This window comes from Candidatus Poriferisodalis sp. (assembly GCF_965208895.1).
Lineage (GTDB): Bacteria > Actinomycetota > Acidimicrobiia > Acidimicrobiales > Poriferisodalaceae > Poriferisodalis.
In genome coordinates this window covers 1,831,513-1,887,116 of the sequence record NZ_OZ242363.1, presented here as the reverse complement: position 1 = coordinate 1,887,116, position 55,604 = coordinate 1,831,513, and the positions used below count along the sequence as shown (strand labels likewise).

At 66.1% G+C, this 55,604-nt stretch carries 56 protein-coding genes and 1 pseudogene (2 of these 57 only partly in view); 39 read left to right on the top strand and 18 right to left on the bottom strand.

The window, feature by feature from the left end; all coding sequences use genetic code 11:
• From ACOGJB_RS08510 to ACOGJB_RS08470, 9 genes are all read left to right on the top strand, one after another.
• On the top strand, nt 1–178 hold the 3' portion of the coding sequence (locus ACOGJB_RS08510) for a hypothetical protein (protein ID WP_419840379.1). Its footprint begins 95 nt before the window's first position; only the last 178 of its 273 coding nucleotides appear in the window; the start codon falls outside the window, past its left edge; it ends in the stop codon at nt 176–178.
• A gap of 14 nt (nt 179–192) precedes the next feature.
• Complete coding sequence (locus ACOGJB_RS08505) at nt 193–594, top strand: ribbon-helix-helix protein, CopG family (protein WP_419840378.1); 402 nt, start codon at nt 193–195, stop codon at nt 592–594.
• A gap of 230 nt (nt 595–824) precedes the next feature.
• The gene (locus ACOGJB_RS08500) at nt 825–1,088 is read left to right on the top strand and encodes a type II toxin-antitoxin system Phd/YefM family antitoxin (RefSeq protein WP_419840377.1); all 264 of its coding nucleotides are present in this window, start codon (nt 825–827) and stop codon (nt 1,086–1,088) included.
• Between the two features lie 49 nt (nt 1,089–1,137).
• A complete protein-coding gene (locus ACOGJB_RS08495; protein WP_419840376.1) occupies nt 1,138–1,377 on the top strand; it encodes a hypothetical protein in 240 nt (79 codons plus the stop codon).
• A gap of 24 nt (nt 1,378–1,401) precedes the next feature.
• Nucleotides 1,402–1,638: a FitA-like ribbon-helix-helix domain-containing protein gene (locus ACOGJB_RS08490; protein ID WP_419840375.1), complete on the top strand. Its 237-nt coding sequence runs from the start codon at nt 1,402–1,404 to the stop codon at nt 1,636–1,638.
• On the top strand, nt 1,635–2,048 hold the full coding sequence (locus ACOGJB_RS08485; RefSeq protein ID WP_419840374.1) for a type II toxin-antitoxin system VapC family toxin: 414 nt from the start codon (nt 1,635–1,637) through the stop codon (nt 2,046–2,048). Before ACOGJB_RS08490 ends, ACOGJB_RS08485 begins: the two co-directional genes overlap by 4 nt.
• A gap of 162 nt (nt 2,049–2,210) precedes the next feature.
• Entirely contained in the window at nt 2,211–2,609 is a 399-nt protein-coding gene (locus ACOGJB_RS08480; RefSeq protein ID WP_419840373.1) for a hypothetical protein, read from the top strand.
• A complete protein-coding gene (locus ACOGJB_RS08475; protein WP_419840372.1) occupies nt 2,609–3,787 on the top strand; it encodes a hypothetical protein in 1,179 nt (392 codons plus the stop codon). Before ACOGJB_RS08480 ends, ACOGJB_RS08475 begins: the two co-directional genes overlap by 1 nt.
• A 51-nt stretch (nt 3,788–3,838) precedes the next feature.
• Nucleotides 3,839–4,621 carry an enoyl-CoA hydratase/isomerase family protein gene (locus tag ACOGJB_RS08470; protein WP_419840371.1) on the top strand — a complete coding sequence of 261 codons (783 nt, stop codon included), beginning with the start codon at nt 3,839–3,841 and terminating at the stop codon, nt 4,619–4,621.
• 127 nt (nt 4,622–4,748) lie between these two features.
• Here ACOGJB_RS08470 and ACOGJB_RS08465 read toward each other — a convergent pair whose 3' ends face one another.
• From ACOGJB_RS08465 to ACOGJB_RS08455, 3 genes are all read right to left on the bottom strand, one after another.
• A complete protein-coding gene (locus ACOGJB_RS08465) occupies nt 4,749–6,050 on the bottom strand; it encodes an ATP-binding protein (protein ID WP_419840370.1) in 1,302 nt (433 codons plus the stop codon).
• A 187-nt stretch (nt 6,051–6,237) separates the two neighbouring features.
• Nucleotides 6,238–7,080: a carboxymuconolactone decarboxylase family protein gene (locus tag ACOGJB_RS08460; protein WP_419840369.1), complete on the bottom strand. Its 843-nt coding sequence runs from the start codon at nt 7,078–7,080 to the stop codon at nt 6,238–6,240.
• A gap of 231 nt (nt 7,081–7,311) precedes the next feature.
• Complete coding sequence (locus ACOGJB_RS08455) at nt 7,312–8,076, bottom strand: dodecin family protein (protein WP_419840368.1); 765 nt, start codon at nt 8,074–8,076, stop codon at nt 7,312–7,314.
• A 202-nt stretch (nt 8,077–8,278) separates the two neighbouring features.
• Between ACOGJB_RS08455 and ACOGJB_RS08450 the strand changes: the two genes are divergently transcribed.
• From ACOGJB_RS08450 to ACOGJB_RS08435, 4 genes are all read left to right on the top strand, one after another.
• Nucleotides 8,279–8,488 (top strand): dodecin family protein, encoded by a 210-nt coding sequence (locus ACOGJB_RS08450; protein ID WP_419840367.1) that lies wholly within the window; start codon nt 8,279–8,281, stop codon nt 8,486–8,488.
• A gap of 100 nt (nt 8,489–8,588) precedes the next feature.
• Nucleotides 8,589–11,021 carry a CaiB/BaiF CoA transferase family protein gene (locus ACOGJB_RS08445; protein WP_419840366.1) on the top strand — a complete coding sequence of 811 codons (2,433 nt, stop codon included), beginning with the start codon at nt 8,589–8,591 and terminating at the stop codon, nt 11,019–11,021.
• A 215-nt stretch (nt 11,022–11,236) separates the two neighbouring features.
• Complete coding sequence (locus ACOGJB_RS08440) at nt 11,237–12,508, top strand: ATP-binding protein (protein WP_419840365.1); 1,272 nt, start codon at nt 11,237–11,239, stop codon at nt 12,506–12,508.
• A 216-nt stretch (nt 12,509–12,724) separates the two neighbouring features.
• On the top strand, nt 12,725–13,027 hold the full coding sequence (locus ACOGJB_RS08435; RefSeq protein ID WP_419840364.1) for a hypothetical protein: 303 nt from the start codon (nt 12,725–12,727) through the stop codon (nt 13,025–13,027).
• Here ACOGJB_RS08435 and ACOGJB_RS08430 read toward each other — a convergent pair.
• Entirely contained in the window at nt 12,954–14,657 is a 1,704-nt protein-coding gene (locus ACOGJB_RS08430; protein ID WP_419840363.1) for a DNA methyltransferase, read from the bottom strand. The two genes, ACOGJB_RS08435 and ACOGJB_RS08430, sit on opposite strands and share 74 nt — an antisense overlap.
• A 133-nt stretch (nt 14,658–14,790) precedes the next feature.
• Here ACOGJB_RS08430 and ACOGJB_RS08425 point away from each other — a divergent pair, with 133 nt between their 5' ends.
• Nucleotides 14,791–15,891 (top strand): HEAT repeat domain-containing protein, encoded by a 1,101-nt coding sequence (locus tag ACOGJB_RS08425; RefSeq protein ID WP_419840362.1) that lies wholly within the window; start codon nt 14,791–14,793, stop codon nt 15,889–15,891.
• A gap of 55 nt (nt 15,892–15,946) precedes the next feature.
• Nucleotides 15,947–16,312, top strand: coding sequence for a hypothetical protein (locus ACOGJB_RS08420; RefSeq protein ID WP_419840361.1), 366 nt, complete (start codon nt 15,947–15,949; stop codon nt 16,310–16,312).
• Between the two features lie 17 nt (nt 16,313–16,329).
• Here the strand turns inward: ACOGJB_RS08420 and ACOGJB_RS08415 are convergent, their stop codons facing one another.
• Nucleotides 16,330–17,127, bottom strand: a complete 798-nt coding sequence (locus tag ACOGJB_RS08415; RefSeq protein WP_419840360.1) for a VOC family protein — start codon at nt 17,125–17,127, stop codon at nt 16,330–16,332.
• A gap of 23 nt (nt 17,128–17,150) precedes the next feature.
• Nucleotides 17,151–18,122, bottom strand: a complete 972-nt coding sequence (locus ACOGJB_RS08410; protein ID WP_419840359.1) for an alpha/beta hydrolase — start codon at nt 18,120–18,122, stop codon at nt 17,151–17,153.
• Nucleotides 18,123–18,263: 141 nt separating this feature from the next.
• On the opposite strand from ACOGJB_RS08410, the gene ACOGJB_RS08405 reads away from it, so the two are divergent.
• Nucleotides 18,264–20,000: an N-acyl-D-amino-acid deacylase family protein gene (locus ACOGJB_RS08405; protein WP_419840358.1), complete on the top strand. Its 1,737-nt coding sequence runs from the start codon at nt 18,264–18,266 to the stop codon at nt 19,998–20,000.
• Here ACOGJB_RS08405 and ACOGJB_RS08400 read toward each other — a convergent pair.
• Both ACOGJB_RS08400 and ACOGJB_RS08395 read right to left on the bottom strand, forming a co-directional pair.
• Nucleotides 19,997–20,296 carry a hypothetical protein gene (locus ACOGJB_RS08400; RefSeq protein ID WP_419840357.1) on the bottom strand — a complete coding sequence of 100 codons (300 nt, stop codon included), beginning with the start codon at nt 20,294–20,296 and terminating at the stop codon, nt 19,997–19,999. The genes ACOGJB_RS08405 and ACOGJB_RS08400 overlap by 4 nt on opposite strands.
• A 144-nt stretch (nt 20,297–20,440) precedes the next feature.
• A complete protein-coding gene (locus tag ACOGJB_RS08395; protein WP_419840356.1) occupies nt 20,441–21,553 on the bottom strand; it encodes a hypothetical protein in 1,113 nt (370 codons plus the stop codon).
• Between the two features lie 113 nt (nt 21,554–21,666).
• Here ACOGJB_RS08395 and ACOGJB_RS08390 point away from each other — a divergent pair, with 113 nt between their 5' ends.
• The 6 genes from ACOGJB_RS08390 to ACOGJB_RS08365 all read left to right on the top strand — a co-directional run bounded on the left by ACOGJB_RS08390 (nt 21,667) and on the right by ACOGJB_RS08365 (nt 25,282).
• A complete protein-coding gene (locus ACOGJB_RS08390; protein ID WP_419840355.1) occupies nt 21,667–21,909 on the top strand; it encodes a hypothetical protein in 243 nt (80 codons plus the stop codon).
• A 212-nt stretch (nt 21,910–22,121) separates the two neighbouring features.
• On the top strand, nt 22,122–22,712 hold the full coding sequence (locus tag ACOGJB_RS08385) for an enoyl-CoA hydratase/isomerase family protein (RefSeq protein WP_419840354.1): 591 nt from the start codon (nt 22,122–22,124) through the stop codon (nt 22,710–22,712).
• 108 nt (nt 22,713–22,820) lie between these two features.
• Complete coding sequence (locus ACOGJB_RS08380) at nt 22,821–23,831, top strand: CoA transferase (protein ID WP_419840353.1); 1,011 nt, start codon at nt 22,821–22,823, stop codon at nt 23,829–23,831.
• The gene (locus ACOGJB_RS08375) at nt 23,824–24,546 is read left to right on the top strand and encodes an enoyl-CoA hydratase/isomerase family protein (protein WP_419840352.1); all 723 of its coding nucleotides are present in this window, start codon (nt 23,824–23,826) and stop codon (nt 24,544–24,546) included. The genes ACOGJB_RS08380 and ACOGJB_RS08375 overlap by 8 nt, the downstream gene beginning before the upstream one ends.
• Before the next feature lie 133 nt (nt 24,547–24,679).
• On the top strand, nt 24,680–24,889 hold the full coding sequence (locus tag ACOGJB_RS08370; RefSeq protein ID WP_419551964.1) for a hypothetical protein: 210 nt from the start codon (nt 24,680–24,682) through the stop codon (nt 24,887–24,889).
• A 33-nt stretch (nt 24,890–24,922) separates the two neighbouring features.
• Nucleotides 24,923–25,282: a type II toxin-antitoxin system death-on-curing family toxin gene (locus ACOGJB_RS08365; RefSeq protein ID WP_419840351.1), complete on the top strand. Its 360-nt coding sequence runs from the start codon at nt 24,923–24,925 to the stop codon at nt 25,280–25,282.
• Nucleotides 25,283–25,341: 59 nt separating this feature from the next.
• Here ACOGJB_RS08365 and ACOGJB_RS08360 read toward each other — a convergent pair whose 3' ends face one another.
• The gene (locus ACOGJB_RS08360; protein ID WP_419838218.1) at nt 25,342–25,626 is read right to left on the bottom strand and encodes a VOC family protein; all 285 of its coding nucleotides are present in this window, start codon (nt 25,624–25,626) and stop codon (nt 25,342–25,344) included.
• Between the two features lie 430 nt (nt 25,627–26,056).
• On the opposite strand from ACOGJB_RS08360, the gene ACOGJB_RS08355 reads away from it, so the two are divergent.
• Entirely contained in the window at nt 26,057–26,419 is a 363-nt protein-coding gene (locus ACOGJB_RS08355; protein ID WP_419838219.1) for a hypothetical protein, read from the top strand.
• A gap of 307 nt (nt 26,420–26,726) precedes the next feature.
• Here ACOGJB_RS08355 and ACOGJB_RS08350 read toward each other — a convergent pair whose 3' ends face one another.
• From ACOGJB_RS08350 to ACOGJB_RS08335, 4 genes are all read right to left on the bottom strand, one after another.
• Nucleotides 26,727–27,149 carry a VOC family protein gene (locus tag ACOGJB_RS08350; RefSeq protein WP_419840350.1) on the bottom strand — a complete coding sequence of 141 codons (423 nt, stop codon included), beginning with the start codon at nt 27,147–27,149 and terminating at the stop codon, nt 26,727–26,729.
• 11 nt (nt 27,150–27,160) lie between these two features.
• Nucleotides 27,161–27,934, bottom strand: a complete 774-nt coding sequence (locus ACOGJB_RS08345) for an acetoacetate decarboxylase family protein (protein WP_419838221.1) — start codon at nt 27,932–27,934, stop codon at nt 27,161–27,163.
• Nucleotides 27,931–29,136, bottom strand: a complete 1,206-nt coding sequence (locus ACOGJB_RS08340; protein ID WP_419838222.1) for an LLM class flavin-dependent oxidoreductase — start codon at nt 29,134–29,136, stop codon at nt 27,931–27,933. The genes ACOGJB_RS08345 and ACOGJB_RS08340 overlap by 4 nt, the downstream gene beginning before the upstream one ends.
• A 136-nt stretch (nt 29,137–29,272) precedes the next feature.
• Nucleotides 29,273–30,565 carry an ATP-binding protein gene (locus tag ACOGJB_RS08335; protein ID WP_419840349.1) on the bottom strand — a complete coding sequence of 431 codons (1,293 nt, stop codon included), beginning with the start codon at nt 30,563–30,565 and terminating at the stop codon, nt 29,273–29,275.
• Between the two features lie 127 nt (nt 30,566–30,692).
• On the opposite strand from ACOGJB_RS08335, the gene ACOGJB_RS08330 reads away from it, so the two are divergent.
• Nucleotides 30,693–31,253, top strand: a complete 561-nt coding sequence (locus ACOGJB_RS08330) for a DUF1778 domain-containing protein (RefSeq protein WP_419840348.1) — start codon at nt 30,693–30,695, stop codon at nt 31,251–31,253.
• Nucleotides 31,250–31,768, top strand: coding sequence for an N-acetyltransferase (locus ACOGJB_RS08325; protein ID WP_419840347.1), 519 nt, complete (start codon nt 31,250–31,252; stop codon nt 31,766–31,768). The genes ACOGJB_RS08330 and ACOGJB_RS08325 overlap by 4 nt, the downstream gene beginning before the upstream one ends.
• A gap of 305 nt (nt 31,769–32,073) precedes the next feature.
• On the opposite strand, the pseudogene ACOGJB_RS08320 reads toward ACOGJB_RS08325, so the two are convergent.
• Nucleotides 32,074–32,960, bottom strand: a pseudogene (locus ACOGJB_RS08320) (IS982 family transposase).
• A gap of 143 nt (nt 32,961–33,103) precedes the next feature.
• On the opposite strand from ACOGJB_RS08320, the gene lhgO reads away from it, so the two are divergent.
• A complete protein-coding gene (gene lhgO, locus ACOGJB_RS08315) occupies nt 33,104–34,315 on the top strand; it encodes an L-2-hydroxyglutarate oxidase (protein WP_419840346.1) in 1,212 nt (403 codons plus the stop codon).
• Nucleotides 34,316–34,536: 221 nt separating this feature from the next.
• Entirely contained in the window at nt 34,537–35,016 is a 480-nt protein-coding gene (locus ACOGJB_RS08310; protein ID WP_419840345.1) for a hypothetical protein, read from the top strand.
• 832 nt (nt 35,017–35,848) lie between these two features.
• Here the strand turns inward: ACOGJB_RS08310 and ACOGJB_RS08305 are convergent.
• Together ACOGJB_RS08305 and ACOGJB_RS08300 are read right to left on the bottom strand one after the other, a co-directional pair.
• A complete protein-coding gene (locus tag ACOGJB_RS08305) occupies nt 35,849–36,427 on the bottom strand; it encodes an alpha/beta family hydrolase (protein ID WP_419840344.1) in 579 nt (192 codons plus the stop codon).
• A 39-nt stretch (nt 36,428–36,466) separates the two neighbouring features.
• Nucleotides 36,467–38,020, bottom strand: coding sequence for an MFS transporter (locus tag ACOGJB_RS08300; RefSeq protein WP_419840343.1), 1,554 nt, complete (start codon nt 38,018–38,020; stop codon nt 36,467–36,469).
• 94 nt (nt 38,021–38,114) lie between these two features.
• Here ACOGJB_RS08300 and murA point away from each other — a divergent pair, with 94 nt between their 5' ends.
• Both murA and meaB read left to right on the top strand, forming a co-directional pair.
• Nucleotides 38,115–39,395, top strand: coding sequence for a UDP-N-acetylglucosamine 1-carboxyvinyltransferase (murA, locus tag ACOGJB_RS08295; protein ID WP_419840342.1), 1,281 nt, complete (start codon nt 38,115–38,117; stop codon nt 39,393–39,395).
• A 58-nt stretch (nt 39,396–39,453) separates the two neighbouring features.
• Nucleotides 39,454–40,587 carry a methylmalonyl Co-A mutase-associated GTPase MeaB gene (gene meaB, locus ACOGJB_RS08290; RefSeq protein WP_419840341.1) on the top strand — a complete coding sequence of 378 codons (1,134 nt, stop codon included), beginning with the start codon at nt 39,454–39,456 and terminating at the stop codon, nt 40,585–40,587.
• Between the two features lie 153 nt (nt 40,588–40,740).
• Here meaB and ACOGJB_RS08285 read toward each other — a convergent pair whose 3' ends face one another.
• Entirely contained in the window at nt 40,741–42,033 is a 1,293-nt protein-coding gene (locus tag ACOGJB_RS08285) for an SRPBCC family protein (RefSeq protein WP_419840340.1), read from the bottom strand.
• A 3-nt stretch (nt 42,034–42,036) separates the two neighbouring features.
• On the opposite strand from ACOGJB_RS08285, the gene ACOGJB_RS08280 reads away from it, so the two are divergent.
• The 6 genes from ACOGJB_RS08280 to ACOGJB_RS08255 all read left to right on the top strand — a co-directional run bounded on the left by ACOGJB_RS08280 (nt 42,037) and on the right by ACOGJB_RS08255 (nt 48,693).
• Complete coding sequence (locus ACOGJB_RS08280; RefSeq protein ID WP_419840339.1) at nt 42,037–43,209, top strand: cysteine desulfurase family protein; 1,173 nt, start codon at nt 42,037–42,039, stop codon at nt 43,207–43,209.
• Nucleotides 43,206–44,414, top strand: a complete 1,209-nt coding sequence (gene mnmA, locus ACOGJB_RS08275) for a tRNA 2-thiouridine(34) synthase MnmA (protein WP_419840338.1) — start codon at nt 43,206–43,208, stop codon at nt 44,412–44,414. Before ACOGJB_RS08280 ends, mnmA begins: the two co-directional genes overlap by 4 nt.
• Nucleotides 44,411–44,875: a hypothetical protein gene (locus tag ACOGJB_RS08270; protein WP_419840337.1), complete on the top strand. Its 465-nt coding sequence runs from the start codon at nt 44,411–44,413 to the stop codon at nt 44,873–44,875. Before mnmA ends, ACOGJB_RS08270 begins: the two co-directional genes overlap by 4 nt.
• Nucleotides 44,876–45,019: 144 nt before the next feature.
• Nucleotides 45,020–46,177: a DNA cytosine methyltransferase gene (locus ACOGJB_RS08265; RefSeq protein ID WP_419840336.1), complete on the top strand. Its 1,158-nt coding sequence runs from the start codon at nt 45,020–45,022 to the stop codon at nt 46,175–46,177.
• On the top strand, nt 46,174–47,151 hold the full coding sequence (locus ACOGJB_RS08260) for a DUF4928 family protein (RefSeq protein WP_419840335.1): 978 nt from the start codon (nt 46,174–46,176) through the stop codon (nt 47,149–47,151). Before ACOGJB_RS08265 ends, ACOGJB_RS08260 begins: the two co-directional genes overlap by 4 nt.
• A 258-nt stretch (nt 47,152–47,409) precedes the next feature.
• Nucleotides 47,410–48,693: an ATP-binding protein gene (locus ACOGJB_RS08255; RefSeq protein ID WP_419840334.1), complete on the top strand. Its 1,284-nt coding sequence runs from the start codon at nt 47,410–47,412 to the stop codon at nt 48,691–48,693.
• 156 nt (nt 48,694–48,849) lie between these two features.
• Here ACOGJB_RS08255 and ligA read toward each other — a convergent pair whose 3' ends face one another.
• Nucleotides 48,850–51,381, bottom strand: a complete 2,532-nt coding sequence (ligA, locus tag ACOGJB_RS08250) for an NAD-dependent DNA ligase LigA (RefSeq protein WP_419840333.1) — start codon at nt 51,379–51,381, stop codon at nt 48,850–48,852.
• Nucleotides 51,382–51,474: 93 nt separating this feature from the next.
• On the opposite strand from ligA, the gene ACOGJB_RS08245 reads away from it, so the two are divergent.
• The 4 genes from ACOGJB_RS08245 to gatB form a co-directional block, all read left to right on the top strand.
• Entirely contained in the window at nt 51,475–52,434 is a 960-nt protein-coding gene (locus ACOGJB_RS08245) for a hypothetical protein (RefSeq protein ID WP_419840332.1), read from the top strand.
• 159 nt (nt 52,435–52,593) lie between these two features.
• A complete protein-coding gene (gene gatC / locus ACOGJB_RS08240; RefSeq protein WP_419840331.1) occupies nt 52,594–52,905 on the top strand; it encodes an Asp-tRNA(Asn)/Glu-tRNA(Gln) amidotransferase subunit GatC in 312 nt (103 codons plus the stop codon).
• Between the two features lie 59 nt (nt 52,906–52,964).
• Nucleotides 52,965–54,509, top strand: a complete 1,545-nt coding sequence (locus tag ACOGJB_RS08235; RefSeq protein ID WP_419840330.1) for an amidase family protein — start codon at nt 52,965–52,967, stop codon at nt 54,507–54,509.
• Between the two features lie 73 nt (nt 54,510–54,582).
• A protein-coding gene (gene gatB / locus ACOGJB_RS08230) for an Asp-tRNA(Asn)/Glu-tRNA(Gln) amidotransferase subunit GatB (RefSeq protein WP_419840329.1) crosses the window boundary here: on the top strand, nt 54,583–55,604 show its 5' portion. It continues 442 nt past the right edge of the window; 1,022 of the gene's 1,464 nt are visible here — the first part of the coding sequence; it begins with the start codon at nt 54,583–54,585; its stop codon lies off the right edge, out of view.

Below are 55,604 nucleotides of genomic sequence, written 5' to 3'. Positions count from 1 at the left end.
CGCTCCAATGTTTCGACGCAACAAGCGGCGGCGTGCGGCGAGCCATCAGATGATCGGCCCCGATCGCGGCGGGCAGTTCTGGACCATCTGCATCGTTCATGTCCGTGACGGCCGATGGCGTGCAGTCACCGGCTGGCGGTCGCAACGGCATGAAATCGATTGGTACAACAAGACGTGAGAAGGGAACGACCGATGACTGAACAGGGAGCTGACGATCTCTACGAGCACCGAAACGACCCCGACGAGTGGGATGATCAGCCCGTCGAGATCGAGGTGCGGCCAGCGGGAAGCGAGGTGGTGTCGTTCCGCCTTCCTTCCGATGAACTGGACCGCGTCATGGAGGCCGCTGAAGCTGCGGGCGAGAGCCTGTCGCAGTTCGTGCGGGGGGCGTTGCGAGTCAGGCTTCGGCCTGCGGGGCAGGCGCTCGCGCGGACGGTTACCAGCGGACCGCTTGCCCGCAATGTCAGTGCCGGACCACTTCTCCCCGGCGTCCACGTGCATCCGGGAACCGTCAGCGCATTCGTCGTTCACGACAACACGGGTACGCAGCTGGATTCGGTCACGAGCTGCGATGGCGTCTTAACCGCAGGCTGATTCGTACGCGCACATCGTGGTGAATGATCCTCGACAGGTAGAGGGTGGTGGTGCCCTTCGATTCGCACGCAGCCGACGTTCCGGCCCGCTGCGACTAGTTCTCGCGGAGCCGTGCTCCAGATAGCGATGCCGAAGGCGCCGCCAGTTGTCTGCTTTGTAGGGTGGCAATCGGATAGGTGAAGGCCCTCGCAGGAACACATGAACAAGACTCACAGCTAGCCTCGGTGCCCATGGCCGAGGCACTGCCGATCTCCGAGGCCAAGACTCGATTGTCGGAGTTGGCGGACCGGATTGAGCACCAGCACCAGCGCATTGTCGTCACCCGTCATGGTCGCCCGTCGTTCGTGCTCATGAGCCCAGACGAACTGGATTCGCTCGAGGAGACGCTGGACATGCTCGGAGACGAGGAACTCATGGCGGAATTGCGGTTGTCTCAGCAAGAAGCTGCTGAGGGCAAGCTGATCTCGCTGGACGACATCATCTCGGCCGAGTGATCGGCGCTGAGATTGGTGCGGACCGGTGAACTTGTTGCACCCCCTCGCGATGCTGGTGGGCGTGAAGACGCGACTGACTGAACTCATCGAGAATGCGCCGTGGCGTGAGGCAGTGACCTGCCGGGACACGTGGCCGCACGAGTACGTGCTGAGCGAGAAGGACGACCAGCGCGAGTTGCTCGCGGCGATCTGCGCCCGGTTCCACGCCGGCGAGGGCGTGTCAGGCCGCTTCTTCCGCAGCCGTCGCAAATTTCTGGGATCGGGGTTGATGAGGTTGCTTGCAAAATAATGGCAACGCAAGCAGAATGCGGGCATGGCTGTGCAGATCACCATCCGCAACGTGCCGGACGATGTACGCGACGAGATTGCTGCTCAGGCTGCGGAGCGGCGTCAGTCGATGCAGGAGTACTTGCGGGGGGAGTTAGAGCGTCTCGCAGCGAGGCCTTCGGTGGAGTCGTGGCTTGCTGAGACCAGGCGCCGAGTCGAAGCTGTAGGCACCCAGGTATCGGCCGAGGAGATTCTTGCTGCGCGTGATGCCGACCGCCGATGACAGCGGTCATCGACTCGTCAGTGTTGGTGGCGGTGCTCACAGACGCCGGCAGCGACGGCCGCTGGGCGACAGCGCAGCTCACGCAGACTCCGTTGGCGGCACCGTCAATGGTGATGGCGGAGGTTGCGAACGTTCTGCGACGCCTCGAGGGCGGCCCGAAGCTCTCGCGGTCCGAAGCGACGGTGTCGCTTCGAAGTCTTCGCCGGCTCGATATCGAGCTGTACCCGTTTGCCCCGCTTGCGGATCGGGTCTGGGAGCTTCGTTTCAATCTCACTGCCTACGACGCGTGGTACGTCGCGCTGGCTGAATCGCTTGGCTGGCGGCTGGTCACACTTGATCGCAAGATGGCCGGCGCCAGCGGTACGCGATGCGAATTCCGCCTTCCGCCGCGGCCCGAACAGGTCGGGTGACATCCGAGAGCCGACAGCGCAGCGTCGAAGCAGCGAGGATGGGCGGCGCGAAGGCGAGTGTGTCGCACCCCGGAGGCGGCTTCGCCAGTGATGGTGACCGCGGTTGCAAGGATGGGCGGCGCGAAGGCGAGTGTGTCGCACCCCTTCGCGATGCTGTCGGTCATGAAGACGCAACTGACTGAACTCATCGAGAATGCGCCGTGGCGCGAGGCAGTGACCTACCGGGACACGTGGCCGCACGAGTACGTGCTGAGCGAGAAGGACGACCAGCGCGAGCTGCTCGCGGCAATCTGCGCCCGGTTCCATGCCGGCGAGGGCGTGGCGGGCCGCTTCTTCCGCATGACCAACACGTACCTGTTCGTCGGCGACCACAAGTACTGGCTGATGACCGACTACCGCAAGATCGACCCGCTCGCCGGCGAGGACAACTACGTCATCAACCGTGCCCTGCTATACCGAGACAGGCGAGACTTCGTGATCCAGCCCGGCGACACCGGCCGTCACAACGACTACCCGACCTCGCCCGCGCATGACTGGACCAACCGACCGGAGACCTCCTGATGCCCGAAGATCACTCACTGCTCAGTCATCTGGTGCCGAAGCTGACGCCCCAGGTTGAGGACGCAGCCACCGACGCGCTCGCCTACATCCTCAACATGTCGGAGCAGTGTCGCAAGGCGCTGGTCGAACTCGTGAGCGACGGCGACTGCGAGCTAGAGCCGCTAGAGAATGCCAAGACTCAAGTGCACGCCTCCGCCAAGGAGCGGCTGGATCTCAGTGCGTATGGCGGCAGCGGATCGATGCGGCTGGATCTCGTCGGCTATGACGCCGATGGTCGTATACGCCTGATCGTTGAATCGAAGTTCTGGGCGGCACTTCTGCGCGGTCAGGCGAGCGAATATGTCAAGCACCTGTGCTCCGACGGGCCAGCGATGCTGCTCTTCGTCGCTCCTGAGGTTCGCATCGAAACGCTATGGAAGAAGATCGAACGACAGTTCGACGGGGATCGGTGCGGCCTGCATCTTGGGCCGACCCGCGACGTCGGACCGATGAAGGTTGCCACTGCGTACGACAAAGAGAAGCGCAACCCCAGCGGGGGCAGCGCCGAACATCGCATCGCGTTGATGAGCTGGGGCACGCTGCTCGACCATCTGGAGTCAGTTGACACGTCGATGGTCCACAACATTCGGCAACTGAAGAGCCTGGCCAACGCTGAGGACGACAAGGCATTTGCGCCCCTGCACGCAAAGGATTTCAACGGAGCGGTTCCCCAGCGGATTCTGGACTTCAACCGGGTCGTCGATGACGTGGTCTGGGGGCAGGATTGGATGACGACGAAGGGTCTCAAGGCCGCGCCGCAACCCGACGGTTACTTGCGGTACTTCAAATTCCGCTCGAAAGACGGCAGCCGGACGACGGGTGATCACGCACTGTGCGTCAGCTGCAGACAGTGGGCGAAGCGGGGAATCACGCCGCTGTGGCTGCGCTTCTGGCGCAATCGGCAGCAGGATATCGATGCCATCAGAGCCGACGGCGGCGTCAAGCACTTCTGGAGTCCTGGAAAGCACATGTGGATCCCGCTGCGGCTGCCGACCGGCGTGGAGTACGCCGATGTCCTCGAAGATGTCGTCGCGCAGGTCGAGCGTGTCCGAGACATCGTCCTTCCGTGTGCCGAACAGACAGACGCAACTGAATCCGTTGCCGATGGTGCCGGGCCCGCCGACGCAGCGCCGGAATAGGCATCCGATGAGGCCGAACACCTGTGGGCGGAACCGGCAAGGATGGGTGGCATGAGCTTGTTGCCGTTTGAGTTGCCGTCGCCCGAGACCATCGAGTTGGTGCCTGAAGGGGAGACGCTGCGGGTCTGGCTGAACCGGCCGGAGTCGCGCAATGCGCACAACCAGTTGATGATCCGCGAGGTCGGCGACTTGTTCCTGGCCCTGAACGCGCAGACGCAGTACCGGGTGGTAGTGCTCGGCGGGCGCGGGAAGTCGTTCTGTGCCGGTGCCGACCGCAAGGAACAGCCGCCGGCCGCGGCGAACGACCGCGAGGCCCGCTACATCAACCAACTCGGGCGGCGGGCAGCACGGGCCATCGAGGACTGCGAAGCCGTCACAATCGCACGGGTGCACGGCCACGCCATCGGAGGCGGGTGCTGCTTCGCCACCAGTTGCGACTTCCGCATCAGCGAGGCCAACGCACTCTGGTACGTGCCCGAGGTGGAACTCGGGGTGCCATTGCCGTGGGGTGCCACGCCGCGGCTGATCGCCGAACTCGGGATGTCGCGAGCCCGCCAGTTCGTCATGACCAGCGAGCGCATCGACGGGCGCAAAGCTGCAGAGTGGGCGCTGGCACACGAAGTCTGCGACGGCGAAAACGAACTCGACGCCGCCGTAGAACGCTGGGTAGCCCGCCTGCTCGATCTGCCAGCGCTGTCAGTCCAGATGGCCAAACACCAACTGCGCGGCTACGCCCAAGTCGCCCGGCTCGGCGACCTGTCCGAGTTCGACGGCGACGCCTCGGCCAGATCGATCACCAGCAAGGACGCCCAAGCCCGCTTCGGCACCTTCTGAGTGCGGGTCCGTCGTTATCGTCGGTGGCATGCAGCAATTGGCGAAGATCGCAGCACCTGCGCCGTTTCTGTACGTCAGCACAGCGCCGGATACCCGGGGTCTTCTCGCGGATGACGCTTGCGGTTTCTCACGGTCCGAGAGCGAACAATGGCACCACTGAGACGCCATCTGGGCGTTCGTAGGAATAGCCGTCGGCCGCCGTTACAACGACGAGCTTCGTCGCTCTGCCCATCTTGGTTTCATCCACTTTGCCGTGCGCGTGCAGCAGCGAATGAGCAGCCTGCTCAATCTGCTCGCTTCCGCCCAGCTTGACTTCGACTGCGATCCAGCGGCCGTCGCCGGCATCGACAATGGCATCGACTTCACTGCCGGCAGTGTCTCGGAATGCGTACACCTCGGCGTCGGCGGCTTGGGCGTAGATACGTAGGTCCCGGATGACGAGCGATTCGAAGAGGAGGCCGAGGGTCTCGGTGTCTGCCAGAAGCCCTTCGGGTTGGGCTCGGAGCGCAGCCACAGCCAGCGACGGATCGGTGAAGTGATGTCTCGGGCTCAACAGCAGCGGCGTCCGGGAGCGCAAGTGCGTTGGCCATGCCGTCAGCGGCTCCAGCACATGAAGTCGTTCGAGTGCATCGAGATAGGCACGAAGCGAGTGGCGCCCTAGCGGGGCGAAAGCGCTGGCTTCGGCGGCCAGTTTGTTCAGGCTCGCCGCGGTCCCGACATTGCGTGCCAGCGAGCGCAGCAGTGCCCGCACTCGCACGGGATCACGGGCGACGCCGTCGACCTGACGTATGTCGGTTCGTGCAATATCTTCGAGATAGCCCCTCAGTGCTGCGGTCACGTCTCGTACCGACATGCTGTCGCCGAGCCCTGGCCATCCGCCGCGGCACAGCGCATCGACTGCCTCGGGCACGCCGCGCCCGGTCGGGCCTGCGGCAGCGGGTTCCCCGCGCAAGAGTCCGGCAAGCGACACCTCTCGGGTTGACAGTCCTCGTTCAGCAAGTGACATGGTCCGTAGAGCAAGCCGCTGGATGCGCAGCGCTCCCGAGTGCCGGGTAAGGTCATCGGATGGCGTAGCGGAGCCGGTCAAAATGAACTGGCCTGCGGCTGCTCGAGCGTCGCACGCTCCTCTGACGACACCCCAGAGTGCGGGCACGCGCTGCCATTCGTCGATCAGCCGAGGAGTGGCGCCATCGAGAACCCGGTGAGGTTCGGCTTGAGCCAGCGCGAATGCGGCGGGGTTCTGTTCGAGAAGCACCTCGCTGCTGGCGAAGCGTTTCGCCAGCCATGTCTTGCCGCAGCCCTTCGGCCCTTCGATGAGCAGCGCGCGAGCTGTTCGCAGCACGCGGGCAGCATTCGTCTCAGCGATGCGGTCGCTGTAGCCCGCTGGCGTCAGGGTTGACGTGGCCCCGAACCCCTCATCAGCGGACATAGAGCGTAATCTACCGTTTTCGCATGCTCTGATCTACCAAATCGGACTCAACTGATCTACCAAATCAGACAAATTCGATCTACCAAATCGGATTCTTGCGTGATGCGACGAAATCGTTCGCCGCAGTGCCGATGGCGAGCACCGATCTTCCGGCTGGCTAGCTGCGAGCGTCGATCTCGTCGCGGCGCTAGCTGCGAGCATCGATCTTTGTGAAGGCCTTCTTCATCGCTTGGTAGCCCTCGACGGCACGGGGGATGCCGCCGTAGATGGTCATCTGCACCATGATTTCTTCGATCTCGGTGCGCGACAGACCGTGGTTGAGGCCAGCCGGCACATGGAATGCCAGCTCGTCGGTTCGGCTCAGCACTGTCAGGATCGATATGACGACGATGCTGCGATCTCGCCGCGACAGTTCCTCTCGCGACCAGAGGTCTCCGAACGCCCAGTGATAGGCGATGCGTCCGACTTCGCCGAGATGTTCCACGAGACGCGCCATGTCTTGGGTGGGATCGGTTGACGCGCGGCCTGCCGTGAGGGTGCCGCGCACCTCCGCAGCGCGCCGCTCCCGCTCGTCGTCGTCGAGTTCAGCGGCGCCCGAACGCTCTGGCAGCCGCTCGACCCCGTCGCGCGTCCGGAACCGGTCGTCGACCACTCGCGACGCTGCCATCGCCATCGGGAAGCCCGCGTAGGCGGCCACCTGGATCAGGATCTCCTCGATCTCGGTGCGCGTCAGCCCGTGGTTCAACCCGACGTCGGTGTGCAGCGAGAGTTCCTCGCTCGAACCGATCGTGGCAAGAACGGTGATGACGATGAGGCTGCGGTCGCGTCGAGACAGCCCGTCCCGCGACCACACGTCGCCCATGACGACGTCGAAGGCGAACGTGCCCAAGGCGCCGTGACGCTTGGCCATCGCCCGCTGAGCCCGCTCAGCGTCGAACTCGCCGTTGGTGAAGCGCTCGAACACCTCGAGTGCGGCAGCGCGCCGTTCGGCGTGCGTGCGTGATCCTGCATCTGTTCCAGTCGTCGCCATGCTCAACTCCCCGTGCCGGCCTGATCCCGTATCAGCGTCCGACATCATCGCCGCGAACCCATGGTTCGTGCTGCGCAGTGCCGTCGAAGCCGCGCCGAGCGATACTCATCCTCGCGCGGTCCCTGTTGTCTGCCGCTATTGATGCTGGCCTTCACGGGCCGCCCAGGCAACGCCTTCGCGTATCGGCTCGGCCCCGTGAACAGGACTCGGCGCTACGGCAACGGGACCCGACTACAGCTCGCCGGGTTCCTTGCCGGGCAAGTACGTCACCGGCAGGTTCGTGAGGCGGCGCACCCGCGACGGCAGATCGGCTCCCACCAGCCGGGATGCCCCGGCGGGCAGAGTCGACAGGATGATGCCGTCGAAGCTGGCACGCGACAGCACCGCCTGGATCGCCCGCAGCGGATCAGGGTCACCGAGCTCGCCGCTTGCCGCGTATGACGCCGCCGCGATCTTCGCGAGCTGTGCGTCGAGCCGCTTTTGAGCTTGCTCCATGCCCAGCGTGTCAGGCCCCAAGTAGTCCGCGGCCGGCACATGCTCAGAGGGGATTCCCGTCACCGGATCGGCTGCCAGCATCGACAGTCGCCGGGCCCGGGCGTAACTCTTCGAATGGGTCATCGGCACCAGCAGGTGGAATTCACACGGGCCATGGGAGTTCAGCCGGTCGATCTCGGCGACGACCTCACCGGTTCCCAAGGTTTGGTTCGCGACGATGAGCCAACGCGTGACTTCTACATCGGGTGCACCCGGTGTCAGGCCAGGCCGCATCCGGTCGACGCGGAACGCCACACGCAGCTTGATGCGGTAGAGGGCGATCTCGCCCTCCACAATCATCACGTCGCGCTCCTCGACGTGCGCCACCGACAAGTCGCGGATCGTCTTGGTTGCTTCAGCAACACCTCGACGTGCCGCGTCCTCCCAAGAAATCCGGCTTGCCGCGACCAGCACGATGACTTTCTCGACAGCGTTGCGGTTGCGCTGAGGTGATTCGTTCAAGATCTGGACCTGTTCGGTGTGCGGTTCGTTCCTGCGAGCGGGAAGCGGTGTGCTCCGGTGGGGCAGACTGTAGGGCACACCGCGTTCGTGCGGCACACTGCGCGCCGGCGGGCGAGCAGAATCGGCAGTGGCGTCCTGCGGCGCCGGACTCGACGGCCCAGCAATGGGTCGGGACGGAATGTCGGACCCCAAGGAGAAACCAATGAGCAGCGTCTACAACGTGATCGAGCTAATCGGTACGAGCGACGAGTCATGGGAGAAAGCGACGCAGAATGCGATCACCGAAGCCTCCAAGACCCTGCGAGATCTCCGGGTCGCCGAGGTGGTCGAGCAGGACGTGGTGATCGAGGCAGGCGCGATTTCAGCTTTTCGCACCAAGGTCCGGCTGTCGTTCAAGCACGAGTCGCCTTGAGCCGCACGGGTTTGCCCACGTCCGGCCAACAGCGCAGCCGTAGCGGCGCGCGCGGTTCGGGCGCGACCACGGGTCGCGTCGTCCGATGCTGCGCGCTTCGATGACTGCGCGCGGTCTCGACGGCATACGTGTCGTCGAGCTGGGACAGATGGTGGCGGCTCCGTGGACGGCCAAGCTGCTAGCCGACCTCGGCGCCGATGTCATCAAGGTCGAGCCACCGCACGGCGATGCCGCACGCCGCCGTGGTCCGTTCCCTGCGGGCACGACAGGTGGGGATGAGTCTGCCCCCGACCAGATGGGCGGCCTGTTCGCTGCCATCAATACCAACAAGCGCAGCGTCGAGGCTGATCTCGACGATCCCGCCGGCCGCTCCACGTTGCACGAATTGCTCGCCGACGCGGACCTGTTCGTGCATGACCTTGTGCCCGAGTTCGCGACAGAGCACGGCTTGGTGCCCGAGTCGCTGCGGGCGCAGCATCCGTCGCTCGTGACGATGTCGATCACGCCATTCGGGCAGACCGGTCCGTACGCGAACTGGCGAGCCACCGAGCTGCAGGTCGTTCACGGCGGCGGCTGGGGCTGGCTCACCCCCGGCTGCGTGGACGACCCTGAGCTGCCCCCGCTGAAGCCCCACGGCCACCAAGCCGCGTTCCAGTCCGGCTTCGCTGCAGCGTGCGCGTCGCTCGCCGCGGTCGACCGGGCGCAACGCACCGGTCACGGCGAGCACATCGATTTCGCCCAGATGTCCTACGTGGTCGGGATGCTGGAAGCGGCCTTCATCAGCTGGTCCTACCGGGGCGAGAACCCCAGCCGTCTGGGTGCTCGCATCCTCAACCCGTGGGGGATCTTCCCGACCAGCGACGGGCACATCTTCCTGGTGTGCGTCGAAGCCGACCAGTGGGAACGCCTGAAGGACTTCATGGGACGGCCGGAGTGGGCCGACATGGACATCTTCGCCACGCTCGAGGGCCGATTCGAGAACGAGGACCTGCTGCGGATGTGGCTCGGCGAGTGGATCGCCGCCCAGCCGGTGATGGAGCTGTTCCATCGGGGTCAGGCAGAGCGGCTGGCATTCGCGCCGGTGAACACCGTCGCGCAGATGGCTGCCGACGAACATCTGGCTGCCCGCGACTTCCTCGTCACCTACGACCAGCCAGGACTGGGTGACATCACCGTGCCCGGCGCGCCCTCACGGCTCACGAATTCATGGTGGTCCATCCGTCGACCGGCGCCCGCTCTGGGCGAGCACAACGGCGCGGGCTTCGAGGGTGCAGCCACATCAGCACACGCAAGGCCAGCCCCCGCGGCGCCTTCGGTGACACCGCCGGATCGCCCGCTCGACGGCGTCACGGTCGCCGATTTCACGTGGGTCTGGGCGGGCCCGTACTGCACGCTGCACCTGGCGCACCTTGGCGCGACGGTGATCAAGGTGGAGTCGTCGGCCCGACCAGACCTGGGCCGCCGCCTGCCGACACAATCGGGCCGTCACAACCCGACGCTCGACACCAACGGCTACTTCAACCAGTACGGCCAAGCCAAGCAGAGCATCAGCATCGACTTGGGCACATCGCAGGGCCGAGCGCTGGCGAAGCGGTTGGCACTGTCGTGCGACCTGGTGGTGTCCAACTACGCCACCGGTGTCATGGACGAGTGGGGTCTCGGCTATGAGGCGCTGGCCGCGGAGCGTCCCGACGTCATCGTGGGCGCCATCAGCGGGTACGGCCAGCACGGCCCCTACCGGTCCTACATGGGCTACGGGCCCACCACGGGGCCGCTGTCGGGCTTGGCGTCGATGACCGGCTATCCCGGTGCGGATGCAGACGAGCTCGGCGTGTCGCTCGGCGACCCCGCAGCGGGGATCGCCACGGCCTACGCGCTGGTCGCCGCTCTGGTGGCGCGCCGACGCACCGGCGAGGGCCAGTTCATCGACACGTCCATGTGGGAGGCCACCACGGCGTGCACCGCCGAGGGCTGGATGGAATGGGTGCTCAGCGGCACCCAACCCGCTCCGACGGGCAACCTCGACCTCCTGTGGTCACCCCACAACCTGTACCGCTGCGCCGGCAACGACGACTGGGTTGCCATCTGCTGCGTCACCGAGACCGAGTGGGCTGCGCTGGCGAGGGTCACCGGCATCGACCCAGCGGATGAGCGGTTCGCGACGGCCGCCGATCGCAAGACCAACGAGACCGAGCTGGACAAGCTCCTCGGTGCGTGGACCCGCGAGCGCGACCAGTGGGACGTCACCGAGTTGCTGCAGGCCGCCGGCGTGCCCGCATTCCCCTCGCTCAGCTCCCGCTCGCTCGAAGCGAACCCGCACTTGACGGATCGCGGGCTGATCGAGCGCCTGGATCACCCCGTGGTGGGCCAGATGAGCCACGTCGGCATCCCATGGCGCCTGACTGACGGCACCAACGGCGTGCGAGCGCCGGCTCCCACGCTGGGCCAGCACACGCACCAAGTGCTCACCGAGGTTTTGGGGCTCAGCGGAGACGAGATCGCAACGCTCGAGCAAGCCGGCGCCCTGCGCTGAGCGCCAACGCCGGCGACGCGCTGTCAGTCGCGCGCCTTGCACTCGGAGATGCTATTGAGCAGTTTTGCTCAATAGCGTTCGTCAGGAAATGTAGGCTATGGTTTTCTCGAAATATAGAAGCTGCAGGTGATGAAATCTAGAGTGTTGCTCGTTTGAAATCTAGAATCTCCAACACATGAGAACTCGATTGTGCCCGAGAATGACCCGGCGGACGCGTGAACAACCCACACAGAGACCGATACATCGAGCGTGTCGTTGACAGCGAGGTCAGCGATGCGCTGGCGTCGTCGCCGGCGGTGCTCATCGAGGGACCGCGAGGCTGCGGGAAGACGTGGACCGGACGCCGCTTCGCGGCAAGCGAGGTCGTTCTCGACGGGTCAGAGTCAATGCGCCTGGCAGCAGAGATCGACCCAGCTTCAGTCCTCGATGGGCCCGAGCCCCGCCTGCTCGACGAGTGGCAACTTGTTCGTGGCATCTGGAACCCGATGCGTCACGAATGCGACCGACGTGGAGGAGTCGGGCATTTCTTGCTGACAGGATCCCAGAATCCGCCCGATGACATCACTGAGCACTCTGGAGCAGGTCGCGTCGCGCGTGTGCGGATGCGGCCGATGTCGTTGTGGGAGTCCGGTGACTCGACAGGCCAAGTCTCGCTTGCGGAGTTGCTCGGAGGCGGGCGCTGCGCAGCTACCGACGCCGGACTCACCATCTCCGACATCGCTGGATTGATCTGTCGAGGTGGCTGGCCTCGCATGATCGGCATGTCACCTGACGTTGCCCAAGCCCGACTGCGTGACTATCTCGACGACATCACGCGCGTCGACATTTCGCGCGTCGCTGGTATCAGAAGAAGTCCGAGGCTGGCGAGCGGCTTGCTGGTGTCACTCGCTCGCAACGAAGCCACGTCGGCCACCTACAACACGCTGCGGGCAGATCTGTCCACTGGCGGCAGCGCGCCCGCCGACGCGACGCTGAGGGCCTACCTCGACGAACTGGCACGGCTCTTCGTCATCGAGCCGCTGGAAGCGTGGTCGGTCCACCTGAGATCGTCCAACAGGCTGCGGAGAACTCCGAAGCGCTATTTCGCGGACCCGGCGCTCGCAGTCGCCGCTCTGGCATCGTCTCCAACGGTCGTCGGTCGCGATGTTGAGGCAATGGGGTTGCTGTTCGAGTCGATGGCAATCCGGGATCTCCGCATCTACGCACAGAGTGCCGATGCTCGCGTCTCCTTCTACGGCGATCACAGCGGCCTGGAGGCGGACGCCGTGATCGAAGGACTTGACGGTCGCTGGGCTGCCGTCGAGGTGAAGCTCGGCGGCGCCGCTGCGGTGAGCGAAGCCATGGATTCACTTCGAGCTGTGCGGTCCCGAGTCGACACCGCTCGGCGAGGCGAACCAGCACGCCTCATCATCGTGACTGCGTTCGGAACCGGCTACCAGACCGACGACGGAATCGCTGTGGTGCCTCTCACGGCGCTGAGGCCCTGACATCGACGGCCGAACGCTTCGCGACGACCGCTGCCGGAATCGAGATCTGGCGACAACAGTGTCGCTCTGTGCCGTCGAAGGCCGTTGGCACTGACGCTATTGAGCAATTTTGCTCAGGAACATCTTCAAGAGCCGGCGGTCTCCACCGGTGGTTGCGAGTGAACGGTCATGATGACCGGTTGTTCCGCACAGCAACCACCAGTGGACGTGTCCCATATGGCAGCGAGGCTGAGCGCGTTCGAGCGCGCCCGGATTGAGGCGATGAGATCGGCGGGAGCGGCCACCGACGGGTACGGCAACTACCTCGTGGTCTGGTTCGGCGATGACGAGATGCCGACCCCAAGATCAGGACGACGCCCAAACGGCCCGGACGAATTGCGGGAAATGCTTGAGGCGAGCCTCAGCCTCGACGAAGCCCGCAAGATCTCGGTTCGCGTCATCGACGTCACGAAACCCGAAGGCGGAGGAGGCCCGTCGATCGGTCGACCTCGTAGTTGGCATCTCGAAGGAGTCGCGTGACAGCGCTCAGATCGATGGCTGACAGGTCCCATCCTTGCCGAAAGCCTTCGCGCACCAGCTCCACGTAGCACTGGCTCGGACTGACGTCGGCGCTTGACGAGGCGATGTCGCGAACAGCAGTCGCCACGTCTGCAGGTGCTGGCGGTGCAGTCTGCGCCGAGGCGCAGCCAGCGGTCATGGTCAGCATGAGATCGACCGTCGCGACGTGCTCGAACCCGGACGCGAGCCCTTTGACCGAGCGCTGGCCCTTGTCGAGCGTCGCGATGAGTTCGGGCACGACGATGAGTCCTGCCTCGGCAATCGCGCGCTGCAGCAAGCGCCAGACGGCACCGCTGCTGTTGCCGAAGAGCAGCGTGATGTAACCGTGAGGCTTGAGCACTCGACGGCATTCGCGCAACGCCTCCGTCAGCATGCGCTCGTATCGATCTGCCGACCGATAGCAGCCGGTATCGGTCCGATCGACGACTGCTTCGAGCCCCGCTTCGGTGAGCTGCCCGCTTGGCAGCCAGGCCTCTTGGAACAGGTTCATGTCCGAGTAGAAGATGTTGGACCCGAAGGGCGGGTCGGTGAAGACGTAGTCGACTGAACCGTCATCGAGCGGCAGCGACGTGGCGCTTGCGATCTCGTAGGTGACCTGTTCAGCTACTCCATCCTCCGTCAGCCGGCGTTCGAGGCGGCGTTCGCGTATCCACGCGTCAGAACGGGCCACCGCTTCGACCTTGCGAGAGAACAGGTCGAACACGTTCCACTCGTAAAAGACAGGTGCGACGTAGTAGTTGGCGTTGGCCGCGTTCAGTGGCCGCTGGCGTGACCATTGATACCGCTTGCTGGCGCGGGTCAGGATTGCCGTGAACGCAAAGCGGAGCTTGCCGCGAATCGCTGCGTCGTCGGTCGCTTCGATGGCATCACGCAGTGCCGCAAGCGCGCAGAGGTTCCGCCGACTGTAGAACGCCGCCGTTGACGTGAGGCCGTGACGACCGAGTGCCGATGCCTGATACATCTGGCGAGTCGGCTCAATGGGAATGTCGGGCCACGACAATCGGCCCGCGCAGGGCGTCACCGGCGGTTGGGACCACGGCTGTTCGCGTTGTCTTGCCGAGCACGCGCAAGTGATCGAATCCACGACTGGCACCTCGCCCACCCTCGCGGAACGGGTGCTGATGCGCGCTCCGCAACGGCTGCATTGCATCTGCGGTTTGCGCCAGGTGGCATCTCGAAGGGACTCGTAGAAGTTGGCCTCGGCTCCGCACCCATCGCATCGCACCAAAACGGACCAGATGGTCTTTGCCGTCTCGGCGAGCACTCCGCATTCGGCGCATGGCACTTGGTAGAGGTCACCCACGACTTCGCGCGCTCGTTTGACGGCCGCTGCTCCTTGGCGCCGCAGGGTGTTGACGTCGACGAGGTTGACGTAGTTCCGACCGATGTGGCGGCCGAGCACCGACACGTCGAACAGACGCGCCTGCCGTCCCGCCGCGAAGGCGGCGACGCCGGTCATGCCCGATCCTGCAAACGGGTCGAGGACAACATCGCCCGGTGCTGTCATCGCCTCGATGAACGGTATCGCTGCGGTCACCGGCACCTTCGTCAGGTACGCGTGGGCCATGTAGACCGGGTCCGAACGCTTCACGGCGACAGCCGAGGGCAGCGAGTGCACCGCTCCGCTGTCGAGGCTGAAGAGCTCCGCCCGCCCGTTCGAGGCGGCTCTAGCGTGAGCGTGTGCGGGCATGTGTCACATCATGCCCGAGGGAGCGGACCCAACGATGGGATTCAAAGAAGACGCCGACTTCGCCCGTTTCGTGGCGATGGGTGCCGTAGGGGCAGCCGCAGCGGCCGATGAGCTGCGTGATCGCTATGGCCATCAACCCATCGAATTCGAGCGGTACGCCATGGCCAACAAGGTGTGGCAATCCAAGGTGAAGCGTCTCCGGCTCCCGGATCTCCTCTGCGCGCGCTGCGGCCTTCGAGTCGAAGCCCGGGCGAAGTCCAAGCTGGCGATTGTGCTCTCGCACTCGGACGCCCCAGGCCGCGGATGGGATGACGGCGGGATGCGCGACTCAGACCTGTTCGCGTTCATGCGCGTCGATTCGTCGTCGGGCACATTTCCGCCCACAGTTGCCGAACCGATGTGGTTCTCCACGGCGGCGCTGCGCGCAAGCACGGACTACACCCGCCGGTCCAATCCCAAGGCTGCTTCTGAAGGCTCTGAGGTGACGATGACTTGGCCCTGCTGGGTGCCGAGTTCAGGGGGCACGTTTGAAGGAGTGGACGACGATGACCGCATCGTGTGGAGCAACGACGCAGGTCAGCGAAAGCTGTACTGGCACTGGAGACACTGGACGGGTCAGCGCCATCTCTACCTCCGACCCGGTGACACGTTCGAGCCTGCTGCCCACATCGTCGCTGGCATCGTCGAGCCGCCGACATCGTTGACCTGCCCCGGATCGACGTGGAACGCGGCAGCTGCACTCCGTGGGTCCGACGCTGTCGAACGCCTCGCGGCAGTCAGGGCGATCAGTGTTACGGAGGAGATCGACGAGCCGGCTCGGCTCATCGGGGTGGCGCTGAACGACGGCGAGGACTGGCGTGTCGCACTCGAGGCCCGTGTTGCTCTTGCCAGGCGCGAGCCGGAGCGCTGGGTACCGCTGGTGGCAGCCGCTGCGAGTGTTGACGCCGAGCGGGAGCAATCAATGGAGGCCGTCCTCGCGCTCACCGAGGTGAACGCGACGGAAGCAGTTGACGCGCTTTGCGACATCGCCGCACGAGACAGCCTGCATCCTGTATGTGCGTGCCGCTGCAGCCTGGGGAATCGGCCAGGGTGCTGCGGCCAACCCGGAACGCTTGCTGCCGATTGTCTTGGATAGCGCTCCGCTCGTTGCGTTGCACGCCGCTGGGGCTATCGATGCTGTCTCCGATGCGATGAGAGCGGAGTTGCTGGCTTGGCTAGGCAGCGGCGACCAGCGCAGGGCAGCGGCGGCAGCCAACGTGCTCGCGCGCAACCGGAGAGTTGATGTCCTGCTCGATGCGTATGAGCAAGGCGAGCCGACCCGAAAATGGGCCGTCTACGCGCTTGGAGGCATGGAGGCGTCCATCGTGAGATCGCGAGCCCAAGCACGGTTGACAGCAGAACTCCGCGCCGCACTCGAGCCGATGTGGCTCGCAGAGCTCGACTGGCTGCAGACAGACGACGACCCCCTCACTGCGCTTGATCTCCAGAAGATCAGATTCGATCCAATGCGCCCGACACTTGACGACATCGATGGAGGCAGACCTGCGGGTACGTGAAGGAGTCTTGCGTCGCGCTACTCGGGCCAGTCGGTGAGGGTCACTAGGTCGAAGATGGCGCCGGCGGGGTCGGCCACGGTTGCCGCACGGCCCGGCCCGAAGTCGAACGGCGGCACGATCACATTCCCGCCGTTGGATGTTGTCGCTGCGCATGCGGCATCCACGTCGGCCACACCGAGTGAGACACGCCAATGCGGTGGCACGCCCGGAGGCAGCGGTGCCATCGAGGTGCTGGCAACCGGCGCTCCGTCCAGTGTGAACAGCACAGGTCCGTCGGGTGCCTCGTCCATCGTGCCGGCTTGCCAGCCGAACAGCTCGCAGTAGAAGGCCGCCGCAGCGTCTTCGTCGTGCGTCGCGACCTCGGCCCAGGTGAGTGCGCCCGGTGCGTTGACGATGCCCGCCCCGATTGCCGCGATCGGCGTCCACGTGCAGAACACCGCGCCGGTCGGGTCGGCGGCGATGACCATGCGACCGGCGGCGCTCGGACCCGGTTCGGGCACGTCGATGGCGGGTCGCATGACTGCTCCGCCGGCCGCAGCAACCTGGTCGGCGAACTCGTCGGCATCGTCCACGGTGATGTAGACGTTCCAACAGGGTGGGACGCCTTCGCTGAGCATCTCGGGCGGCATGTCGAACACCCCGGCGGCTGGGTGCCCGTCCATGACAGCCATGACGTAGTTGATCTCACCGGTGGGGTCGCGCTCGTAGTCCCAGCCGAGCACCGCTGCGTAGAAGTCGAGCGCACCCTCCACATCGGTTGTGGCCAAGTCAATCCACGAGGGCGTCCCGGCCCGATGGCTCTCTCTGACAGGCATGTTGACGCTTCTTTCGTTAGCGACTACTGGGCGGGCGCGAGCGCACGGCGCATAGCGATGGCAGTGAGTTCTTGGGCTTCGTGCGCCTGGCTCACGAAGCGGGTCATGCCGAAGAAGCCGTGGAACTGGCCGGGGTACTCGATGAGCGTCGTGGGCACCTTCGCGTCGGCGAGCTTCTGCGCGTACTCGACGCCCTCATCGCGCAGCGGATCGTGGCCGGCCACGATGACGAACGCAGGCGCTGCTCCGGATGGGTCATCGACCGCGAGCGGGGCGGCATAGGGATTCGTGCGCTCGGACGGCGGGCAGTAGTGGTCGTCGAACCACGCCATCGTGTCGCGGGTCAGCAGATAGCCCTCGGCGTTGGCGATCATCGAATGGGTGTCCCGGTCGAAATCAGTGACCGGGTAGATGAGCACCTGCAAAGCTGGCTGGCCGCAGGCCTCGCCGTTCGCAGCGCCGTCACGGCACATCAGCGCCACGGCAGCCGCCAGGTTGCCCCCCGCGCTGTCGCCGCCGATCGCTACCCGTGCAGGGTCGATGCCCAGCTCGGTGGCGTTGTCGATCGCCCACTGGGTGGCAGCGCAGCAGTCATCCGATGCCGCCGGGAAGGGGTGCTCAGGTGCGAGGCGGTAGTCCGCCGACACGGTCACCACGCCGGCCAGCATCGTGAGGGCGCGGCAGATGCGGTCATGGGTCTCGATGCTGCCGACGACCCAGCCGCCGCCGTGGAAGTAGACGAGGCAGCCGAGCGTCCCGTCGTCGGCAGCGGTCGCCGCACCGTCACCGGGCCGGTAGATCCGCACACCGATGTCGTTGCCGTCGGGGCCAGCGATCATCCGGTCTTCCGTGCTGGCAACGTCGACGAGCTCCCCAGAGGGGGGCATTTCTTCGAACCCTTGGCGGGCACGTTCATGGCCGACCTGTTCGAAGGTCGGCCGGCCCAAGGCGTTGAGTTGGTCGATGACGGCAGATGCTTCGGCTTCGAGAGTCACGGCGGGGAGCATATGACTGCACCGAGCCGCCGTGCAGCAGACGTCATCGTGACTGGTCCATCGGAAATGCCGCTGCTCGCTGCCGTACGCTGAGTAGGGCGCGACTGCTCAAGCTGGCGGCTGCGACGACGGGGGCACGACATGGGTGATCTGCTGATTTCAGGCGGGACGCTGATCGACGGAACAGGGGCCGAGCCACGCCGCGCCGACGTGCTCATCAGCGACGGTGTCGTCGCCGAGATCGGCGAGACGCCCGCAGCGCTGGCGGGCCGCCGGGCCGACCGCACGGTCGACGCCGAAGGCCACGTCGTGACGCCCGGATTCATCGACGTGCACACCCACATGGACGCCCAGATCGCCTGGGACCCCATGGGGGAGAGCTCATGCTTCCACGGCGTGACCACCGCCGTGATGGGCAATTGCGGGTTCACGCTGGCGCCGGCCCGAGCTGACGCCCGGCATCTCGTTGTCCGTAACCTGGAGCGGGCTGAGGACATTTCCGCTGAGGCGATGGCCGCGGGCATCGACTGGACCTGGGAGACCTTCCCCGAGTACCTCGACTTCGTGGATGCCACGCCCAAGGGCATCAACTACGCCGGGTACCTCGGCCACTCGGCGCTGCGGACCTGGGCCATGGGCGAGGCAGCTTTCGACCGCGGCGCCAACGACGACGAGCTCGCGCTGATGCTGGGTCAGCTGCGTGACTCGCTGCGCGCCGGCGCCATCGGCTTCACCACGTCCATCTCGTACAACCACGAGACCGCCGACGACCGCCCGGTTGCCTCGCGCCTGGCGGAATGGTCCGAGATCGATGCGCTGGTCAGCGAGATGGGCGTCATGGGCGCCGGTATCTTCGAGTTGGCCAACCACGGCGATCTGCGCTCGCGTGACGCCGAGCGAAACGACGCCTATGTCGCCAAGATCGTCGAGCTGGGCGCTCGCACTCGCGTGCCGATTACCTACGGCATGCTTGCCCCGTCGAGCGAAGACCACCACTGGAAGCCGGTGATCAAGCTGCTCGACGGTATCAATGCAGCCGGCGGCATCTCGTGGGGACAGGCGCACTCCCGCTGCCTCGGCACGTTGCTGTCGTTCAAGACCTCGCTGCCGTTCGATGCCTTGCCGCTGTGGCGTGAACTGCGGGCAGGCTCACGGGGCGAGCAGTGGTCTGCACTGCGAGACCCCGCAATTCGAGCTCGCCTCGTGGACGAGGCCGAGAATGGCGACTACGGGAGGGCTCTCGGGCCCGAAGCCCGCAAGCCCATCTGGTCCCACATCTATCCGCTGACGCGACCGTTGCCGCCCTTCCGCACGATGGACGTGATCGCAGCCGAGCGTGGCGTCTCGCCGATGGAAGCGTTCGTCGATATTGCGCTCGACAGCGACTTGGAGATGTTCTTCGTCCAGGCCCTCGCCAATCAGGACCAGGACTTGGTGCTGCACCTGCTCAAGCACCCCCGGGCAATTCCCACGTTCTCCGACAGCGGTGCGCACGTCACCCAGATCATGGACTCGTCGCTGCAGACCCACCTGCTCGGCCACTGGGTGCGTGACCGCCAGGAATTCACGCTGGAAGACGCCGTACACCGCATCACCCAGCTGCCCGCAGCGGCGTGGGGCTTCGATGACCGTGGCGTGCTGGAAGTGGGCAAGGCGGCCGACGTGAACGTGTTCGATCCCGACACCGTCTCGCCCGACATGCCCGAACTGGTGCACGACCTGCCGGCGGGCGCCTCACGTCTTCGTCAGACGGCCACGGGCTTCGCCGCCACCATCGTCAATGGCGAGATCATCACCGAGCACGGCAAGGTGACTGGTGCGGTGCCAGGCCAGCTGTTGCGCGGCCCGCTGGCGCGTCAGAAAGCCTTGGCCAGTTAGGAAACCGGCGCCGGCCGGTTCGTAATACGGGCCAGCACCTCGTCTTCGGGCAGCAGTCGTCCGACGAGCATGGCGGTGTCCTTCTCGACGAGTGACAGAGCGCGTCGCAACTCTGCAATCTCGGCTTTGAGTTCGGCGCGCAGTTCGGCAATCTCGGTCTTGACTTCGGTACGCAGTTCTGCGACCTCTCTGCGCACCTGATCGAGTTGTCGCCGCTGGCTCACGAACATGGCGATCAGCATGGCGATTACGACGCTGCTGAAGATGCTCGTCACCAAGGTCTCCACAGCACTCATCCTATGTCCTCCTGCAGCGAGCTTCGAGAAGGGTTCTCTCGTACTAGATCAACATAGCATGATATAGGCGGAAAAGTACTGAAGACCATTTCTGTGAAGTGGGGCGTTGCCGATGCGACAGATTCATGCTGGAGATGACCGCCGTCACGAGACGCCGGGATCGGGGCGATTGCCGACATACGCGCTGCCGTAGTTGGGCTCGCTGGCCCACTCGGTGTCCTCCAGCGCTGTCTCAAGGCTGTTGCGGGCGCCGGTCCATGCGGCTACCAGCCGGTCTTCGGCGTCGTAGTCGAAGGGGTCGCCCAGCCGCTGCTCAAGCGCGCCGCCGCGTTCGGGTGGGTTCTCAGCCAGCCAGCGGGCGGCGACGGGCCACGCATCGACCGGGGCGAGTACGTCCTGGTAACCGAGATCCCGCACGGTCGGACCGATGTCGAGCACCCGGTGCGTTGTGGACCAGCTGCCCACCAGCGGGCGTGCCGGTACCGCCAGGTCGTAGGGCAGCGACACCAGCTCCCAGCTGTGGCCGAGTTCGTCGGCGACCACTTCGGCGATCTGTGCAATCGACAGCGCAGAGGAATCCGCCACGTTATAGATGCCGCCCAGTGCGGCCGCGGGCGCGTCGCACGCCAGCAACGTTGCGTGGGCCGCATTGCCGATCCATCCTTGGCTCTTTACCGTCAGACCGCCGTCGGCCACGACCAGGTACGGTCGCCGGTCCAGTGCCCGCCGCACGAGCGGCCATTCCCGCGGCAGCGGCTGGCGCGGCCCGTACAGCTGCGGGTAGCGCAAGTGGATCGCGTGCGGGTGATGCTCGAAGACTGCTTCCTCGGTCACCCGGATCATCCGCAGTTTGCGGAACTCCTCCCCGTCGCCGACCAAGGGTGCATTGTGCGGCAGCGGAACCGGCATTCCCAGCGGAAACAGTTCTTCAGGACTGCCGAACCCCCGGTATACGCCCACGCCTCCTATCGAGACGAAGTGCCCGCAGCGGCCCGCGAGCAGCGGCGCCAAGATTCGCAGCCGTCCGTACATGACGACGGCGAGGTCGAACGACTCTTCGCCGAGCGCTACGGCGGTGGCGGAGCCGTCAAACGGATCGGTGTGGATGTGGTGTACTTCGGGGCTGATCAGATCGGTTTCGTGCCGGCCCGTGTGCAGAATGGTCACGTCGTAGCCGCGCTCGATCAGCCCGTTGACGATGAGCGGTCCTGTCGGGCCGGTTCCTCCAATGACCAGTGCCGTCTGCTGTGCGGTCACCGACTCATTCTGTCCGCCAGCCGGCACCTTCATCGTGAGGTAATGCCGCAGCGCGACGTGTAGCTTCATACGGACCACATATCGCATTGACACGATGAGACCAGGGGGATGCTGTGGCGACCAAGGCTGGAGAGCGTCTGGACTTCGACGGCGGCGTACAGGTCATCGTTACCAAGGGCGGCGAAGCTGACATTTCAGCGTCCGCCGGTGGCGAGGGACTGAAGGTCGGCAAGCGCTACCAGGACGAAGATTCAGGCATTGAGGTGCTCGTCACTAAGCCGGGCGCGGTGACCTTGCAGTGCGACGGCAAGGACATGGCGCTGCAGGAGCCGAAGAAGACCAAGTCGGCCGACTGAGACCGATTGTTGGACACGGGGGCCGACTGAGGCCGATTGTTGGGCACGGGGCCGACTGAGTCCGACTCGACCGACCTGCGTCGCCCACCCGAGGGGGTGGTGGCACCCTGAACCGCATCGAGCACATCCTGAGCGGCGGCGAGTTGGATCACGCCGCTGCCCGTGCGCTGGTTGACCTCTGCGCGTCTGTGCGCGAGGCGCGTGAGCCAGCGGTGCTTGTCCTCCGCAACGAACCCGGCACCGATTTCTGTTCGGGCATCAGCTTCGATCCCCTCGAGTTGCAACCCGATCCGGCGTCCGCGCTGGCTGCGGTGCGGAGTCCGGTGGTCTGCGCGATCAGCGGCGAATGTTCCGGCGCAGGACTCGAAATAGCGCTTGCCTGCGATGTCCGCTTGTGCGATGTCACCGCACGCTTCGCGATGCGCGATGTGCTCGACGGCCGGTTGCCGGCGTGGGGCGGCACGCAGCGCTTGCCTCGCGCCGTAGGGGCCTCGCGTGCCAATGCGATGCTGCTGTTGGGTGCGACCGCTGACGCTTCCACAGCGTTGGAGTGGGGGCTGACTCACGCTGTGGAAGAAGACCTCGACGGAGCCGTCGAGCAGTGGCTCGATGACCTGGCAGGCGCCGGGCCCTTGGCGCTCGAATTCGCCAAGGAAGCCGTTCATCGAGGCTCAGAGCTTCCGCTCGCCGACGGGCTGCGCCTCGAGGGCGACCTGAATCACCAGCTCGCCGCCACCGAGGACCGCGCCGAAGGCCTCGCCGCCTTCTTCGACAAACGCCCGCCCGACTTCGCAGGGCGTTAGCCATGCGAAGCATCAGACTTAGTGCAGGGCGTTAGCCATGCGAAGCATCAGACTTAGTGCAGGGCGTTAGCCATGCGAAGCATCAGACTCAGTGCAGGGCGTTAACCGATGAGCGACTGGCTGCCTCCGGGTCTGTTCGCCTACGGCGCTGAGCTGGCTGCGGCCCTAGACCGCCGGCTCGGCCGCTCGCTCGTGGGCGACGGGGCCTCGTGGATCGACATGCCCCGCCGGCTCGGCACCGCTGACGTGCCGAGCGAACCTGTCCCGTGGGGCGAAGGTGCCCTGTGCATCGACCTCGGACCTGACGACACCGCGACATGGGAGCGCTTCGTCGAGGTGCACTGGCACGAGCCTGATCCGGAATCCATCGCCGTTGCTGCGCAGGAATGGCGGCTCCCGGTTACGCCGTATCGCCGGCTGCCCGGCGAGCCAGCGCAACCGGTCGGAATCTCGCAGGGCGCGGGACAGCCCGCCACATCCCGCATTGACGGCGTCTCGGTCGTCGACCTCACCTCGATGTGGGCAGGCCCGCTGTGCACTGAACTGCTGGGCCGCGCGGGCGCCGAGATCCTCAAGATCACCTCGGATACGCGACCCGACGGTCTGACAGGTTCGCCTATGTACGCCGAGCTCAACGAACACAAGACCATGAGAAGACTGGACCTGCGACAGCAGGCAGCTCGCGAGAGCCTGGATGCGCGGCTGGGCTCAGCAGATCTGCTCGTCACATCGCTCTCACCGCGGGCCCTCGCAAACCTCGAACTGCTGCCGCAGCAGCTCTGTGCCCGCCACCCGCATCTGCGCACCTTGGCAATTACTGCGTTTGGGCCGGATGCGCCCGAACGCGAATGGATCGCGTATGGCACCGGTGTCCATGCGGCCTCGGGCTTGGGCTGGCTGGCCGACGAACCGCAAGCGCCGGCGTACTCCTATCCCGATCCGCTCGCCGGACTCCAGGCAGCGTGTTCCGCAGTGGACCAGCTCTCCGGCGCCGCGCCCCAGCACACACGTGTGTCACTGGCGGGAGCGGTGGCGCCGCTAGCCAGCCGCGCCGCCGGCAGCTGCGCCGGTGTCGTCTCGGCACCCGCCGCGGGGTCCGGAGGTGATCGACATGGCTGAACGGGTCCGACTGGTCTTCGGCCATGACGGTGTAGCGACCATCACGCTGTGCCATCCGCCGCTCAACATCTACGACCTCGATATGCGCGACGGGCTCATTGAGGCGATAACGGCGGTACGCGATGTGCCCGATGTGCGCTGCGTGGTGCTCGCGGCGGAAGGCAAGCACTTCAGCGCCGGAGCGGACCTGTCGGAGTTCGGCACGGCCGAGGGGATCTTCGACGCACGGCGCATTCGCTGGGATCGCGACCCGTGGCTGCCGCTCGCCAACCTGGGCGTGCCGACACTGTGCTCATTGCATGGCTACGCCCTCGGCTCGGGCCTGGAGATGTCGCTGCTGTGCGACCTCCGCATCGCCAGCACCGATGCAGTGTTGGGGCTGCCCGAGACCAAGCTGGGCATGCTCCCCGCGGCGGGCGGTACTCAGAGCCTCACCGCGGCCATCGGACCGGTCGCTGCACTGCCGATGGTGCTCAGCGGGCGCAACATCGATGCAGCGGAGGCGCACCGGCTGGGCATTGTGTGCGAGGTCGTTCAAACGGACGAGCTGGCCAGCCGCACAGCCGGGCTAGCCGGCCAGCTAGCCCGCATAGACCAGCCGGTCGCCCGAGCGTTGCGCCGCTGCTTGCGCGCCGCGAACGATCTCCCCTTGAGAGAAGGCCTGGCCACCGAACACCGGTGGGCCCGCCTCCTTGCCGTTGGCTCAAGCAGCTGAGGGACAATAGCCCCGCTAGTGGCTCTTGACTGCTCTCACCGCCGCGCCGCCGAGCTCGCGAGACAGCCTGCGTGGATGCCCGCTTCCGGGCGCGTGCGGGTGCTCATGAGTGGTATCGCGATATTATGATCTCATGACAAGACAGACGACGGTCCGGCTGCCGGACGATCTGGCGCAGGAGGCTGAGGTTGTCGCCCGGGTCCAGGGTTCGAGCATGAATCAGCTCATTGTCGACTCGTTGCGCGCCGAGATCGGGCGGGTACGCGCAGACGACGACTTCACGTCCACGGCGAAACGTCTGCTTGAGAGAGATCGCGAGCTGCTTGAGCGGCTCGCGCGGTGACCCGGTATCTGAGCATCGCTGAGTACTTCTGGCTTGCCGAGCAGGTCACGGGAATTCGGGCTGAAGAGCTGTCCGATTGCTCGTGTCGAATTGGCGGATTCGGCGCTGCACGCCCCGCAAGCGAGCTTTGGCGGGACGGACTTCTACTCGGACTTGATGGACAAGGCAGCGGTGCTCTGCTGGCGCTTGGCGCGCAACCATCCGCTGCCAGATGGCAACAAGCGAGCAGCTTGGGCAGCACTCGTCATGTTCATCGATCTCAATGGCGGACGCTGGGATCCCGATCCACCAGATGTAGACGACGCAGAGCACACAATGCTCGCCGTGGCAGCCGGCGACATCGACGAGGACTCCCTCGCAGGGTGGCTCCGCGAGCGGGTCACATTCGCCTGAGCAAAGGGGCTGCGCGGGGTCACGGAGCGCGAGATCGGTGCAGCGCTCTCAGCGCGAGACTACGCAGAACTCCGAGCCTTCAGGGTCAGCCATGACGGTTGCCCGTAAGCCCAAGTGCCCGGCGGTCTCCTCCGCAGCGGCACAAGCATGCTCGCGCCCAATGCCACAAGGCGCGCAACCTCGGTGCCCATGTCACCGGTGAACAGGTCCAGATGCGCCCGTAGATCGACGGCCGCCGGACCCTCGAGGGAAAGGCTGCGGTGTGCGCCCGACTGCGGCCCGACACGAACCGGTTCGCCGGTCCCGCCCAGTCCGCCTACCCAGCACTGCGCAGCCCGAGCCATCGCGTCGCCCGCCTCGGCGCCGAACTCCGACGCGAACTCGACCGGCTGGTCGCATCCGCCGCGCCCGTGGCCGTGTCGCGTCTGGGATGCGGTTGGCGACCTGACAAAGTTTTGGACGAAAGGGAAGATACCGCATATTATTCATGGGAATCCATGAATGCGACACCATATGTACTCTGTGACGGCACTTCTACGTCAGCGTTTCGCGCCCGAAATAAGGTGGAGATTACCTTTAATGACGGCAGGACGCTAACTCTGTGGCCCCATCGAGAGACTCCGTGGCACTGGTACCGTTGCAGTGTGTAGACTAGTCTGCGCGTTCCGCCGCTTCTTCACAAGGCGTATCCTTGAGGACGACGGGTACCCTCACGAACATCTCTCGGCCCATATTCGGGCGATTGCATCATTGCCAGGGCCGACTGAGGGATTTGTGGCGCTGTGGGCCGGTGAAGATGGTCATTCGGAAGAGCAATTCATCGAAACTCCGACTATGGGCCTTCCCGCGAGTGACACCAATAACTCGCTTCTGCTCTGTCCACCCTCGCCTGGCTCCTACAATATGCTCAGACGGGCGCTGTATTTGTGTCTTGACGCGTTTCGCGCCAATCCTGCTGGTATGCTCGTGGAATTATGGGCCGAGGCTGACGACATATCCAATGACCCGATGCCGCCGGAAGAAGAGCCAATTGGACTCACTGCCGGGGCTCGTCGCCAGATTGACAGCGACACGTTTGTCGACGGCACGATAACCGTTCGCCGATACAAATATCCAGAGTTGCTGGCCGCGATGTGAGCGGGATCTCCAGTCCAATTGTGCGGCGTCGCGGTCCCGGTGTCGACTGCGTCGCCCACGCATGCACGCGGTGGGATCGGGCGCGCTGCGCTTCTCCTATTCGGCGGCGGTAACAGCCCGCTCGTTGTCGTGCGCCTCGACATTAGCGATCCGGCTGTGGTCGCCCACGGTGATATGCAAATGCATACTTGGTTGCTGTTTATATGTGCATGTAGTTATGAGCCTGGGCGGCGCGCGGCCGTGGACCCGCCAGCAGCAGGCTTGGGGCACCTTGGCGACCTTCTTCGCGTCAACGTGGGTCTGGTCGTCAGCGGGAGACGACGCAGAACTCGGAACCCTCCGGGTCAGCCATGACGGTCGCCCGGAATCCCAAGTGCCCGGCGGTCTCCTCCGCGGCCGGCACCAGCACGCTCGCGCCCAATGCCACCAGGCGGGCAACTTCGCTGTCCATGTCACCGGTGAACAGGTCCAGATGCGCCCGCAGCTTTGCTGTCTTGGCCTCGGGCACTCGCTGGATGGTCAGGTGGTTGAGCATGCGACTGCTCCCGCCCCCATCGGACAGCGTGATGTACGGGCGGCCGTCGCCGACTCGTCGTGCGAAGCCGAGCGCTGCCTGCCAGAAGTCGGCGATGCACTCGGGGTCGGCGCAGTCGATCGTCACGCCCACCGCCCGCAGCTGTGGGCCAGCCTCCGCAGCGCCGCCAGTCGTCTCAGGGGCAGATTCGCTCATGGCAGCGGAACCTACTGCACCCGCTCGGTGCCCTCAGCGGCGGGCAACCCAGGATCGCAGACGAAGCGGATGGCCGGAATCTTGAGTTCCTCCAGCGACACCGAGCAGCTCACGACCCAATAGGGATCAAGCAGCGGCTGCCCCCAAGCGCCGGCGTCGAACGCGTCGATTCGGGCGGCGAGCCGCTCGACCCGCGACGGATCGTGATGGGTCTCGACCTGCACGAGCCGGAGCCCCAAGGGCGTGTGCGCCAGGTTCATCGAGCCGACGTGTTGGAGGTCGCCGACTGACAGCGGATCAGGGTCGAGCGCACTCAGCACAAGCATCGGCCCCGCACCGTTGCGAGCGGCTGTGGCGCTGTGGGCCTCGCCGGCCGGGGCGACAGCCAGATCGACACCGTTGTAGTGGCGGCGCATCGCGACCTCGGCTGGCCGCGCAGGAAAGCCCAGCTGTGACCGCAAGCCGGCGACAGCATCGTCGGTGGATGCAGCTGCGCCCACGCAGAACGTCCGGGCGCGTGCACCGCTGCGACACACGATGCGGACGAACGCTGCGCTGAACGCCCCCCACGGGCTCTCGGACACGTCCCATGCCTCCAGCGACATGGCTGGCGGCACGATGGGGTGCAGCCCCGGCGGCAGCACGGCTTCACGCGCCGGGCGCCGCAACTCAGCGACCAACGACAGGCTGGTCACCCCGGCGAGCCGGACCGGCTCGGAGCTGAATGCGGAGATCTGCGGCGCATCCGCGGCCAGCTCGTCGACTGAAGCAGTCCCCGAGATCATCGGCTCGCCCCCGCTGCTGCTGTCGACGGCTCGGCCGCGCCAGTTGAGCCGACATCGGGCACGGTGGTCGGCGCCTCCACTCGGGCTGCCCGCTCGGCCGGAGTCTGGAACTGCGGGATCACCTCGGTGGCGAACAGCCGCAGGCTGTCGAGGACCTGCTCCTGGGGGATCATCTCCATGGCGTTGAGCAGGAAATTGATGCCGCCGACCCCGACGTCCTCCCACTTGCGGATCGTCCGCACGAGATGGTCGGGATCGCCGATGCCGACGCCTTCGGGCAGGCCTTTGGCCACGCTCGGATCATCGGCCGCCGCGTTGCCATTGGGGGTGCCGCGGCTGCGCAACGCTGCGCCCGCGTTGCCGAGCGTCTGATACGCCCGTGTCGGGTACGCCTCACGGGTGAAATACAGGTGCGCGTTCGACATGGAAAACGCGCCCACCATCGGCAGGCCCAGCGCCGCTGCCTGGCGGTAGTCCTCGTGGCAGTACAAGAAGTTGAGCGTGTGAACCTGGTCGTTCACGAAGCTGCCGACCGGATCGCAATCGGCAATCCGGCGGTGATACTCGGCAGTGCGCCGTTCCTGCTCGGCGAACGGCGCAGCGCTCACGCCCAAGCAGCCCAGTCCCCGCTCGGCAGCGTCCAGCTCGGTGCCGGGCGTGGTGACCGTCACCCACATCGGCGGATGCGGCTCCTGGAACGGCTTGGGGATGACATTGCGCGCCGGCATCTCGAAGCGGGCACCCTCCCAGCCGAAGTCGTCTTGCGTCCACATCTGGGGGATCACCCGAACGAACTCGTCCCACGTCTTCTTGGTGTCGTCGGGGTCCGCGCAGAACCCGCCGAGCTCGGTCCACGTGCTCGACCGAGCGGTGCCCAGCTCCAGCCGGCCGCCCGAGATGATGTCGAGCGCTGCGGCCCGCTCGGCCACCCGGATCGGGTTGTTCATCTCGGGCACGCACACCACCGCGCCGTGACCCACCCGGATGCGCTGGGTCTGCGCGGCGACCGCCGTCAGGAACACCTCGGGAGCGGGACAGTGCGAGTATTCCTCCAAGAAGTGATGCTCCACCGCCCAGACGTGGTCGAACCCCAGCTCGTCGGCCGCCCGGCACTGTTCGAGCGCGTTGTGGTACGTCAGCCACTCGTTGACCCGGCTGAACGGCCGCGGCACCGACAACTCGTAGAAGATCCCGAATTTCATCGTGCTGTTCTAGCCCAGCAGCGTCAACCGTCGTCGGCCCGCTGATCAAACACCGGGCTGATCACGATGGCCGAGCCCGACTTGGTCGAGCGAGGCGACACCGAACTAACAGTGTTTCGTTCTGCCTGCCGTCAGGTCAGGGTGCGAGAGCGGTGATGGGGGCCACGGCGATGCCGTCGGGGCGTTCGTAGGCGTAGCCGGTGGCGGTGATGACGGCGAGCCGGGCGAGCTGTCCGGTGCTGGACTGGTCGATCCTGTCTCGGAGTCGCAGCAGGTTCTTGGCGGCGTGGTCGATGGCCTGCGCGCCGCCGAGCCTGATCTCGAGTGCGGCCCAGCGTCCGTCGGGATGTTCGACGATGGTGTCGGCTTCGAGGTGGTGGCTGTCGCGGTAGTGCGACAGGCTGCAGCGGTTGGCTTGCGCGTACACCAGCAGGTCCCGCAGCACCAGCGATTCGAAGAACCGCCCGGCGAAGGCGAGATCGGCCAGCAGATGATCAGTGCCGATGCCGAGCGCGGCGGCGGTGAGCGAGGGATCGCACAGCATGAGCTTGGGCGAGCGGCGCGCTTGGGCCCGCGAGGCGATGTGGGGCCGCCATGCAGGTATCTCGTCGGCCACGAACAGGCGGGCGAGCGCGGCCAGGTAGCCGGCCACGGTGCGGCGCTCGACCGGCGGCTCGCCGGGCGCCGCGGTGTCGGCAGCGAGCACTGTGTGGCGGACCTCGGTGGCCACGTTGCGGGCGACCGAATTCAGCAGCCGCCCGACGCGCACCGGGTCGCGATGAACCCCGTCCACACGCGACACGTCGGTGCGGCTGATCTCACCCAGGTAGGCGCTGTGCGCCCGAACAGCGAGGTCGAGGTCTGCGTCGAGCATCTGCGGCCAGCCGCCCCGGCACCCCAGCGCGAGCACGTCGGCGAGTTCATGCCCGGCGTCGGCGGCGCGGCACGGCTCGCCTTCCAGCAGCCCGTGCAGCGACACTGCGCCGCTTGAATCGCCGCTTTCGTGCAGGCTCATCGGGCGCATCCGCACCCGCATCACCCGACCCGCCCCCGAATGGCGGGTGACGTCATCTGGCGGGTCAGCCGAACCGGTCAGGATGAACTGGCCGGGCTGGCCCCGCGCATCGCATGCTCTCCGCATAGCGTTCCAGATCCCCGGGGCGAGCTGCCACTCATCCACCAGACGCGGCGTCGGCCCGTCGAGCAGCGCCGCTGCGCTCATCCCTGCCGCGAGCGACGAGTCGACGCTCTCATCGACGAACACGGCGCTGCCGGCGAACCGCCGGCCTGTCCACGTCTTGCCGCACGCACGCGGTCCCTCCACCACTACAGCAGGCATCACCCGCAGCGCCGTGCGCAGCTCCTCGTCCACCACGCGACGCCGATAATCGTCCGGTGCCAAGTCGACGGCATCCCCGACAGCGCTCATACGTGCCTCCGAACTGCCACACCTCGATGATATGCCAACAAAGTGGCAGTTCATAAGCCATCAAAGTGGCAGGTAGCACACCAATGAAGCCAGACTTCGCAGTGCAGTGCGAGTATCCCCCAAGAAAGTGGAGTTCCGCGGCCCAGACGCGGCCGAACCCGAGCTCGACGACGACAATCTCGAAACGCTCTACGAGGCGGGTTGCACCGATGCCAGCATCGGCCACCGCACTGTCGAATTCGACCGCGAAGCCCCGACTCGCTGGGACGCCATCCAGCAGGCAATTCGAAACGTGGGCGAGATGTGCGGCGTCGACGGCCTGCGGCCCCGTCGTGCTCAGTGTGGCCGGATGATGGCCGTACACTGTCGAGCACGGTGGGGCGGGACGGGAGCAGGCGTTATGGCAGACACAGCGAATCGGGTGCGCAGCGCACGCCTTGAGGTGCGCTTGACGCCTGACGAGCGTCGGCTCATCGACGACGCAGTGGCCGCCACGGGTGTGCTGCTGAGCGATTTCGTGTTGAGCAGCCTGCGCATCGCGGCACATGACGCGCTGGCGGACCGGACTGAGTTCGCGCTCGATGACGACGGTCGTCGTGCGTGGGACGAGCTGAACCGGCGGCCCGCCCGCGAGCTCGCCGGCCTGCGGTCGCTCATGTCGCGCCCGTCGCCGTTCGTCGAAGAGTGACGGCCCGGTACCGGTCGCCTCGCCTGCTGGAATCTGCGGACGACGTTTCGGGCTTCGACTGCCGATCCGCTGCGCAGACGCGGTGGCTTCGACGTTTCGGCCGTCAGGCCCATGCGACCGGCACGACACGGGTGTTCGTGGTCACGCCCGTCGACAGCGCCGAGGTGGTCGCTTACTACGCCTGGTGCATGGCGAGCATTTCCCCCAGCGACGCGCCCGACCGGCTGCGCGCCGGTGCCGGCAAGTATCCGCAGCCGGTCGCCTTGCTCGCGCGCCTCGGCGTGTCGACCAGCCACGAGGGGCAGGGACTGGGGGCAGGACTCCTGGCAGACGTCATGAGGCGAGCGTCGGCTGCGGGACGAACTGTCGGCTGCAGGGGCCTGCTGGTGCACGCCGAATCCGACGACGCCAGAGCGTTCTGCCTGCATCTGATCCCTGAGTTCGAGCCCTCCCCGACTGACCCCCTGCATCTGCTCCTGACGATGCAAGACATCCGCCGCACGGTCTCGACATAACGAGCCGGTGCGGGACCAGTTGCCGACCTATGAGCAAGCCCGTCGATCCAGCTAGCTGCCGCTTCGCGTGAGGTTGTGTGCGCGTGATGCGGGTGCGCCTGCGCCTGCGCCGCGTGTGTCTCTTGGTTATCGCTGTAGCCATCGCTGCCAATTGCTCACGTACCGCCGCACGCTCTGCTTGGTGGGGCCAGCCATCAACCCGTCTGCTTCGAGTTTCGGGGTGCCATCGAGGTACATACCCATGAGGGTCTCGTTGGGCACGGAAGGGTCACGGTCGTTGCAGAGACACCAAAGCACGTAGCGGCCTACACGCCTTTCTGCGTGGATGCTCGCTTCCAGGCGCGTGCGGGGCCGGGTCGTTGGGTGGTCTGGTTGTGCCAGATGGCGGCGGTGAGGGCGAGCAGGCGGGTGGCGATGCGTGCTGCGACGCCGGTGCGGGTGCGTGCTTTGTGGCGTTCGAGGGTGAGCTGGCCTTTGAGGGCCCGGTTGATCGATTCGATGATCTGGCGCCAGGGCCGCAGGAACCTGGCGCCGGGCCGCGGCGCCTCGGTTCGGGTGGCGGGCCGTATGAGGGTGATGCCGGCGTCTTTGAGGTCGGTTTCGAACGTTTCGGAGCGGTGGCGGTTGTCGGCGATGAGGGTCTGGCCCGCCCGGGCGATCTGTGCCGCGGCGATCATGTCGGCGCAGACTTCGCGTTCGTCGGCTTTCGCGCCGGCCACCGCGTAGGCGATCGGCAGTCCTGCGGGGGTGGCGACCAGGTGCAGCCGCAGACCCCAGAAGTACCGCGAATGCGACGCGCAGTACCCGTATTCGGCCCATCCTGCGAGGTTCGAGCGTTTTGGGTCTCCCGGCTTCGGCCGCACTCGATAGGGGTGGAGTCGGCCAGCCACACGTCGTCGTGGAACGAGTCGCATTCGCGTGCGAGGCATCCCATCACACCGGCGATCATCTCGGCGCTGCGCCGCAGCCGCTTGTTGTAGCCGGCGCGGTCGGGCAGGTACGGGAACCACGGCCGAAGGTGCTCATGGGCGTAGCGCATGAACTGCGACTCGTTGTCGAACCCCAGCAGCGCCGAGATCACCGCCAAGGTCACCAGCTCCGCGTCGGACAGCTTCGGGGCGAAACCCACCTTGGGCCGCCAAGGCGCCCATCCCGGGTTCTGCGCGAGCAGGTCGTCGATCCTCACATACAGTGCAGTCGCGAGGGTGACCCGAGTCCGGGCCCATGCTGAGAACCTCCAAGATCGAAGCGTGAATACACACCCCGAGCTTGGACACCCTCACCCCACCAGCGGTGGACCCCACCCCTTGGAACTAACCATCTAGCTTCGCCTCGATGACCAATGCCCCCGATTCGTCGCCTCGAGCCGATCTCGCCATTGTGGGGGCGGGCATCATCGGCCTGGCGACAGCACATCGCTATCTCAGCGATCATCCCGGTTGTCGCGTGGTGGTTCTCGAATCTGAAGAGCGGCCGGCGATGCATCAGACCGGTCGCAACTCAGGTGTGCTGCATTCGGGCGTGTACTACCGGCCTGGCTCTGCCAAGGCGTCCCTCGCAGTCGCCGGTCGCAGCTCGATGGTCGAGTTCTGCCGTCGACGGGGGATCGCTCATGAGGTGTGCGGCAAGGTCATCGTTGCCGTCGACCGCTCCGAGCAGGAGCGGCTTGCGGCGCTCGCCGAGCGGGCTGTTGCCAACGGCGTCCCAGCAGAGCTGATCGACCGTCGCCGCTTGGCCGAGTTGGAGCCCTACTGCGACGGAGTGGAGGCCTTGCAGATCCCCAGCACCGGGATCGTCGACTACAGCGCCGTGTGCCACGCGCTCATGGCCGAGATCACCGCCGCGGGCGGTGAGGTGAGGACGGGCACTGCGGTGGTCCGGCTCGCCCACGTGGCCGGCAGTGTGCGGATCAGCACTACCGGTGGCGATCTGGAAGCGGCATGGCTCGTGAACTGCGCCGGACTGCGGTGCGACCAGGTGGCCGAACTCGCGGGCGCAGCGGGCGGCTACCGAGTTGTCCCGTTCCGCGGTGAGTACTACGAGCTGGTGCCCGAGCGGTCCTACCTGGTCAACAACCTCATCTACCCGGTGCCCGATCCCAGCTTCCCGTTCCTGGGAGTGCATCTCACGCGCATGGTTGACGGCACGATCCACGCCGGACCCAACGCGGTGCTCGCACTGGCCCGCGAGGGCTACAGCTGGACCGACATCAGCCGAGCACAGCTGCGCGAGCACCTCACCAACCGGGGCCTGTGGCGACTCGCCCGCCGCTACTGGCGCACCGGAGCAGGGGAGGTGTGGCGGTCGCTGAGCAAGGCTGCGTTCACCCGTGCGCTGCAGCGGCTCGTGCCCGATATCGAGGCCGACGATCTCGTGCGCTCGAAGGCGGGCGTGCGCGCCCAGGCGATGGACTCCGCCGGCGACCTCGAGGACGACTTCGCGGTCACCCATGCAGGTCATACGACCCATGTGCTCAACGCCCCGAGCCCCGCGGCCACGTCCAGCCTGGAAATCGCCAAGATGATCGTCAGCCGGATCGACCGCTGAGAGCTGCCGGCGACCCGAGGTGCATCAGGCGGCGCCAACCGAGCGATACTCTCAGGCTCCCTTCTATTGGTCAAGGCATCGAAGAACTTGAATGAAGCGATTCTGCACGGCAATAGCAGCTGCACTTATTGCTGCGTCACTCACGTTGACCCTCGTGGTCGCGCCGGCTTGGTGCGGCCGACGGCAAAGAGCGCACGGGCGATACCACGACCGAGGTGGAAGTGCCGCGCAAAACGGAGAAACGAACCGCCAAGGTGCTCAAGGAGTTAGCAGAAATCCCTGAGGACGCCAAGCCTCAGCAAGGACCGTGCTGGTTCGGTGTGGGTTGGTGCGGCAAGGCTGGCACCGACACTGGGTACTTGGACTGCGGTGGCACTCTGCTGAAGCAGATCGGCGTGAGCTGGAAGGCAAACCGCGGCTTTGACTCGGTTCACTTGGTGCCGACAAATCTCGGTCGCGCCTCGTCGAGTCATCCGGCGGTGACTATCGCTGGGGCTCATGCCTTGTATCGCGACATGCACAACTGCCTCGATCGTCACAACCTCGACGTGACTGTAAGGAGCTGGAACGCGATCTGGCAACAACTCCACTGTCACATCGTGTTTCAACTCGTCGGTGGCGGCGGATCGTGGGATCTCGAAGGCCACCGTCGCAGCAACTGGCGCCGTTACCTCACGAGTTGGCCACTGTGTAACTGGTAGCGCTGTGAGAGCACGCAACTTGCACCTGCCGAGACCAGCGCCACCTCCCGCACAAGTACCAGCCAGCACGCGAGGTGTTCGGGATGTATGGATCGCTTGGTCGACCTCAAGCGTCGTCATTGTTTTTGCAGCAACTCTGCTTGTCGGAGGCGTACTCGTCGGCGACTGGGATGATCCGGTCCCTCCACATCCGGCGGTTTCGTGGTGCGTCGCGTCGCTCGCCGCGGCGCTGACCTTGCTCATTGCGTGGCGCACCGAGTCCCGAGGGGTCAAGATTGCAGCAGTGTCGGCGCTTCCGTTGCAGGCGTTGTTGTGGGCGGTCGAAGTACTCCCATCGATCGAGCGAGCTGCTTCCTGAATTCGGAGTCTCCCATCGGCACCGCGAGACGGATCCTGAAGCACACGACGACGTAGCTTGGACTGACTCAAGAGTGGTACAAGATAAGCCCGTGCGTTCTCACCGAGAAGAGCGACCTCGGCCTGCGCGCCCACCTGATCGCTCGGCGGCCCGGCGTGCCCTGTCGCGAGACGCGTGGTTCACCTGGGCAGTTGTCAGTCTGTGCATCGTCGCATTCGCGACGATGATCGTCACGATGTCGCTCGTGGGCGATTGGGATAATCCGATGCCGCCTAACCCGGTAGCGGCATGGTCCGTGGCTGGGATCGCAGCGGCGATCACATTGTTGATCTCGTGGTGCACAAGGATGCGATCTGTCATGAAGGCGGCAATCGCAGCGATTCCGCTTCAGGTTCTGTACTGGGCATTCTTGGTGATGCCTGCGGTTGGGCAGCCCAGCTGAGGCAGTGCGGCGGGGGTGGTCTCGGCGGCGTTTCAGCGCTCGAGCGCGTCGAGCCACTCTCCGATGTGCTCGACGACAGCCCGGCGCGCTGCGATCGTGTTGGGGTCGTGACGGGCGCCGTCGATGAAACGCAGCGTGACCGGACCCCCGATCGCCTCGCTGTGATCGCTCAGCTCGTCAGGAGTTGCAAACGGGTCGCGCGTGCCTGAGACGAACAGGCAGGGCACGGTGATCTGGCCGAAATGAGCGGTACGCAGACGCTCGGGCCGATCTGGCGGATGCAGCGGGTAGCTGAGGAGCACGAGGCCGGCGGCGGGAGCGCCTGCCGCGACCGCCATCGAGCAGACGCGGCCGCCGAAGGAGCGGCCGCCGATCACCATCGCAGAGGGGGGCACGCCCAGTTCAGCCGCGATCAGGGGCAGGTCTGCGAGCAGCTCGGGAGTCACTGTCTCTGCCCGCGGCGGTGCCCGCCGACCGGAGCGTCGGTACGCGAAGTCGTGCCTGCGAACAGGCAGCCGATCGGCCAGGGCCGCCTCGATCTCGACGAGGGTGCGGTGATCCGCGCCGCCACCGGCACCTGGTGTCAGCAGCAGTCCCTGGGCCTCGCTCATGGTGGCGTCATTCTGATCCCAGACGCGGTCACGTCTGGATCATGGCTGGAGTGTCGGGGGCCACGCCGCATCGGGATTCGATGCGGCGTCTGCGGGGTGCAGCTCTTCGAGTTCATGGCCGCTTCGCTCCCTCAGCCACAGCACCGCAACGAGCACAGCGACGAGAGGTCCGATCCACAGCAGCGCGATGACGTCACCGAAGCTGCCCCACGCTGTGCGCAGCCTGCCCGCCAGAAACACGCCTGCAGCCGCGCCGCCGACACCCATGGCGCCCGTCAAGGTCGCAGCTCGCGCTCGCACCGCAGTCGGGAACAGCTCGCCGCGGTACACGCCGAGCGACGGCAGCAGACCTGCCGACAGCATCGCCCCCACGAGCCCGAGCACCCACAGCGCCGCGCCGGAGACGTTGAAGACCGCCACGAGCGAGCCCAAGCCGAACACTGCGGCGATCGCCAGGATGATTCGCCGGCCACGGGAGTCAGCGAGTCGCCCCGCCGCGTAGACCGCGAGTCCTGCTGGTGTTGCCGTACTTAGCACAAAGAGCGCCACCAGCGTCGCGCTGAAACCGTGCTCGTCACGCAGGTATTCGTTGCGGAACCAATCGATCGGGCCCAAGAACAGGCCGAACGCCAAGTAGATGGCGCCGAGCAGCGCGATCGGGCGCCAGTAGCCGCTGAGCGCCACGTCCCGCCCACGGCGTTCGAATCGACGGCTCTCGGGAAGCCGTCGCAAGAGCGGCCGCATGCCTGCCAGGGCGATGAGCGGCACGCCGAACAGCAGCCTCCAAGCCCACGGCGCGAGGTCGGAGAAGGGCTGGAGCCACACGACGACTCCGGCACCGAGCGCGGCAGCCATGGCCAGCACCGACAGGCACCACGCCCGGCATCCCGCCGGGATCTCCTCCAGCGCCATGACCACGATCGTGGCGCCGAGCGCAGCGTTTGCGGTGCGACCGACCAGCAGCGCGGCGCCCAGCCACACCATCGAGGGCGCCAGCGCCGCCAGCGCTGCGCATGCGACCCCTGCGACCATGGCGCCGGCCACGATGCGGCGCCTCCCGTACCGATCGGCGAGCACCGACACGCCGATGGCCAGCAACGTTCCGATGCGCACCACCGCACCCAAGATTCCTTGAGCGGTCTGGTCGGCCCCGAATTCGTCAGCTGCGTAGGTGTGAAGCTCCGAGGGGGCATTCGCCAAGTACCCGCTGAGCATCGCCGCAGCAGCGAGCATGGCCATGATCGTCGCCGAGCGAGCATCGAGGCGCCGCGGCGGTGCCCACACGGGCTGCGTTCCATCCCCGGTCCGTCCCGTACGCATGGCACGCCGAACGGCGAGGTTGATGGCGGGACCGAACCACGGCACTGCAAGACGCCACTCGACGGTCTCGGTCACGTGGCGCCGCTCTTCGCTGTCGTGAGCACCGAGCTGCACGGACCGGGAGTAGCTCTCGAAGGGTCCGCCGCCCAGACCGAACCGGTACAGATCATCGGAAGCCTCAGCAGCGTCCTCCGCGACGATGTCGTCGCGCGCCTGCAAGAGCGCTTCTACCTCTTCGGAAGTGGCGACGAGGCGGCGCACTTGGCGGGTCACGCTGGGGGCCTAGCACAGTCCCCGGTTCAATATGTTCATGCGGGACCGCAGCAGCGGCTCGCTCATCGCGTCAGGCAGTGGTATCGGTAGGGCGATGGACGAGCCGGGATCAGCCGAATTCGACACGATCGTGGCTGAGCGCACCAGCGCGCTTGAGGGCGACGTCCGCATCGGCGGGGCCAAGAACAGCGTGCTCAAGCTGATGGCGGCCTGCCTGCTGGCAGAGGGTCGTCACGTCTTGACCAACGTCCCGGACATCTCCGACGTGTCGCTCATGTGCGAACTGCTCGAGGCCATGGGCGTGACGGTGACGCGTGCCGATCACCGGCTCGTCGTCGACGTGCCAGCCGAACTGAACACCGAGGCGCCCTACCACCTCGTGGAGCGCATACGCGCCTCGATCGTGGTGCTCGGCCCGCTGTTGGGACGCTTCGGAACCGCCCGGGTGGCGCTGCCGGGCGGCGACGACTTCGGACCGCGACCGATCGACATGCACCTGCGGGCGCTCGAGAGCCTGGGGGCGACGTTCAGCACCGCTCACGGTGACATCTCCGCGACAGCAGCCGTGCTGCGGGGCACCGAGGTCGTGCTCGAGTACCCGTCGGTGGGCGCGACCGAGAATCTGCTGATGGCCGCAGTATGTGCCAAGGGCCGAACGCTCATTGTGAACCCGGCGCGCGAACCCGAGATCGGAGACCTCATCGAGTTCCTCAACCGGATGGGTGCGCACGTCGCCTGGACGGGAGACCGCTTGGCGGTCGACGGGGTCGAACGACTGGCGCCTGCGGGCTCCGGCGACGGCTACGCGGTGATTCCCGACCGCATCGAGGCAGCGACGTTCCTCGCGGCGGTCGGCATGTGCGGCGGTTCGGTGTTCCTGCGTCATGCGGTGGCCGAGCACATGGCGATGCTCATTCGCAAGCTCACCGACATGGGCATGCACATCGTGGCCTCCGAGGCGGGGCTGCGAGCGACGGCGACGCAGCGGCTGATCTCTGCCGATGTCTCCACGCTGCCGTACCCGGGTCTGGCGACCGACTACATGCCGTTCCTCGTGTCGATGCTCACGACGGCGTCCGGCGTCGGGATCGTGACCGAGAACATCTTCACGGGCCGTTTCCGCTACATCGACGAGCTGCGGCGCATGGGTGCTGATATCCGCACCGAGGGTCACCATGCAGTGGTTCGCGGCGCCGAGCGCTTGTCGGGAGCGCCGGTGCGTGCACACGACATCCGCGCCGGTGCCGCGCTGGTGGTGGCGGGCCTTGCTGCCGAAGGCGAGACCGAGGTGGCCGGCGCCGACCACATCGATCGTGGTTATGAGGACCTGGCCGGCAAGCTCGCCGGTCTCGGCGCGGCCATCTCACGCCGCTGAATCGCCCCCAGACTCGACGCGTCAACCTTCCCATCGAAGCACTGGTCGTCTCCCGCGCTTGTTCGCCCGTACTCTCGTGCTTGTCCTCGTGTGCCCGTTCCTGCGGAACGCGCGGGCCACGGCCTCGCCGATTGGCTCGGTCTTCGAGGTTCGCTGCCAGCACCCCGCTTCGGGTCAACGCTCCGCTGTGCTGTCGGGTGTGAGCCTCGCTACCGTCAGCGCGCTGATGGAACCCACCGACGATCCGCCCGCAGCCGACTTGGCGGCTCTCTTCGAGGCCGCGCGCTCTGGGCAGCGCCGCGCCCTGGCACGGATCATGTCCTATACCGAGCGCGGTGGTCCGCAGGCCCGTGCGCTGGGTGCGATCACGTTCGCGCAATCTGGCGGCGCCCACACGGTCGGCATCACCGGTGCGCCAGGCGCAGGGAAATCCACGCTCAACTCGGCGGTCGTCGGCGTTGCCCGAGAGCGCGGCGAGCGGCTCGCGGTGCTAGCGATCGATCCGTCGTCGCCCTTCAGCGGCGGAGCGATCCTGGGCGACCGGGTGCGCATGTCCGATCACACCTTCGACGAGGGCGTGTACATCCGCTCGATGGCCACCCGGGGACACCTCGGCGGACTGACGCTGGCGACACCGCTGGCTGTGCGGGTGCTGGATGCGCTGGGGTGGCCTTGGGTGGTGGTCGAGACAGTCGGCGTCGGCCAGGTCGAAACCGAGATCGTGGGCGCGGCCGATACCACCGTCGTGGTCGTGAACCCGGGCTGGGGCGACTCGGTCCAGGCCAACAAGGCAGGCTTGATGGAGATCGCGGACATCTTCGTGGTGAACAAGTCGGACCGGCCGGGCGCGTCGGAGACCTGCCGTGACATCCGCCAGATGCTCGACTTGTCTGCCCCCGGAGATTGGGATCCGCCGATTCTGACGTCGGTCGGCACGACAGGTGAGGGCGCGGCCGAGCTGTGGGACGCCGTCTGCGCGCATCGCGACCACTGCACCGCCTCTGGCGAGCTCGAGGCTCGTCGAGCTGCCCGCACGCAGTCCGAGTTCGAAGAGATCGTCCGAGCCAGCATCGCCGAGCGCGTCGCGGAGATCACCCAAGGCCCGGCCGCTGCGCAGCTTCGTGAGCGGCTCGCCCGGCGCGAACTCGATCCCTACACCGTGGCCGAAGCCCTGCTCGACGAGGCTTATTAGCACCCGTGCCCCAAGGCACCCGATCTCGCAGTGGATCTGGGCACAAAAATCGTCGCTGAGCGAACATTTTTGTGCCAAGAACGAGCACTGCGCCGCAACTGTTCAAGGTTGGCACTGCGTGCAACGCTGTGCTGCGAAGCCCAGCCCCGCGACTCAGTCGAGTTCTCCGCGGGCGAGCGCGAAGACTGCCTCGCGCTCATTGGGGTGCAGATTGCGGTCGAGGAGGCGCAGGTCGGCTGCCGCTCGCAAGTGCGAGAGGATCGCGTCGGCACCGAATTCCTTGAGAAACGCGCGGGCAAAGCGGGTGCGAAAGGCGTTGATGACCGCCCGTGCCGCAGCGTGGTTGTCCGGCGAGGCAGTGCGCAGCCGGACGTATGTGGAGGCAGCGTCGAACGCCGCATCGCCGGCTGCTGCGTTCGACCAGTCGATGACGATCGGGCCGTCTGGCGTGAGCTTGACGTTGTCGGGCTGCAGGTCCAGGTGCACCACTGAGCTGCCGCCTGAGACTTTGACCCAATCATGGGGAGCAGGCACATCGCCGAGCAGCCGATGCAGCCGTGCCAAGCCCTTGACATGCCGCGACGCCAGCCACGGCTTGGCCGCCAGATCCTCGAGCATGGTTGGGCCCGACAGGCGCTCCATGACCACCGAGTGGTTGTCGGGCTGTTCGATGACCAAAGGCGCGGGATATCCGAGGCCGCGCACGTGACGCATCGCTGCTGCCTCATGGCTCAGGTCCCCGCCGCGCAGGCTGACGCGGATGATGTGCGGTCCATACGACCGTATCTCTGAGTCGCGGCCCATCCCCAGCAAGGGACCCGGTTCGTGGCCGGACTGTCCCTGCTGCTGTTCGAGAATTCGTGCCCGCAGCGTGCGCAGGTTTCGCCGCCAGACGCGTTCGAGCACCATCGCGGCCGGCTGTTGTCCGACCTTCGCCCCGAAGTACCACGGCAGCGCCAGCTCCTCAGTCCAAGTGAAGCGGGTGCCGTCGTCGATGGGCACGATCGTGAAGCGGCCGGCGCCGCGCACGGCGCCCTGATGGGTAATGCCGAGCGTACGCGGAGGGTCCCACTCGACGACTTCGATCTGGTCGGTGGTGCGCAGCGGGCCGACCTTGGTGACGCAATCGAACGTCGTTCCGACGCCCTCGGTCTGCGCGGAAGTGAAGGTGATCGAGTTGGCGTCAGCCATCCACTCCACATTGCGGGCGAGGTCGGCCGCGTAGTCCCAGACCTCTTGGGGCGGTGCGGGGATGTCGATCGAGACCTCGATGCCCATGTTGTTGAATGCCTTGCCAAATTCTGCCGCGCGGCCTGTCGTGCGCGTCTTGCGGGTTGCTGGTGCGCTCCCGCCGCCGACGATCGGCCAGTGTATGAACCGCTCGCCCGAGCGGCGCGTCGCGCACGCCATGGCGCCGATGGCGCGCGACGGTGCCCGTAGCCTCACCCCATGAGCGCCGCGCAGAACCGGCTGGCCCCGAATCAGCAGACCCAGCGCCCCGCGTACCTCGACTGCGCCGCGTCGACACCGATGCGGCCATGTGCTGTCGAGGCCATGATGCCGTTTCTGGAGACGCAATTCGCCAATCCGTCGGGAGCGCACCGCATGGCGCGCACGTCGAGGTCGGCCATCGACGACGCACGTGAGGTCGCCGCTGCGGCGCTCGGATTCGATCCGCACGGCATCGTGTTCACCAGCGGCGGGACCGAGGCCGACAATCTCGCGGTGCGCGGTGTCATCGCCGCCACTGGGACAACCGCGCTCTGCCCCTTGACCGAACATCACGCCGTTCTCCATCCGGTCGAAGCCGTCGGGGGGCGAAAGGTGCGGGTGGATGCCGGCGGCGTGGTCGACCTCGAACATCTGGCAGCTCAGCTGCATCCCGATGCCGGTCCACGGGTGGGATTGGTCTCGGTGATGCTTGTCAACAACGAGTCCGGTGTCGTTGCCGATCTTGATGGCGTCGCCCAGGTGGTGCGCCGGCACGCCCCCGACGCGATGCTGCATACCGATGCCGTGCAGGGCGTCAACTGGGTCGATGTTGCCGCAGCCGCTCGCTCAGTCGACCTGCTGTCGCTGAGCGCCCACAAGTTCGGCGGCCCCAAGGGCGTCGGGCTCTTGGCTGTCCGGCCCGAGGTGCCCCTGTCGGCGCAGCTGCTGGGCGGCGGTCAGGAAGCAGACCGGCGAAGCGGCACACACAACACCGCCGGGATCGCCGCACTGGGTGCGGCACTCGCAGAGCTGGCGAAGACACGAGACGCCGACATCTGCCGGATCGGTGCCCTGGCGGATCGGCTGGCCGACGGGCTGCTCAGCGCGATCGATGGGTGCGCCGAGACCGTCGCGAGACAGAGCCGGGCAGCGGGTATCTGCCAACTGCTGATCGACGGCATCGAGACCGAAGCGTTGCTGGTGCTGCTGGACCGATTCGACGTCATGGCCTCCGCAGCGGCGTCGTGTGCGTCGGGCGCGATGGAGCCGAGCCATGTGCTCGCCGCAATGGGCGTCGACCGCCAGGCGGCTGCCGGCTCGCTGCGCCTGTCGCTGGGCTGGTGCACCGAAGCGTGGGAGATCGATCGGGCGATCGATGCGATTCCCGGCTGCGTGGAGCAGCTGCGATGACCCCGCGGGATGGGGCAGTTGAGAGCGGCCCGTTCCGTGGAGCAGCGACCAGCGACTCAGAGGCTGACCCGAATGGCGAGGCCGTGGCCCGAGCGGCCCGTGAGCGCAGCGAACAGGAGCGGGAAGCAATAGGTGACGCAAGTGAACGTTCCGCCAATCCGCGCACGTTCTCAGTGCTCGTTGCGATGTCCGGCGGCGTTGACAGTTCGGTCGCCGCCGCCTTGTGCTTGGAGGCGGGCCATGAGGTCGTCGGCGTCACGTTGAAGCTGTGGGGGGGTCCCCAAGACCAAGGCTGCTGCGCAGTCTCCGATGTGGACGACGCCCGCCGGGTGTGCCAGCAGCTCGGCATTGACCATTTCGTCTTCAACTATGCGGCCGAATTCGAACGCGACGTCGTCGAACCGTACGTCGACGCGCACCGGCGGGGTCTCACGCCGAACCCGTGCATTGCCTGCAACCGGCATGTCAAGTTCGACGTGCTCTTGGACCGTGCTCGCCGCTTGGGATTCGACCGACTCGTCACGGGCCATCACGTTCGCATCAGCGCACGAAGCGGCAGGCGACGGCTGCAGCGCGGCACCGACGCCGCGAAGGACCAGTCCTACGTGCTGTACATGCTGTCGGGAGCAGATCTGGCGGACCTGTGGTTTCCGGTCGGCGATTACCGCAAGGACGAAGGGCGCACGCTCGCATCTGAACTCGGGCTGCGAACGGCCCAAAAGCCAGAAAGCCAAGACGTGTGCTTCATTACCGAAGCCGCCGGAAGGGAGCGTTTCTTGGCCGAGCGCATCGACTTGCACCCCGCAGAGCTGGTCGACGCGTCCGGCCGGCGCGTCGGCACTGCGCCGGCGGTAGAGCTGGTGACAGTCGGCCAGCGCAAGGGCTTGGATCTCGGCGGTGCGCCGCAGCGGCGATATGCAGTCGACGTAGACATCGCCGCGCGTCGGGTCACGGTTGGCGGGGTGTCCGAGCTGGCGGCGCGAGGTGTCCAGCTGGTCGATCACCGTTGGGCCGGCGAATCCGTCGAAGGCGACGTCGTGGCTCAGACCAGTGCGCATGGCCCAGCGCTGCCCGCATGCCTCGACGCTGAGGGTCAGCTGCACTGGAGGGAGCCCCAGCGCCGAGTCGCTGCTGGCCAGGCTGTCGTCTTCTACGACGGCGACGAGGTGCTCGGCGGCGCAACCGCTGCCGGACCACTCACATGAGACGCGCAGGCTCCCAGAACGGCTCCGGCGATGATCCCCCTACCCCGTGGGCATTGCGCAGAGGCGTCTCTGTGGTCATCACGCTCGGTGCGCTCGTCGCTGCTGTCGGCGTCGTGTTCGCGGTGTGGCTGACCCGCGGCAGCGAGCCCAGACCGGTCTATCCGACCGGCTTGCAGGCGGTCACGCCTGTGCCCGGCGCCCAAGTGCCGCACCAGAGCCCCGTCGGCGCTCGGCTCGAGGCTGGCTGGAAGCTGACACTCGTCATCAACGGGACGACGATTCCCGCCGGCCAGCTCGACGCCGGCACCACCCAGCTCGGCGAGTACTTCTTCTCCCCGGGCGACGGCAAGGTCATCGAGAAGCTACGCAGCGGGCGGTCGTGCGCCCGGCTGACCGCCACGCCGACAATCGACACCGAAGCGGCCGACTTCACCTACGAATGGTGCTTCACGACGTTCTAATGCGGACGACCGTGACCACAAATCGGCGAAGAAAAGTTCCACAAATCGTATATTGCGGGCGTCGGGGAGGTTCGTGGCAGGCTTGGAGAGATTCAAGTGCGCAGTCCCCGGCGCTGTCTTACCGGTCCAGTACTGTCCGAGTCGATGTCGCAGCCGTCGGTCGCCGAGTTCTTCGCCGGTATCGGACTGGTGCGCGCTGGTGTCGAGGCAGCAGGACTCGACGTCGTCTGGGCGAATGACATTTCGCCCATCAAGCAGGCTGTGTACTCCGCCAATTTCGGGAGTGACGATTACCACTTGTGTGATGTCCGTGACGTTCGCGGTACCGACGTGCCAGACGTCGATATTGCAACGGCGAGCTTCCCGTGCATCGATCTGTCGCTGGCCGGCCATCGGCGCGGGCTGGCGGGCGAGCAGTCGGGCCTGTACTTCGAGTTCGTGCGCGTGCTGGCTGAGATGGGCGAGCGACGGCCTGCCGCCGTGCTCATCGAGAATGTCCCATCGTTCATTTCGTCGCGAGGCGGCCGCGATCTGCACGATGCGTTGGCGGCACTCAACCGGTTGGGCTACGTGTGCGATCTCGCGGTTGTCGACTCGCGCTGGTTCGTGCCGCAGTCGCGCAACCGGCTCTTTGTGCTTGGGCTGCTCGGGGCTGACAGGCCGACGGGCACGCCCTCGCTGTCGGTCGTAGATGACGAGGCGACCGACGGCCCGGCTGAGTCCGATGTGCTTCGCCCTCCGTCGCTCACGCGGTTCTTGGCACGAAGCTCGGGGCTCGACTTGACACGGCGAATGATCGGTCACCCACCTGCGTCCGACCCGCTGCTTGCCGATGTCGTTGAGCGGCTCGGGGAGGAGGACGCGCGTTGGTGGGACGCACAGCGGCTTGCGGCCTTTGATCGCACGCTCCCGCAGCGGCACGCGGCGAGGATTGCCGAACTTGAGGATCAGGGCGTCACGGCTTGGCGAACCGGCTATCGCCGGACACGTGGCGGGCGAGCTGTCTGGGAAGTGCGCGCCGACGAAATTGCAGGCTGCCTGCGAACTGCGAGGGGCGGTTCTTCCCGGCAGGCGCTTGTGGAGATCGAACAGGGCCGCCACCGTGTTCGCTGGATGACCGCACGCGAATGCGGCCGACTGCAAGGCGTTCCGGACTCCTTCGACATCTCGCCGGTGACTGAATCTCAGGCGTTGTTCGGCTTCGGCGACGCTGTCACCGTGCCGGTCATCACCTGGCTCGCCGAGAGCTTCGTGGCACCCGCGCTCAGGAAGCAGACCCCCGCCACCGACGCGGCGGCATGAACACCGGCGAGATCATCGCAGCGCTCGACGGCGCTATCGACGACTGGTACGAGAGGCAGCGCACCGAGACGGGCGTCAATCGCAATGTGATGACGGTGGGCCTCATCATGTGCGAGCACATGAAGACTCACTTTCCGCTTGACGAAGCACGCTGGTTCAGCGGATCTCAGGTCCGTCTTCTTGGTGGATCAAGGATCAACAAGATCCTGGCCCGTAATGGCGAGATGCGTCCGCTGGCAAGCGAGGGTGGCAGGACGAGCCGAGGGAGTCAGGAACTCGCGCGAAGCTTCGAAGCCGCTGTCAACGCTTCGGCTGCCGCAGCAGCGTTCGCAGCGGCTGGACCGGACCTACGGGCTGCGGTGATCAACTCACTGCAAGCGGCGATGGTCGAACGCATCCAAGCCGACTTCTTCGATAAGCAGCGATTGCGAATCGAGTACCGCCGTCACGAACCGACGAGCGCCGTGGTCCGTCAAATGCTCGATGCCGCGAGTGGTCGTGGGGGTAACGCCACCGGTGCCGTTGCCCAACATGTCGTCGGTGCCGCATTGTGCCTGCACTATCCCGACCTGGCCATCGACAACCACTCATACACGACAGCCGATGAGCAGACTGGGCGCGTCGGCGACTTCATCGTCGAGAATGCCGCGCTGCATGTGACCACTGCACCGGGTGAAGCTCTGATGCACAAATGCAGGGCAAATCTCGCGCTTGACCTCTTGCCGATTGTGCTGACCCTGCGGGAGCGCATCGCCGCGGCCGAAGGGCTTGCAGGCAACTTCGACATCGCTGACCTGATCTCGGTGCGGAACGTCGTGGAGTTCGTCGCGGACGCGGTCGACATCCCTGCTCAGTACCAGCGTCGCCGGATGTCGACGCGCTTGCGGGGCCTGCTCGAGACCTACAACACACGGGTCGCCGCAGCGGAACCCGATCCGTCGCTACAAGTCGAGATTCCCAGCAACCTTGGTTGAGACCGTGAGTTGCTCTGGCGCACAGACCTCGGACAATCCCATTCATTGGTCGCGGATTCGCGCGCAGTGCAGAAGAGAACGAGCAATCCATCGACACCGAAGCGGCCGATTTCACCTACGAATGGTGCTTCACGACGTTTTGATCCCGATTGCCGTAATCACAAATCGGCGAACGGAATCATCACAAATCGTATATTGAGAGCATCACAATATGTATAATCTAATGAGACAGAGGTGGAAACCGCGGGGGTTATGCCGGTGGAACACACATCCAGACCACACCTCATCCCCGACGGTTATCGGCCCAGGATCGTCGATCTCGAAGTCGAACGCGGCCTCCAGTCTGCAGGATTCCTCGTATTGGAGGGACCGCGCGGCTGCGGCAAGACGTGGACAGGGCTGTGTCACGCGCACAGCGCCATCCGCCTCGACACCGATCTCGATGCGCGCACACTCGGCAGTATCGACCCATCGACGCTGCTGAGCGGGGAGGCGCCGCGGCTGCTCGATGAATGGCAGGTGGTGCCTGATCTGTGGAATCACGTGCGCCACGCCGTTGATGCCCGAGCCGAATTCGGGTGCTTCATCTTGGCTGGGTCTGCCCAGCCGGCCGATGACGCCACCCGCCACACCGGTGCAGGACGGGTGCGCCGGATCCGAATGAGACCGATGTCGCTGTACGAGTCAGGGGATTCCACGGGCGAGGTGTCTCTGGGTGCGCTGCTCGATGGCAACGCGGCGAGCGCCAGCCGACCCGATGCAGGACTCGCCGAGGTCGCGCAGGTGCTGTGCCGTGGTGGATGGCCCGGTCAGGTGGGACTGCCGTTGCGGGAGATTCAGCGCAATCTGCGCAGTTATCTCTCCGAAGCTGCCCGCACCGACGTCCGGCTCCTCGATGACGCTGCCATCCGAAGTCCCGCCGGTGTGGAGCGACTGCTCTACTCACTGGCACGAAATGTCGCCACCGAAGCCAGTATGAGCACATTGGGCGCAGATGCGGAACCGGAACCGCTGCACCGCCACACCGTTCGTGGCTACCTCGAAGCACTGCGACGAATCTTCGTGGTGGAAGAACAGCCCGCATGGTCGGTCCGTTTGCGTTCTCGGGCACCGTTGCGCAAGTCGGCGAAATGGCATCTGGCCGATCCTTCGCTGGCGGTGGCCGCACTTGGCGCCAACGCTGCGCGCCTCATGGGCGACACATCCACGCTTGGCCTGCTATTCGAGTCGCTCGTGGTGCGGGATCTGCGAGTGCTTGCCCAACCCCACGACGGACGCGTCTCTCACATGCGTGACGCGGCGGGTGCCGAAGCCGACGCCATCGTCGAATTGCCCGACGGGAGATGGCTTGCAGTAGAGATCAAGCTCGGCGGCAGCGATGCGATCGAAGCAGCGGCCCAGTCGCTGCGACGTGTGCGTGACAACGTTGCCGCAGACCGCGTCGCGCAGTTGGCCGGCATGGTGGTCATCACCGCTCTCGGCTTCGCGTACACCCGCCCCGACGGCGTCCGAGTCACCCCCGTCACCGCCCTCGGCCCCTGACTCCCGATCTGAGCTTTCGCCGTAGCGGCAAGTGGAGCACCGCGCTGGTCATCATGACCGGCCTGTCGCATCCACCAGTGGAGCCCGCCTGAGTTCCAGTGCCTGTTGGCCGACGAAGCTGTCCGAGACTGGCAAGCACTACCGGCCCTGAGCCCGCTACGGGGCACTGACCTCGCCGGAGTCGAGCAGTTTCCTCAGACCCTGCTCGTCGAGGACCGGGACATCTAGCTCGACAGCACGATCCAGCTTGGCCTGCCCTGCGCGCTCGCCGGCTACCAACGCGAACGTGCTCTTGTTTACTGACGAGGGGGACTTGCCTCCGCGTTGGGTGATGGCCCGCTTTGCGTCGTCGCGCCCGATGAACCAGTCGTCGAGGTTGCCGCTGACGACCACGGAGCGGCCTGCCAAGACCTGCGGCGTATCGGCGCCGTCAGCGGGGCCGTCGACGACGTCGAAACGGACACCCATGCGGCGCAGATTCTCCACGAGCGCCCGGTTGTCGTCGTCAGCAAAGAAGCCCGTGACGCTAGCGGCGATGATCGGCCCGATGCCGTCGATTTCGGCGAGGTGCTCAGCCGTGGCATCCATGATCGAGTCGAGCGAGCCGAAGTGCATGGCCAGCAGCTCCGATGCCGTCGGCCCGAGGTGTTCGATGCCCAGACCGATCAGGAGTCGGTACAGCGGTGTCGTGAGCGCTGCGCCGATGTTCGACACCAGATCGCTCGCCGACTTCCATGAGAAGTGCTCGATGCCATGGGTCACTGCCGGGCACAGCGACGTGAGCGCAATGCTCTCGGGCGCGGATCCGTTCAGGACGCCGCCCGAGTCGAATCGCAGCGGGCTTCGGGCGCTCGGACTGATGCACAGCTCGGCAGATGGAGGTTCGCCTGATCGTTCTCGGTCTCGAAATGCATTGCGGCGAGGACGGGAGAACGGGCGGCCGCAATGCTCTAGTCCATTGTCGGCAGCCAAGTCCTCGGCGCGCAGTCGGAACAGGTCCGCGGGGTCGCAGGCAAGCCCGTGCTCGTACAGGCTGACGATGGTGTTGTCGCCGAGGCCTTCGATGTCGAGCGCGCCCCGGCTCACGAAGTGCCCGATGCCCTCGATGACTCGCGCCCGGCACGACCGGTTCACGCAGTAGGTGTTGGCATCGCCCAACACACGCACCAGCGGCTGAGCGCACACCGGGCACTCGGCGGGAAACGTCCATGACGACGAGCCATCGGGCCGGTCGGCGACTACCGGGCCGACCACTTCGGGGATGACATCGCCGGCCTTGCGCACGATCACGGTGTCGCCGGGGCGGACGTCCTTGGCGGCCACCTGGTCTTCGTTGTGCAGAGTCGCCAGTGCCACTGTGGACCCTCCGACGAACACCGGCTCCATGTGCGCGAATGGCGTGGCGCGGCCCGTTCGTCCGATCGAGACCATGATGTCGATGAGCTTCGTCGTGCGTTCCTCGGGCGGGAACTTGTACGCGACCGCCCAGCGTGGTGCTCGACTGGTGGAACCGAGCTGCGACCGATCCGCCAAGTCGGCCACCTTCACGACGACGCCGTCGATCTCATACGCGGGTCGGTGACGATCGCGCTCCCACTGACTGCAGAAGCGCTCGACTTCTTCCAGTGAGCCGAATGTGCGGATCTCCGGATTCACCGGCATGCCGAGCTCGCCCAGGTAGTCGAAGACTGCGCCCGCACTGCTGAGGTCAGTGCCGCCGACGAGTTCGCCGACGTCGTAGCTCCAGAACGACAGGCCTCGCGTCGCGACGATTGAAGGATCCTTCTGGCGCAGGCTGCCCGCAGCCGTATTCCGAGCATTTGCATAATCGGGATGGCGGCGCTGCACATCGACCGGCGTGAGCTTGGCTAGCGACTCGAGCTTCCGTCGCTCGCCTGCCGGCATGTCTTCAGTGGTGCCTGCAAGCTGCTGCCTGGCGCTCTCTGCGGCCTCGGTGAGGTCACGACGTGCCTGGGCCTGCGATTCATTCAATTCGCGGAATCTGTCCAGCGGCAGGAAAATCTCGCCGCGCACCTCGATGACCGAGGGCACCGTCGATGCCGTGCTCAGTTCCCGGGGGATGTCTGCGATGGTCACGACATTCGCGGTGACGTCTTCGCCGACACGCCCGTTCCCCCGTGTCGCTGCCTGGACAAGGCGTCCCTGCTCGTAGCGAAGCGAGACGGCCAGCCCATCGAACTTGAGCTCGCAGATCAGCTCCGGTTCGGCCACGGCCACCTCGGCGCCGTCTTCGTCCTCCTCATCGGACTCTGCGTCGCCGAAGAGGGTCGTTTGGGTCGCAGCGAGACCCCGCATGATGCGGCCATGCCACGCCCGCAGCTCGTCGAAATCCATCGCGTTGTCGAGCGACATCATCGGTCTGGCATGGACGACTTCGCTGAAGAGCGCCGACAGCTCCGCTCCGACACGCTGGCTGGGCGAGTTCGGGTCTGCGAAGTCGGGATAGCGGGCCTCGAGTTCGATGAGTTCTCGCTTGAGCTTGTCGTACTCCCCATCGGGCACCGACGGCGCATCGTCGCGGTGGTACTCGACGTCATAGCGGCTGATCAGCCGCTCCAAGTGCCGCATGCGGTCGAGATCGCGCCGTTGGCGTTCCGCCCCATCTGCGCTGCTCCCGACAGCATCGGTCGCCTTCGCATCGGCACATCTCGCAGCCGTTGGTTCCACATGAGCGACGCTACTGAGCGGGTGCGACGCCAAAGGCTCGTGCCACCCGAACTGGCATATGCCGGTGCGTGAAGCGGCCGAAGCGTGTGGCTGATGAGGGGTATCGATGCCCGGCGTGCCGGCTTCGCGCGGCACACTCATGCCGTGGGAGCAACGCTTCGAGCGCATCCGACGCTGTGGCTGATGCGGCTGTTGTGGTTGGTGATGCCGTGGAGCGTGGGAGCCGCGGCGGCGGATGCGCTCGGTGCCTGCTCGGAGACATCGGCACGCATCGTGAGCGCGGAACTGTGGGCCGCTTGGGCGCTCGTGCTGACGGCGACCCTGGTGCGCCGGCCGTGGGCATTGACTGTCGTCCGCATCGCCGCGCCGGCCTCCGTCGGCGTGGCAATCGGCTCGGTTGTGGCCGCAGTGGCTTGGGACGCCGACCTGGCCGCCCCGCGTGCCGCGACCGCCATCGTGGGCGCCGCGATCGCGACCGCCGTTGCGCTGCTGCCCGAGACCGGCAACTCCATGGTGGACGGCCTCAGCTATGGCAACGAGCGGCGGATGCTGCTGCGCACTCCGTTCCTTCTGGCGATCGCTCCCATCCCGTTGGTGTGGTCGGCCGTCGTCGTCGGCATCGCAGCACCGGCGGTGCTGTGGGCCATGGAGCAATGGATCTGGGCCGTTGTAGCCACGCTCACGGGGCTCACCTCGGCTGCGCTGGGTGTCCGGTCGCTGCATCAATTGGCGCGCCGCTGGGTGGTGTTCGTCCCCAATGGATTCGTGCTGCACGACCGCATGGCGACGCGTGAGCCGTTCCTGCTGCGCCGGGTCGACATTGCATCGTTGAGACCCGCGCCTGCCGACATCGATCTCGCCGCAGACGACCTCATCGACATCAGCGGCAACGCGCTCGGCCCGGTGCTGCTCGCCGTCCTGAACGGTCAAGTCGAGGTGGTGCCGCGCACTACGGGCACCGCGCAGGTCCTGACCGTGTCCCAGGTGCTGTTCAGCCCGACCCGACCTGGCGAGATGCTGGCGGAAGCCGCCCGACGACGGATTCGGGGCTGAGGCCGCGCGAAACCGCCGCTGCCACGGTCGAAAGGCACCGCTCTGGCGGTCAGAACACACTGGCGTCGGTGTCGAAACGGGCTGCTCTGGCGACCCGAGCACGTCGCAGTCGCCGTTCTGATTCATCGCCGAAATCGTGCCAGTACCCTGCCGCATGACATGGCGGACACGACTGCTGCGATCAGCGCGGATCAGGTCGCGCACGTGGCGCGGCTGGCTCGGATCGAGCTCACCCCAGATGAGATCGAGCACTACACGGGCCACCTTGGACGGGTCCTCGAGCACGCTCGCGAGCTGGAGGATCTCGACCTCGCCGATGTGCCGCCGCTAGCGCATCCCTATCCGCTTCGCAATGTGTTCCGCGACGATGTCGCCGGTTCGCCAGTCGACCGGGACGAGGTGCTGCAACAGGCGCCCGCCGCATCAGACGGGCAGTTCGAAGTGCCGCCGGTGCTCGGCGAGAAGACCTGAGCCGGACATGACCCGAACGGCGAGTGTCCGATGAGCACAGCGAGCCCTGCGAGTGTCCGATGAGCACAGCGAGTCTGATCGCTCGAGATGTACGCGCCGGCAGTCGCCGAGCGTCCGACGTTCTGGAGGAATACCTCGGTCGTATCGAGGCTCACGACGGCGACATTCACGCGTTTAACACAGTGACCGCCGAGCAGGCCCGTGCCGCGGCCGCATCTATTGACGCAGCCGTCGAGCAAGGCCGCGATCCGGGTCCGCTGGCAGGCGTTCCCGTCGCCTTCAAGGACAACCTGTGTACCCGCGGCGTGCCGACCACCTGCTCATCGCGCATGCTCGAGACGTGGTCGCCGCCCTACGACGCCACAGTGGTGCAGGCAATGACGGCCGCCGGTGCAGTGATGGTCGGCAAGACAAATCTCGACGAATTCGCGATGGGCAGTTCCACGGAGCATTCCGCGTTCGGCCCGACACGCAACCCCTACGACCTCGCTCGGGTGCCCGGCGGCTCCAGCGGGGGCTCGGCTGCGGCGGTCGCCGCCGGGTTTGCGCCCCTGGCGCTGGGATCGGACACCGGCGGCTCCATCCGGCAACCCGCCGCCTTGTGCGGGATCGTCGGAATCAAGCCCACGTACGGACGCGTCAGCCGCTACGGGCTTGTGGCCTTCGCCAGCTCGTTCGACCAGATCGGCCCGTTTGCAGCCGATGTCGCCGATGCTGCACTCGCACTCGGCGTCATCAGCGGCCACGATCCGGCTGACAGCACATCGATCCCCACAGCCGTGCCCGACTTCGACGCCGCCTTGGAGCGGGGTGTCGAAGGTCTGCGGGTCGGTGTCGTCAGCGAGCTGACCGGGGGTGGCCGCAATGGTGTTTCGAACGGTGACTCCGCGACCAGAGGCCCAGCGATTGGAGATGCGGCGGGAGAGGTGCTGGGCGGGATCGATGCGGAAGTGACTGAACGGGTGCTTGAAGCGGCTGACGCGCTGGCCGACGCAGGGGCATCGGTCGGCCGGGTCTCGGTGCCCGCAGTCACATACGGCCTCACTGCGTATTACCTGATCGCACCCGCGGAAGCTTCGAGCAACTTGGCGCGTTACGACGGCACGCGCTACGGGCTGCGTGTCGACGGCGCAGACGTCGAGGAGATGAACCGGTTGACCCGAAGGGCCGGCTTCGGCGACGAAGTCAAGGCGCGCATCATGCTGGGAACCTTCGCCCTCAGCGCCGGCTACTACGACGCCTACTACGGCAAGGCTCAACGGGTGCGCATGCTGACCCGGCGCGACTTCGACGCTGCCTACGCCGACTTCGACGTGCTGCTCTCGCCCACGTCGCCGTGCGTGGCGTTCCGTTTCGGCGAGCGTTCTGATCCCATGACGATGTACCGCTGCGACACTTGCACCATCCCGTCGAATCTCTCGGGCGATCCGGCCATGTCGGTGCCGTTCGGAACGGGGGCGCAGAGTCTGCCGGTGGGCGTGCAAGTGCTGGCACCGGCCCTCGGCGAGGAGACGATGTTGACGGTCGCCGCAGCGCTGGAGCGTGCAGCACCGCCGCTGCCGACACCGCAGATGGCTGCCGGCGACACGTCGGGAGGTGCGTGATGGCTACGCATGTTCGCGGAGGCCCCGCGGATCTTCCGGTGCAAGCGGCTGGGTCTCTTCAGGGAGTTGCCTGATGGCCGCAGCACAGCATCACGAGGCAAGCGCGGCAACCGACGACTGGGAGACCGTTGTGGGCCTCGAAGTCCACGTCGAGCTGGCAACCGACACCAAGCTGTTCTCCGCTGCGCCCAGCCGCTTCGGCGATGAGCCGAACACCAACGTCACGCCGGTCTGCCTGGGCCTGCCCGGCTCGCTGCCCGTGCTGAACCGACGCGCCGTCGAACTGGCCATCGCGGTGGGGCTCGCGCTCAACTGCGAGATCCGGCCGTCCATCTTCCACCGCAAGAACTACTTCTACCCCGACATGCCCAAGGACTACCAAGTCAGCCAGTACGACCAGCCGATCTGTTCCGACGGCTGGCTGGACGTGCCCGGAGCGAACCGCGTCGGCATCGAGCGGGCGCATCTGGAAGAGGACGCTGGCAAGACGACGCACCTGGGGGGCGCAGACGGCCGCATCCATGGGGCCGTCGGCGCACTCGTGGACTACAACCGCGCAGGAACGCCGCTGCTGGAGATCGTCTCACGGCCCGACATTGGCTCGGCGGCCGAGGCCAGTGCCTATGTCGAGGAGTTGCGGGCGATCCTGCTAGCGCTCGGCGCATCCGACGCCCGACTCGAGGAAGGCTCGATGCGCGTCGATGCGAACATCAGCGTGCGGCCCGTCGGCTCGGATGAGTTGCGCACCCGGTGCGAGGTCAAGAACGTCAACTCGCTGCGTTCGCTGCGCAACGCCATCGACTACGAGGCCCGTCGCCACATCGGGCTGTACCAATCCGGCGAGGAGCCGATCCAGGAGACCCGCCACTGGTCCACTGACGGCCGCACCCACTCGCTGCGGTCCAAGGAAGAAGCCGACGACTACCGCTATTTCCCCGAGCCCGACCTGGTGCCGCTCGCGCCCGATCCTGAATGGATCTCCCGAGTCCGCGCCGCGATGCCCGTGCTGCCCGCCGCCCAGCGCGAACGCCTCGGCGAGCTGGGTGCTGATCTCGATGACGCACAGATCATCGTGAACCGCGGTCTGGCCTCGCT

Bases quoted from the DNA above. Each gene is read 5' to 3' on its own strand.
- ACOGJB_RS08505 (WP_419840378.1), top strand. From the start codon at position 193: ATGACTGAACAGGGAGCTGACGATCTCTACGAGCACCGAAACGACCCC.
- ACOGJB_RS08500 (WP_419840377.1), top strand. From the start codon at position 825: ATGGCCGAGGCACTGCCGATCTCCGAGGCCAAGACTCGATTGTCGGAG.
- ACOGJB_RS08495 (WP_419840376.1), top strand. From the start codon at position 1,138: ATGCTGGTGGGCGTGAAGACGCGACTGACTGAACTCATCGAGAATGCG.
- ACOGJB_RS08490 (WP_419840375.1), top strand. From the start codon at position 1,402: ATGGCTGTGCAGATCACCATCCGCAACGTGCCGGACGATGTACGCGAC.
- ACOGJB_RS08485 (WP_419840374.1), top strand. From the start codon at position 1,635: ATGACAGCGGTCATCGACTCGTCAGTGTTGGTGGCGGTGCTCACAGAC.
- ACOGJB_RS08480 (WP_419840373.1), top strand. From the start codon at position 2,211: ATGAAGACGCAACTGACTGAACTCATCGAGAATGCGCCGTGGCGCGAG.
- ACOGJB_RS08475 (WP_419840372.1), top strand. From the start codon at position 2,609: ATGCCCGAAGATCACTCACTGCTCAGTCATCTGGTGCCGAAGCTGACG.
- ACOGJB_RS08470 (WP_419840371.1), top strand. From the start codon at position 3,839: ATGAGCTTGTTGCCGTTTGAGTTGCCGTCGCCCGAGACCATCGAGTTG.
- ACOGJB_RS08465 (WP_419840370.1), bottom strand. From the start codon at position 6,050: ATGTCCGCTGATGAGGGGTTCGGGGCCACGTCAACCCTGACGCCAGCG.
- ACOGJB_RS08460 (WP_419840369.1), bottom strand. From the start codon at position 7,080: ATGGCGACGACTGGAACAGATGCAGGATCACGCACGCACGCCGAACGG.
- ACOGJB_RS08450 (WP_419840367.1), top strand. From the start codon at position 8,279: ATGAGCAGCGTCTACAACGTGATCGAGCTAATCGGTACGAGCGACGAG.
- ACOGJB_RS08445 (WP_419840366.1), top strand. From the start codon at position 8,589: ATGACTGCGCGCGGTCTCGACGGCATACGTGTCGTCGAGCTGGGACAG.
- ACOGJB_RS08435 (WP_419840364.1), top strand. From the start codon at position 12,725: ATGGCAGCGAGGCTGAGCGCGTTCGAGCGCGCCCGGATTGAGGCGATG.
- ACOGJB_RS08425 (WP_419840362.1), top strand. From the start codon at position 14,791: ATGGGATTCAAAGAAGACGCCGACTTCGCCCGTTTCGTGGCGATGGGT.
- ACOGJB_RS08420 (WP_419840361.1), top strand. From the start codon at position 15,947: ATGAGAGCGGAGTTGCTGGCTTGGCTAGGCAGCGGCGACCAGCGCAGG.
- ACOGJB_RS08415 (WP_419840360.1), bottom strand. From the start codon at position 17,127: ATGCCTGTCAGAGAGAGCCATCGGGCCGGGACGCCCTCGTGGATTGAC.
- ACOGJB_RS08405 (WP_419840358.1), top strand. From the start codon at position 18,264: ATGGGTGATCTGCTGATTTCAGGCGGGACGCTGATCGACGGAACAGGG.
- ACOGJB_RS08400 (WP_419840357.1), bottom strand. From the start codon at position 20,296: ATGAGTGCTGTGGAGACCTTGGTGACGAGCATCTTCAGCAGCGTCGTA.
- ACOGJB_RS08380 (WP_419840353.1), top strand. From the start codon at position 22,821: ATGAGCGACTGGCTGCCTCCGGGTCTGTTCGCCTACGGCGCTGAGCTG.
- ACOGJB_RS08375 (WP_419840352.1), top strand. From the start codon at position 23,824: ATGGCTGAACGGGTCCGACTGGTCTTCGGCCATGACGGTGTAGCGACC.
- ACOGJB_RS08370 (WP_419551964.1), top strand. From the start codon at position 24,680: ATGACAAGACAGACGACGGTCCGGCTGCCGGACGATCTGGCGCAGGAG.
- ACOGJB_RS08360 (WP_419838218.1), bottom strand. From the start codon at position 25,626: ATGGCTCGGGCTGCGCAGTGCTGGGTAGGCGGACTGGGCGGGACCGGC.
- ACOGJB_RS08350 (WP_419840350.1), bottom strand. From the start codon at position 27,149: ATGAGCGAATCTGCCCCTGAGACGACTGGCGGCGCTGCGGAGGCTGGC.
- ACOGJB_RS08345 (WP_419838221.1), bottom strand. From the start codon at position 27,934: ATGATCTCGGGGACTGCTTCAGTCGACGAGCTGGCCGCGGATGCGCCG.
- ACOGJB_RS08340 (WP_419838222.1), bottom strand. From the start codon at position 29,136: ATGAAATTCGGGATCTTCTACGAGTTGTCGGTGCCGCGGCCGTTCAGC.
- ACOGJB_RS08335 (WP_419840349.1), bottom strand. From the start codon at position 30,565: ATGAGCGCTGTCGGGGATGCCGTCGACTTGGCACCGGACGATTATCGG.
- lhgO (WP_419840346.1), top strand. From the start codon at position 33,104: ATGACCAATGCCCCCGATTCGTCGCCTCGAGCCGATCTCGCCATTGTG.
- ACOGJB_RS08305 (WP_419840344.1), bottom strand. From the start codon at position 36,427: ATGAGCGAGGCCCAGGGACTGCTGCTGACACCAGGTGCCGGTGGCGGC.
- murA (WP_419840342.1), top strand. From the start codon at position 38,115: ATGGACGAGCCGGGATCAGCCGAATTCGACACGATCGTGGCTGAGCGC.
- ACOGJB_RS08280 (WP_419840339.1), top strand. From the start codon at position 42,037: ATGAGCGCCGCGCAGAACCGGCTGGCCCCGAATCAGCAGACCCAGCGC.
- mnmA (WP_419840338.1), top strand. From the start codon at position 43,206: ATGACCCCGCGGGATGGGGCAGTTGAGAGCGGCCCGTTCCGTGGAGCA.
- ACOGJB_RS08270 (WP_419840337.1), top strand. From the start codon at position 44,411: ATGAGACGCGCAGGCTCCCAGAACGGCTCCGGCGATGATCCCCCTACC.
- ACOGJB_RS08265 (WP_419840336.1), top strand. From the start codon at position 45,020: ATGTCGCAGCCGTCGGTCGCCGAGTTCTTCGCCGGTATCGGACTGGTG.
- ACOGJB_RS08260 (WP_419840335.1), top strand. From the start codon at position 46,174: ATGAACACCGGCGAGATCATCGCAGCGCTCGACGGCGCTATCGACGAC.
- ACOGJB_RS08245 (WP_419840332.1), top strand. From the start codon at position 51,475: ATGAGGGGTATCGATGCCCGGCGTGCCGGCTTCGCGCGGCACACTCAT.
- gatC (WP_419840331.1), top strand. From the start codon at position 52,594: ATGGCGGACACGACTGCTGCGATCAGCGCGGATCAGGTCGCGCACGTG.
- ACOGJB_RS08235 (WP_419840330.1), top strand. From the start codon at position 52,965: ATGAGCACAGCGAGTCTGATCGCTCGAGATGTACGCGCCGGCAGTCGC.